This is a genomic window from Mesorhizobium sp. XAP4 (assembly GCF_029269325.1).
Lineage (GTDB): Bacteria > Pseudomonadota > Alphaproteobacteria > Rhizobiales > Rhizobiaceae > Mesorhizobium > Mesorhizobium ciceri.
This window is the reverse complement of the sequence record NZ_JARIXW010000001.1, coordinates 276761-334431: the sequence shown is the minus strand read 5'-3', so window position 1 is coordinate 334431 and position 57671 is coordinate 276761. Positions and strand designations below refer to the sequence as shown.

The window sequence follows — 57671 nt, the reverse complement described above, 5'->3', positions numbered from 1 at the left end:
CAGCGCGCGCACCAGCACATCACCGCGCGGGCTGGAAACGCGCGCTATGTCGGCGTCACCGATGCCGAAGCGCTGCGCATCCGCCGGGTGGATTTCGACGAAGGGCTCGGCGATGTGCTGCGAAAGCCGCGGGCTTTTCCCCGTCCGCGTCATGGTGTGCCAATGGTCGCGGATGCGGCCGGTGTTGAGGATCAGCGGATAATCGGGGCTGGTGCGGATTTCCGTGGTGGGACGGATGGCGATGAAGCGCGCCTTGCGGTCGGGTGTGAAGAAGTTGCCGTTGGCGAAGAAGCGAGCCTGGAGCCCAGTCGTGCCGACCCCTTCTGGCCAACCTCCAGCTTGAGCGCCCCCCTCTGGCCTGCCGGCCATCTCCCCCTCAAGGGGGGAGATTGGCAGCTTCGCCGACTGCTTTCGCTTTGCGACGTTGTGAATTGGCGAGGACGGCCATGACAGCCGATCTCCCCCCTTGAGGGGGAGATGGCCGGCAGGCCAGAGGGGGGCGCCTTGGCTCGGCGCTGGCCATTGGAACGGCTCAAGCGCCTTATATCCCTCCGCATCAACCCCGGCGTAAGCCCCGATGTCGAAATCCCGCGCACCATCATTCTCGAACCCCGACAGCGCGGCATGCTCGGCAAACACCTCCGCCGGCGACGCGTAGGAAAACGCCTCACCAAACCCCATCCGTTTGCCCACCTCGGCAACAATCCGCCAGTCAGGCAACGCATCTCCGGGCACGCGCAAAAACGCGCGCTGGCGCGACACACGGCGTTCGGAATTGGTGACGGTGCCATCCTTCTCGCCCCAGGCGGCGGCGGGCAGCCGGACATGGGCGTGGCGGACGGTATCGGTCCGGGCCAGCACGTCCGACACCACCACGAACGGGCACGCCTTGATCGCCGCTTCGACGGCATCGGCGTCCGGCATCGAATCGACCGGGTTGGTGGCCATGATCCACAGCGCTTTGATGTGCCCGTCGGCAACCGCCTTGAACATCTCGACTGCCTTCAGGCCGGGCTTTCCGGCAACGGCCGGCGCGTTCCAGAAGCGCTGCACGCGGTCGCGATGATCGGGGTTTTCGATCTCCATATGGGCGGCCAGCATGTTGGCCATGCCGCCGACCTCGCGCCCGCCCATGGCGTTGGGCTGGCCGGTCACCGAAAACGGCCCTGCGCCGGGTTTGCCGATGCGGCCGGTGGCCAAATGGCAGTTGATGATGGCATTGACCTTGTCGGTGCCCGAAGACGACTGGTTCACCCCTTGGCTGTAGACGGTCACGGTCTTGGAGGTCGCCGCGAACAGGCTGTAGAACCGGTCAAGCTCGTCCTCGCTCAGGCCCGTGGCGGCGGCGACGCCGACCAGGTCGAGCGCCGATGCGGCGAAAAGCGCTTGCCCGAAGCCGGTCGTGTGCGTCGTGATGTAGGCGCGGTCGAGCGCGTTGTGCTGGCCGAGATAGGCGAGCAGCCCGGTGAACAGAGCGACGTCGCCATCCGGCGCGATCGCCAGATGCATATCGGCAATGTCAGCGGTCATGGTGCGACGCGGGTCGACCAGCACGATCTTCATCTCCGGCCGCTTTTCCCGGGCCGCGGCGATGCGCTGGTAGAGCACCGGATGGCACCAGGCGAGATTGGAGCCGACCAGCACGATCAGGTCGGCAAGCTCCAGATCATCATAGGTCCCGGGCACGGTGTCGGAGCCAAAAGCGCGGCGTTGGCCGGCGACCGAAGAGGCCATGCACAGGCGCGAATTGGTGTCGATGTTGGCGGAGCCGACAAAGCCCTTCATCAGCTTGTTGGCGACGTAGTAGTCCTCGGTCAGCAACTGGCCGGAGACATAGAAGGCGACCGCATCGGGCCCGTGCTCGGCGATGGTTTGCGAGAAGGTCGAGGCGACGAGGTCGAGCGCCTCGTCCCAGCCGGCGCGGCGGCCGTGGATCTCCGGATGAAGCAGCCTGCCGTCGAGATCGATGGTCTCGGCCAGTGCCGAGCCCTTGGAGCAGAGCCGGCCGAAATTGGCCGGGTGGTCGGGGTCGCCGCGCACGGACACTTGCCCGTCCGCGGCGACCTTCGCCAGCACGCCGCAGCCCACCCCGCAATAGGGGCAGGTGGTCCTCACCTCGCGCGCTTCATCGATCTCCATGGGGTCAGGCCGCGCGGCTGGCCAGCGCTTCCAGCGCAATGAACAGATGCTCGCCTTCGATCCGCACCGGAATGGTGCGCACCGCGCCCTCGTCGGCGCCGAGCGCCTTGCCCGTTTCCAGCGAAATCACCCAGTTGTGCAAGGGACAGGTCACCGCCGTGCCGTGCACGATGCCCTGGCTGAGCGGTCCGCCTCTGTGCGGGCAACGATCGTCGATGGCGTAGACCTGATCGTCCTGGGTGCGGAAGACCGCGATTTTTCCTTCCGGCGTGGCGACGCAGCGCGCGCCGCGGCGAGGGATGTCGGAGAGAGAGCCTATCGATATCCAGTTCATCCCGCTCACTCCGCCGCCTGCGCAAAACCGACCGAGGCCATTGGCCGGAATTCGTGCTTGTCCTTGCCGGAAACGCGTTCGGACCACGGGTCGACCTGGGCGAATTTCTGGCTGAAGACGAAGCGCTCGTAATAGGCCTTGCGCTTGTCGCCATCGTCCATGATCTGGCGCTTGATCTCGGGGATGCCGATGCGCTTGGCCCATTTGTAGATGCGCTCGAGGTAGCGGCCCTGCTCGCGGTACATCTGCGTCAGCGCCACGATATGCTCCAGCGCCTCGTCCTCAGTCTTCACAAGCCCGAGTACTTCGGTGCCCTTGATGTCGAGGCCGGCCGCGCCGGCAAAATGGATCTCGTAGCCGGAGTCGACGCAGATGACGCCGACATCCTTGCAGGTCGCCTCGGCGCAATTCCTGGGGCAACCCGACACCGCCATCTTGACCTTGGCCGGCGTCCACGAGCCCCACATGAATTTTTCGATGCGGATGCCGAGGCCCGTCGAATCCTGCGTGCCGAAGCGGCACCAGTCCGAGCCGACGCAGGTCTTCACCGTGCGCAACCCCTTGGCATAGGCGTGGCCGGAGACGAAGCCGGCCTGGCCGAGATCGGCCCACACCGCCGGCAGGTCTTCCTTGCGGATGCCGAGCATGTCGATGCGCTGGCCGCCGGTGACCTTGACCATCGGGATTTCAAACTTGTCGACAACGTCGGCGATGGCGCGCAGTTCAGCGGCATTGGTCACCCCGCCCCACATGCGCGGCACCACCGAATAGGTGCCATCCTTCTGGATGTTGGCGTGGACGCGCTCGTTGATGAAGCGCGACTGGTAGTCGTCGGCGTAGTCGTCCGGCCAGTCGCAGACGAGATAGTAATTGAGCGCCGGCCGGCATTTGGCGCAGCCGCAGGAGGTCGTCCATTCCAGTTCCTGCATGACGGCGGGAATGGTCTTCAGGCGCTTGGCGATGATCAGCCGGCGGACCTCGTCATGACCGAGCGTCGTGCAGCCGCACATCGGCTGCACCGCCGCTGGATTGTATTTGTCGCCGATGGTCAGCACCATCAGCTTCTCGACCAGCCCGGTGCAGGAGCCGCAGGAGGCCGACGCCTTGGTGTGGGCGCGCACGTCGTCGAGCGAGGTCAGGCCCTTGGCCGTGATCGCGCCGGTGATCTTCCCCTTGCAAACGCCGTTGCAGCCGCAGATCTCCGCATCATCCGGCAAGGCTGCAACGGCCGCCATAGGGTCCAGCGGGGCACCCCCCTGGTAGGACTGGCCGAAGATAAGCGTATCGCGCATCTCCGATATGTCGGTCTGCTTCTTCTTCAGGTCGTTGAACCAGGCGCCGTCGGCCGTCTCGCCATAGAGCACGGTGCCGATGATGCGGTCGTCCTTCAGCACCAGCCGCTTGTAGACGCCGGCCGAAGCATCGCGCAGCACGATCTCCTGGCGGTCGTCACCATCGGCGAAGTCGCCGAGCGAGAACAGGTCGATGCCGGTGACCTTGAGCTTGGTCGGCGTGTCCATATGGACGAAGGCCGCCGCTTCGTTGCCGGCAAGCTGGCTGGCTGTCACGCGCGCCATCTCGTAGAGCGGCGCGACGAGACCATAGACCTGGCCGTTGACCTCGGCACATTCGCCGAGCGCGTAGATGTCGGGATCGTTGCTGCGCATGCCGGCATCGACGACGATGCCCCTGTTGACGGCGATGCCGGCCTGTTTGGCCAGCGCCGAATTCGGCCTGATGCCGACGGCCATCACCACAAGCGTTGCTGGGATAATGGTGCCGTCAGCAAGTTCCACCTGCCCGACCTTGCCGTTGCCGGTGATCGCCTGGGTGTTGGCCTTGGTGATGACCTTGATGCCGCGCTGCTCCACCGCGCGCTGCAAGAGATAGCCGGCGGCCGGATCGAGCTGGCGCTCCATCAAGGTCGGCATGACATGCAGCACGGTGACGTCCATGCCTTGCGCGTTGAGGCCCGCCGCCGCCTCCAGACCCAGCAGGCCGCCGCCGATGACCACCGCCTTCGCGCGCGACTGGGCAGCGAGCATCATCGCCTGCACGTCATCGAGATCGCGATAGGTCAGCACGCCCGGCAGATCATGGCCCGGCACCGGAATGATGAACGGTACCGAGCCGGTGGCGATGACGAGCTTGTCGTAGGGTTCGGTGACGCCATGATCGGAGGTGACGGTCTTCGCCGTCCGGTCGATGGCAACGATCTTGTGGCCCTTGTAGAGGGTGATGTTGTTGGCGATGTACCAGCCGTCGCCATGGATGATGATCTCCTCATAGGCCTTCTCGCCCGACAGCACCGGCGACAGCATGATGCGGTCGTAATTGACGCGCGGCTCGGCGTTGAAGATGGTGACGGTGTAGCGGCCCGGAGCCTGTTCCAGCAGGTGCTCCAGCATGCGCCCGGGGGCCATGCCATTGCCGATGATGACAAGTCTTTCGCTCATGGTGCTACTCCGCGGCTTCGACGAAGCGGTGGCGTTCGTAGAGGAACTTCAGAACCGCCTCGCGGCAGCGCAGGAAGGTCCGGTCGGAAGAGAGTTCGACGCGCCGGCGCGGCCGCGCCAGCGGCACGGCAAGCACTTCGCCGATGGTCGCCGCCGGACCGTTGGTCATCATGACGATGCGGTCGGAGAGCAGCACCGCCTCGTCGACGTCATGGGTGATCATGATCGTCGTCGAGCCGAGCCTGGAATGGATGTCCATCACCGCGTCCTGCAGATGGGCCCGCGTCAGCGCATCGAGCGCGCCGAACGGCTCGTCGAGCAGCAGGATCTTCGGCTCCATCGCCAGCGCCCGGGCGATACCGACGCGCTGCTTCATGCCCCCGGAGATTTCCGCCGGGCGTTTGTCCTTGGCATGCGCCATCTGCACGAGGTCGAGATTGCGCATGATCCAGTCATGCCGCTCAACTTTGCTCTTCGAACGTCCGAAGACCTTCGACACCGCCAGGTTGATGTTTTCGTAGACGGTCAGCCACGGCAGCAGCGAGTGGTTCTGGAACACCACGGCGCGTTCCGGTCCAGGGCTGTCAACCTCCTTGTCCTCGAGCAGCACGGCGCCGGCCGACACCTTGGTCAGCCCGGCGATCAGATTGAGCAGGGTCGACTTGCCGCAGCCGGAATGGCCGATGATGGAGACGAATTCGCCCTTGTCGATGGTCAGCCTGATGTCCTTCAACACCTCGCTGACCTGGGCACCACGCGTGAAGGATTTGTCGATATGGTCGAGCTTCAGATAGGCCGTCATCGCCCCTCTCCTCACTTTGCCGTTGTGCCGCGGGTGACGAAGGCGCCGACCGCCGCGACCAGCCGGTCGAGGCAGAAGCCGGTGACGCCGATATAGGCGAGCGCGACGATGATGTCGGGCAGCCGCGACGAGTTCCACGCATCCCAGATGAAGAAGCCGATGCCGACGCCGCCAGTCAGCATTTCAGCGGCGACGATGGCGAGCCAGGACAGGCCGATGCCGATCCTCAAGCCGGTGAAGATGTAAGGCGCGGCGGCCGGCACCATGATCTTGACGAAGAATTCGAACTGGTTGAGCCGCAGGATGCGCGAGACGTTGCGGTAGTCCTCGGGAATGTTGCGCACGCCGACCGCGGTGTTGATGATGATTGGCCAGATCGAGGTGATGAAGATGACGAAGATCGCCGACGGGCTGGAATCACGGAACGCCGCCAGCGACAGCGGCAGCCAGGCCAGCGGCGGCACCGTGCGCAGGATCTGGAACACCGGGTCGAGGCCGCGCATCGCCCAGATCGACTGGCCGACCAGCGCACCGAGCGCGACGCCGACGACCGCCGCCAGGCCGAAGCCGACGGCGACGCGCTGCAGCGAGATCAGCACGCGCCAGGCCAGACCTATATCCTGCGGGCCATTGTCGAAGAACGGATGCGCTATCAGGTCGTAAGCCTCGTTCCAAACCTGGGTCGGCGGCGGCAGGCTCGATGTCGGCGACGAACAGGCGATCTGCCAGACGACCAGCATCAGCGCGATGACGATGATGGGCGGCACCAGCGCGCTCGCCAGTTTGCCGGCGATGGCGAGCGGCTCGAAGCGGCGCCGTGCCTTGGCAGTGAAGGCGATGACCTCCGCCGGCTTGGCGGGAAAGGCCTTCACCTTGGTGTCCTCGATAGTCTGGATCGACATGTCTGGGGAAAACTCCTTGGGGCAGGTAGTGATCGCAAGCGGCGCATGCACCGCTTGCGATCAGGCTACGCCGATGCCTTGATCTTCAGGCTGTCGAGATAGGCGGACGGGTTGGCCGGATCGAAAATCTTGCCGTCGAAGAAGGTCTCGACGCCGCGCGACGACGACGCCGGAACGTCGGCTGCCGCGACGCCGAGATCCTTGGCCGCCTCGCGCCACAGATCCTCGCGGTTGACCTGGTCGACCAGCGCGTTGATGTCGGTGGTCGGTGCGAACTTGCCCCAGCGGATGTTCTCGGCAAGGAACCACGCATCATGGCTCTTGAACGGATAGGAGACGCCGCCCTTCCAGAACTTCATGGAGAGATCGGTGCCGTTGGCGACGCGGCCATTGCCATAGTTGATGTCGCCCTTGAGGCGGCCGATGATGTCGGCGACGGGCACGTTCATCCATTGCCGCTTGCCGATGATAGCGGCCATCTCGTCCTTGTTCTCGGTGGCCTCGCACCATTGCTGCGCTTCCATGACGGCCATCAGGATCGCCTTGGTGGCGTTCGGATATTTCTCGATGAATTCGGCGCGCAGGCCGAGCGCCTTTTCGGGATGGCCCTTCCACAATTCGCCTGTCGTGGCGGCGGTGAAGCCCACGCCCTGGTGGACGAGTTGCTCGTTCCACGGCTCGCCGACGCAGAACACGTCCATATTGCCGACCTTCATGTTGGCCACCATCTGCGGCGGCGGCACGACGATGGTCGAGACGTCCTTGTCGGGATCGATGCCGCCGGCGGCCAGCCAATAGCGCAGCCACAGATCATGCGTACCGCCCGGGAAGGTCATGGCGGCCTTGATTTCCTTGCCGGTCGCCTTCTTGGCAGCGAACGCGTCTTTCAGCTTCGAGGCGTCGAGGCCGACACCGGTGCCGGCATATTCCTGGGCGACCGAAATGCCCTGGCAGTCGTAGTTGAGCCGAGCCACGATCGCCATCGGCATCGGCTGGTTGTTCTGCGTCACCTTGCCGGTGTGCATGAGGTAAGGCAGCGGTGTCAGGATATGAGCGCCGTCGATGCCGTTGGCCGCGCCGCCGAGCATCAGATTGTCGCGTGTCGCACCCCAGGAGGCCTGCTTGAGCACCTCGACATCGGGCATGCCGAACTTGGCGAACAGCCCCTTCTCCTTGGCGATCATCAGCGGGGCCGCATCGGTGAGGGCAATGAAGCCGAGCTTGGCGCCGGTGACCTCCGGAGTGGCGGTCGCGGCATAGGCGCCGGAAGGGAAGAGCTTGCGGGCCGCCACGAACAGGCCGGCCGTCATCGCGCTGCTGACCAGAAAATCGCGGCGCGTCATGTCTTTGAGGGTCGTTCCAGTCCTGATCCGTTTCGTCATCGTCGTCTCCGGTTGGGCGCGGCTTGGGATCCGCGTCGTCGATTGCGTGTTGATCAAAACAAAAAAGCCGCCAGCCAGGTCTTCGCGTCCGGGTGACCGGGAGCGCGCTTTAACCTGAGCGGCAGCTTTGCCTGTGGCGCCCGCCATTGGACGCCTGTTCCGTGACCCGCGAAGGGCCTGTCTATTTCAAAGCAGGAACCGTGCCAGTTTTGAGAGAGGTGAAAAAGGCCAATGAAATCAGCAGCCCGCGCTGATCGCCGGCGCATCGAACCCTATGGCCGGAAGGCCAAAGATTGTTCATTAGGGCAATCGCGCGCACAATTTTTGTGCAATGCACAAGGATGGCGCGGAAATGATCAGGCCTGGATCTCGGCAGATTTCTGGCCGGTAATGTACGCATCGATCTCGTCAGGATCGAAGATCTGACCGTCGAAGAAACCGTCCGGACCGAGCACAAGGCCGGCGCCTGTCGCGCCGACCGCGGTGGCAATTTGGAGCGCACCCTCGACTTTCGAATTGGCGCCGGGAAGCGCGACGCCGAGCGGCTTCAGCGCCGAACGGTAGAGGTCGGGACGGTAGCAGTCGCGGGCGATGGCAAGGCTTTCAGGCGTGTGCGCCACGTGCCCCCAGCGCACCATCTGCGTGTAGAACCACAGCGCATGGCTCTTCCACGGAAAGTTCGCCGCCTTATCGAAGGGGAGGAAGAAGTCGTCGATGGTCCGCTCCGCACCGCCGCCCAGTTGGAGATGGCCGGTCAGGATCGGCATCTGCACGGTCGGCGGCAGGCCGAGGAAGCCGGCCTGCGCCATCACCCCGGCCAGTTCGCCATGGTTGGCCGGATCCTGGCACCAGCGCGCCGAGTGATGCAGCGCGCGCAGCAGCGCCGCCAAGGCCTCGGGGTTTTCGTCTGCCCAAGCCTTGCGCACGCCGATCACCTTCTCCGGGCTGTTGCGCCATATCCGCGCCTTGACGGTGACGATGTGGCCGGTGCCGGCGGCCACCGCAGCGCTGTTCCAGGGTTCGCCGACGCAGTAGCCGTCGATACGGCCGGCGGCCAGCGCATCGGCCATGAAGGGCGGCGGTACGATGACGATCTCAATCTCTTGGCTCGGATCGATGCCGCAGGCGGCGAGCCAATAGCGCAATTCGTAATTGTGCCCGGAATGCGGATGCACCACGGCAAAGCGCAGCGGATCGCCACCGGCCGCAGCGCGCTCGCGAATGAGCGCGCCAAGTGCGGCACCGGCGCGCGCCGGGTCTAGGTCGGCCTCGGCGCCGTGTGCCGCCATACCGGCCCAAACGGCATTGGAGATGGTGACGCAATTGCCGCCGAGGCCGAGCGAGAACGGCACGATGGTTTCCGAGGCCAGCGGCGTCAGCCCGAGATTGCAGGCGAGCGGCATCGGTCCCAGCATATGCGCGAGATGGAAGTGGCCGATGGCGATGCGGTCGCGGATGTTGGCCCAGGATGTCTCGCGGTGCAGCTTCAGATCGATGCCTTCTTGCGCGGCGAAGCCAAGCTCGCCGGCCGCGACCAGCACGGCGCTGTCGAAAAGCGGCATGAAGCCGGCGGTGATCTGGTGCTTGGCAGTCATGCTCATTCGTCCTCCGCCGGTCCCAGCAGCCCCGCGGCAGTCACCAGGCTTTGGGCGATGTCGCCGATCTTGCGGTTCTGGTTCATCGCCGTCTTGCGCAGCAGCGTGTAGGCGGCCTCTTCGGAGAGGCCGCGCGATTTCATCAGGATGCCCTTGGCGCGGTCGATCACCTTGCGGCTCTCGAGCTCGCCGCGAACCTCTTCCAGTTCGCGCGCCATGCGCGAAAAAGCGTTGAAGCGGCTGACCGCCATGTCGAGGATCGGCTTGACGCGCTCTTGCCGCAGACCGTCGACGACATAGGCCGAAACGCCGGCATCGACCGCCGCCTCGATCGAGGCCTGGTCGGAGCGGTCGACGAACATGGCGATCGGCCGTTTTACGGCACGCGACAGCTGGAACATGTTTTCCAGCATGTCGCGATTCGGGTTTTCGAGATCGATGACGATGACATCGGGCTCGATCTCGGCGATCCGCCGCGCAATGCCGGTCACATCATGGATGACAGTGACCCGCTCATGGCCGGCCTCGCGCAACCCCGCCTCGATGATCGCGGCGCGGATGCGGTTTTCATCGATCACCAGGACGGCGAGTGCGGTTCGAACCATGCCTGCATTGTGACCAAGCGAAGGAATTGTGCAATGCGGTATGGTTGAACAATCCGATATTCGCTGACCGCGCCGCAGGCGCCCTATTCCGCGGCCAACGCTGTGACCTCGCGCCGGAAGGGCAGTGCGTCGCCGATATCGGCTTCATCCAGCTCGCGCGCGAAGCGGTGGCCGGCATAGGTTGCCCAGGCGATCGGACCCGGCGCCTCGGCGTCGCCGATGATTTTGACCGAGCGGATGCCGCTATCGGCCCATTCGTCCCGCCGCGCCTTCAATTCCTGCCAGACACTATCGTCCTGGTGGCGTGACGTGACCAGCACCACGGCGTCCGCGGCGATGTCAAATTGGCTGCCCGTATAGGCGCACGCCGTGGCAACACCGCCCGGCACGATGCGCGTCACAGTCCGGTTCAGCACGATCTCGACGCCGCGTTCGGCCAGCCGGCGATGGATGGCGCCCTGCTCCAGCGTGTTGCGGGTCCAGTCGGACACATAGGCTGACGGCGTCACCAGCGTCACCTTCGCACCCTGGCGCGCCATCAGCTCGGCCAGAACGCCACCCATGTAGTAGTGGTCGTCGTCGAACAGCACGACACTGCCGGTCGGCACAGTGCCGGCCATCAGATCGTCCGGCGTGTAGACCGGCATGGCCGGGTCGATCGGCATCGGCACGACATGCGCGCGCGCCACGCCGTCTCGGCGCCATGTCGAGCCGGTGGCAAGCGCAATGTTCTGAAAGCCGAAGTCCAGTATCTCCTGCGCCGACAATCGGCTTTCGAAATAGACGTCGACATTGGACATCTGGCTGATCTGGTACTGGCGGTAGTCGCGCACGCGTCCCCATGCCGAGAGACCAGGCAAGCGGCACTCGCGCGCCACGCGGCCGCCAAGTTCGGTGCCGGCCTCGGCGATGGCCACCTGATAGCCGCGCAGGCCGAGCGCACGCGCCGCCTCCAGCCCGGCCGGGCCGGCGCCGACGATCAGCACGCTGTCGCTATCGCCCTTGGCCTGCATGCGTTCGGGATGCCAGCCCTTGCGCCATTCCTCCATGAAGGTCGGGTTCTGCGTGCAGCGCGAGATCGACATGGTCATGTCGCCGGTGATGCAGATGTTGCAGCCGATGCATTCGCGAATGTCCTCGATGCGCCCCTCCTCCACCTTCTTCGGCAGGAAGGGATCGGCAATCGATGGGCGCGCGCAGCCGATGAAATCCAGCGTGCCGGACTTGATCATCTTCACCATCACATCCGGCGAGGTGAAGCGACCGACGCCGACGACCGGCTTCGAGGTCAGTTTCTTGATGCCGGACACCAGGCTCTCCTGCGCGCCCTCCTCCTTGAACCGCGACGGCCCCGAACAATCCTCCCAAGCGCCATGCGCCAGGTCCCAGAGGTCGGGCAGATCGGCATGCATCTCGATCATGTCGCGCACTTCGGAATTGGCAAAGCCGAGCTCACCGATCATCTCGTCCAGCGACAGCCGCAGCGTCAGGCCGCACGTGTCGCCGATAGCGTCCCTGCCCTCTTCGATCAGCTCACGCATCAGCCGCGAGCGGTTCTCCAGCGAGCCGCCATATTCGTCGCTGCGCTGGTTGGTGGCCGTGGACAGGAAGTGCTGGATGATGCCGAAGCCATGCGCGCCGTAGAGGCACACCAAATCGAAGCCCGCGAGCCTCGCCCGTTTGAAAGCATTGCGATGCCAGCGGCGCAGGTCGCGAATATCCTGCTTGTCCATGGCGCGCGCCTGCACCGGATCGTTGGTGAAGGTGCGGATCGGCAGGGCCGACGGCCCGCGCGGCACTTCCTTGGTGTAGAGGTTCGGCCCGTTGATGCCTGAGTAGGCCAGTTGGATGCCGGCCAGCGCGCCATGCTGGTGCATGGCCTTGGCCATCTTCGCCAGCGCCGGAATATCGGCATCGTCCCACAGCCTGAGCTCGATGAAGGGCGTGATCTCCGATGTGTGGTGCATCTCGGTTTGCTCGGTGAAGATGACGCCCCAGCCGCCTTCCGACTTGATGCGGCGCATCTCGGCCGCGGCCGAAGGGTCGCGATAGCCGCCGCCATTGCAATGCGGCACCTGATAGAAGCGGTTCTTGGCGGTCACCGGACCGATCTTCACGGGCTCGAACAAAATATCATAGCGCGGATCGCGCATGGAACGTGCCTTCCTGCCAGCGTCGCCCTGCAGCACGCCCGATCATGGTTTCGAGGCGTGACGCAAGCCGGCCAGCCCAGTGGGTTGATGCCGTGAGACCATTCATAAGTTGCGGCAAGCGCCGGAAAACAACAGATTTCTTCTGTGCCGGTTAGGCCGCGCCTAATCGCACACATCCGGATTAGCATCCGCTAAATCCCGACTGAGCCAAATGCGACTTCAAGGCCCCGGCCACGCGATGCTAGAAGTACCGACGGCCAATGAGACACAAGACGCATGGACAGCATCCAGATCCTTGAAAAGCTGCTCGCATTCCCGACGGTGAGCCGCGACTCGAACCTCGCCCTCGTCGGCTACGTGGCGGACCTGCTGGACGCGCACGGCATTGCCAGCCGGGTCATCCACAGCGAGGACGGCCACAAGGCCAACCTCTTTGCCACCATCGGACCGACTGATGCTTCCGGCATCATGCTGTCCGGTCACACCGACGTCGTTCCCGTCGACGGCCAGGCCTGGACGCTGCCGCCCTTCGAGATGACGAACCGTGACGGCAAGCTTTACGGACGTGGCGCGGCCGACATGAAGGGTTTTGTGGCCTGCGCGCTCGCCGCGTGCCTCAAGGCCGCGAAAATGACGCTGAAGACGCCTCTGCACCTGGCACTCTCCTACGACGAGGAGATCGGCTGCATCGGTGTGCGCAGCCTGATCGACATGCTGCAAGCGGCCCCGCATCGGCCGCTGCTATGCATTGTCGGCGAGCCGACCGATATGCAGGTGGCGACGGGGCACAAGGGCAAGCTTGCCGCACGCGCGCTTTGCAAGGGGCGCGAAGGCCATTCGGCGCTGGCCCCGCTGGCGCTCAACGCCATCCATCTCGGCTGCGACTTCGTCGCCGCCTTGCGCCGCGAACAGGACCGGCTGATGCGCGATGGCGCCCGCGACGGCGACTACGACATATCATACACGACCGTCCATGTCGGCAAGATCAACGCAGGCGCGGCGCTGAACATCGTGCCGAACCTTTGCCAGGTCGACTTCGAGATCCGCAATGTCGCAGCCGACGACCCGCACGAGATTCTCGACCGCCTGCGCAAGGAGGCTGCTCATATTGCTTCCGAAGCCTCGACCATCGCGCCCGAGGCAGCAATCGACATCGACATCACCAACACCTATCCCGGCTTGGACACGCCAGCCAGTTCGCAAGCCGTCGCCTTCGTCAAATCGCTGACCGGCGCCAACAATACCATCAAGATGGCCTTCGGCACGGAAGGCGGCCTGTTCAGCCGCGATCTCGGCACGCCGACGGTCGTGTGCGGACCGGGGTCGATGGCGCAAGGGCACAAGCCGGACGAATTCGTCAGCGTCGAGCAGATGCGCCGCTGCGACGACATGCTGGAAAAATTGCTTAAGCGGCTTGCCGACCAGCAACTGGCGTAACCGGGCGCTACTTCTGCGGAAGCGCTGCCTGGCCGACGGCCCGCTCGGCGCCGAACACACCTTGCTCGACGACAAAATGCCGGCAGTGGTCGATGAACGCCTGGGCGGATTGCGTACGATGTTCGGAATTGGGCAAGGCGACGCCCATGGTCAGCGGCCGCAGGTCACCGTCCAACGGCACGAAGACCAGCGGCTTGCCGTCCGGCGCCAGCGTGTTGAGCGGCCGCATGTTGGCGATGCCGTAGCCGAAGCCGTTGGCCACCATGGAGCGCATGACCGCAATGTCGCCGGTGCGCTCGGCAATATTGGGCCGGATCCCTCGCTGGTGGAATGCCGACAGGAAATATTCGCGGCTGTACGGCAGGTCGAGCAGCACCATCGGCTCGTCGGCCAGTTCCTCCGTCGTGATCGACGCCTTGGTCGCGAAACGATGGCCCGCCGGCAGCATGACATAGGCCGGCACCAACATCAGCGGCTCGAAGGTCATATCCTGCGACAGTTCGAGATCGTAGGTCAGGGCAAGGTCGATTTCACCGCGCTGCAGCATCTCAAGCAATTGCCCCTGATTGCGCTCGAACTGGCGCACGTGCACATCGGGATAAGCGCGCTCGAACCGCATGCGCAGCGCCGGCAGCACGATCTGCGCAAAGGTCAGCAGGCATCCCACCGCCAGCGGGCCGCGCACCTTCTCGGCAAAATCGCCGGCGACGTCATGCAAGGCATCGGCATCGTTGAGCAGCCGGGCGGCTTCCTTGAGGAAGATGCGGCCACCGGCGGTGAGCGAGAGGCCGTGCGAATGCTTGCGGACAAAAAGCTGGACACCGAACTCGGTTTCCAACTGCGCGATCGAGGCCGAAATCGATGGCGGCGACACATTGACCTGCTCGGCCGCCTTGGCGATGGAGCCGGCTTCGCCCACGGCAACGAAATATTCCAGCTGTCTGAGCGTGAAGCGTAGCGGCATGGCTGGCTATGTTGCCGGTTTGAGGGCTTCGATCAAGCCTAATGCATGTCGCGCAAAAGTGGCCCCGGTTTTGCGCAAACGACATGCATGGAGCAAAGGCCTAAAGCGCATCACTTGAATCCGTTCGATCGCGATGCGCTTTAGGCGCCCATCAATATTTGATCCATGTCGTTTTGAGCGCGGTGTACTTGTCGAGCGCATGCAGCGACAGGTCGCGGCCGAAGCCGGATTGCTTGAAACCACCGAACGGCGTCATCGGGCTCAGAGCGTCGACCTTGTTGACGGAAACTGTGCCGGCCTGCAGCCGCCCGGCGATGCGGTGCGCGCGCGACAGGCTGTCGGTCCACAGCGATGCGGCGAGCCCGTAGGGGCTGTCATTAGCGATGCGGATCGCGTCGGCCTCGTCATCGAAGGCAATGACCGAAAGCACCGGCCCGAAGATCTCGTCGCGGGCAATCGGATCGGCAGGCGTGACATCGTCGAAAATGGTGGGCTGGACAAAGCTGCCGCGCCCATTGACCGTGACCATGTCGCCGCCCGCGACCAGGCGCGCGGTCTTTTTACCGGCCTCGACGAAGCGCATGACATTGGCGGCGTGGCGACTATCGACCATCGCGCCCATTTTCGAAATCGGATCGAGCGGATCGCCGGGCTGCGTGGCCGCCGCACGCTGCACCAGTTTCTCCACCAGGGCATCCTTGATGCCGCGCTGGACGAGCAGGCGTGAATTGGCGGAACAGACCTCGCCCTGGTTGAAGAAGATGCCGAAGGCCGCCATATCGGCCACCACATCGAGATCCCCGCAGTCGGCAAAGACGAGGTTGGGGCTCTTGCCGCCGGTCTCCAGCCAGACCTGCTTCATGTTCGACTGCCCGGAATATTGCAGGAACATCTTGCCCACCGCGGTCGAACCGGTGAAGGCGAGGCAATCCACATCCATATGGCGGCCAAGCGCCTGGCCGGCGGTTTCGCCAAGGCCGGGCACGACATTGAGCACGCCGGCAGGCAGGCCCGCCTCCATCGCCAGCTCCGCCAGGAGCAGGGCCGACAGAGGCGACTGCTCGGCGGGTTTCAGCACCACCGAATTGCCCGCCGCCAGCGCCGGCGCGCACTTCCAGGTCGCCATGTCGAGCGGGAAGTTCCACGGCACCACCGCGCCGACCACGCCAAGCGGCTCGCGCCGCACCAGCACCAGATCGCCTTCGCCGGTCGGCGCCACCTCGCCATAGATCTTGTCGATGGCCTCGCCATACCATTGGAAGATCGCCGCCGAACCGGGGACGTCGACCGAGGCCGCATCCCTGACCAGTTTGCCCATGTCCAGCGATTCAAGCAGGGCCAGTTCATGCAGGTTGTCGCGCAGCAGCTGCGCCAGCCGCAGCAACACCTCCTTGCGGTGCGCCGGGCTGGTGCGCGACCAGACGCCGGCGTTGAAGCTGCGCCTAGCGGCGGCAACCGCCAGATCGATGTCTTCCTCGCCGCAGGACGCCACTTCGGCCAGCACCTCGCCGGTTGCCGGATTGACGCTGGCAAAGGTCCGGCCCGAACGCGCCGCGACCGTCTTGCCGTCGATGAACGCCTTGTCACGAAAACGGATCGCGGACGCCTTGCCGATCCAGTCCTTGTGGCTGAGTTCACTCATCGCAGGTGACCCCTGTCTTGACTATTCGTCGCCCGGCACGCCGTAGCTCGGCGCATCGGATGGGTTGATCGCGCGGGTCACATAGGCATCGAGCTGTGGCTTGTAGAGTTGCCACAGCGCCGCCAGTTGCTCGATAGGACAATCGTCGGTCCAGTCGCAGCGCAGGTCGGCGACCGGCCACGCCACCTCACGCACCAGCTTCATGCCGGCGGAATGGACAGGGCCAGCCTCGCCGCCGGCTGTCAGCGCCGCGCGCATAGTCGCGATGAGGCGGTCGCCGAGATGCCCCTCCGACGCCAGGAAGGCCTCGACCATCGCTTGCGGCACGCCATCATGGGCCAGCATGTTGCCGCCGCAGGCGACATTGTCAGCTCGCGCCTCCGCCCAGATGCCAAGAGCTTTGGGACCCGAATGGATCGCGGTCGCTCCAGCGGCGTCGACAGCCAGCACCTGCCGGTATTCGGGATAGGCACCGGTGCGCTTCAATATGGCAATCGCCTCCGCCGCGGACGCGCCGCGCGCCAGCAATTCGAGACCGCGCAGTCCAAGCGTAGGATCGGTGACGTTCTGGCTGGCAATGGCCCCGGCGCCCGCCTGCGCATAGGCGCAGCGCGCCGCAACAGCAGGCGACGAGGAGGACACCGCGACCCCGAACATGCCGGTGCGGCCGCACCGCGCGACAATGGAAAAGGTCATCGCAATCAGTCCGGAATGACGGCGGTGCCGTCGATCTCGACCAGCCAGTCCGGCCGCGCCAGGGCCTGCACGACAAGGCCGGTCGAGACGGGATGCACGCCTCTGATATACTCGCCCATGGTGCGGTAGACTGCCTCACGATGGCGCACATCGGTGATGTAGACCACCACCTTGACCAGGTGCTCCATGGTGCCGCCGCACTCCTCGATCAGCTGGCGGATGTTCTGCATGACCTTGTGCGTCTGCTCGACCGGATCATGGCTGTCGATGTTCTTGGCCGTGTCGAGGTCCTGCGGACACTGGCCGCGCAGATAGACGGTCCTGCCGCCCCGCGTAACGACCGCCTGGCACAGATCATTGTCGAGCTTCTGCTCGGGATAAGTGTCCTTGGTGTTGAACTTTCGAATTCTTGTATGCGCCATCTTGGTCTCCGTCGGATCAGGCTCGAGGTCGGGGCATCCCGTTTGAGGTGCCGTGTCTATGCCACCTTGGTCTCGCGCTTCGCGGACGCATGGTAGGCCAGGTATTTGCGCTGCGTGGAAATATGGTCGGCCACATGCTGCGCGTCGTGCCAGACGCCCCAGATGAAGCTCGACCCCCTGCGCGATTGCCAAGGCAGTCCGAGGAAATAGATGCCGGGCTCGGTCGACACACCGCGCTGGTGCTTCGGCTTGCCCCTTTCGTCGAACACATCGACCTTCAGCCAGTTGTAGTCGACGGTGAATCCCGTCGCCCAGATGATCGAACCTATCCCGGCTTCCGACAGGTTCAGCTCGAGAATGGGATCGGTCATGCATTGCGGGTCCGGGCCGATCTTGCGGGCCTCGGGCTCCGGGGGAAGGTCGAGGCCGTTGCGGGCGACATAGGCATCTGCCTCGTCCAGAACCGACATGTAATTCGCATCGCCGCGCGCGATATTCTTGGCCAGATCGGGTGCGAAGGTCATCACACCGTGCCTGTAGGATTCGGTCCGGCCAACCAGCGTCATCCCTTGCGCGGCAAGGCGCCGGAAGTCGATCGTCTGGCCGCCACGCGCGCCGCTGACCGCGATGGTGACATGTTCGGTGCCGGGCGCAGGCGCCTGCGCGTCCCACTTGCCCAAAACCCCCAGCCACCAGCAGAAGTCACGTTCGCGATAGGCCCGCGGCGGCCGATCGTGCGGCCCGACCGAGAGATAAACCCGCCGTCCCGCACGCTGGAGCTCGTCGGCGATCTGCACCCCCGAAGACCCGGAGCCGACCACCAGCACCGCGCCTTTGGGTAGTTGGCCGGGATTGCGATAGGCGCTGGAATGTATCTGCATAGGTCCGGCGTCCCCGGGAACGACGGCCGGGATGACCGGATGCTGGAAAGCGCCGGTGGCGGCAACCACGCTCCTGGCTTCGATCACGCCATTCGAGGTTTCGATCCGGAAGCCGGGACGGCCGACAAGCCTTTCCACTTTCCTGACCTCCACGCCGCAACGGATGGGGGCAGCGATCATGTCGGCGTAAGCGACAAAATAGTCGGCGACCTTCTCCTTGCCGATAAAGGCATCCGGACCGGCATTGGGAAATTCCATGCCGGGAAAACGGTCATGCCAGGCGGGACCATTGGCAACCAGCGAGTCCCATCTCTCGCTACGCCAGCGTTCGGCGATGCGGTCCCGCTCCAGCACGAGATGGGGCACGCCGCACTTGCTTAGATGCTCGCTCATCGCCAGCCCCGCCTGGCCGCCGCCAACAACAAGCGTGTCTACTGTTTCGACTGGCATTCAGCGGCCCTTTCTGGCCCTCCCCGAGAGTTTCTGCGCATGCGGCGGAGGTCTGATCGTTGGTTTACTGGAGGGACCGGGCAGCGAAAATTACGATTTCATGTGGCAGTGGTTAGCTTGTTCCTAAATGCTGAATTGGCCGCGCGCAGACGGCTACGCCAGTATTGCCATAGCCGCCTTTTCGCCAATCATCATGGATGGCGCATTGGTGTTGCCACCGATCAATGTCGGCATGACGGAGGCATCAGCGACGCGCAGATTGTCGAAACCGCGCACCTTGAGACCGGCGGGATCAACCACCGCCATGGCGTCGTTGCCCATCCTGGCCGTGCCAACCGGATGATAGACGGTAAGAGCCTCGGCACGCAGATAGGCGAGAATCTCGTCATCGGTGTTCACGTCGGGCCCAGGCAGGATTTCCGGTCCGCGGATGCCGCCAAAAACCGGCGAAGCCAGGATCGAACGCGCGACCTTTATGCCCTCGACGAGGGTCAGGGCATCCTGTTCGTCACTGAAGAAGCGATGGTCTATGAGCATATTGCGGCGGGTGCCGTCGCGTTGAAGCGTGATTTCGCCGACGCTCCCCGGTCTCAACACACAGGTGTGCACGGCATAGCCGTGGCCATATTCGACGAGCCGACCGCGATGGCTGCGATAGCCCGGCACGAAGTGGAACTGAATGTCGGGTATGCTCCCGGCATACTTCGTCCTGGCAAAGCCGCCGGCTTCGACATAGTTGGTCGTCAGCATGCCTTTGCGCCGGGCGAAATACTGGAACGGCGCCGCCAGCATCGCCGGAAGATTGGCAAGTGAAAGGCCGAGCGTCTTGCGGCTGTTCGATCGCACCGTGATCATGCCATCGACATGGTCGCGCAAGTTCTTACCGACGCCTGGCAGGTTCGCGACCGGTTCAATCCCCGCTGCTTTCAGCTCCCCGGCCGGGCCGACGCCGGAAGCAAGCAGAATGCGCGGCGATCCGATCGCACCCGCGCTGAGGACGACCTCCGCTCGGCACCCCAACCGTTGGGTTGCGCCTTCCCTGATCACGTTGACGCCGGTGACGCGCTCGCGTTCAATCGCCAGATCAAGAACCTCGACGCCTGACAATATCCGCAGATTCGAGCGGCCGAGAACCGGCCGGACAAAGGCGCTGTAGGCCGAGAAGCGCTCGCCTCTGTTCTGGGTCACGTTGTAGATGCCGAGGCCGAGTTGGCCACCGGCATTGAAGTCGCGGTTCTCGGGCAGGCCTACGCCTCTGCCCGCCTCAACCCACAGGCTGGATACCACGTTGGGATCGCGCGGATTGTCGACCAGCAATTCGCCGTCGAATCCGTGATAGGCGGGGCTCTGCAACAGGCAGTTCCGCTCCAATTTCTTGAAGACCGGCAGGACATCGGCATAGGACCACCCGGCGCAGCCAAGCGCTGCCCATTCATCGTAGTCGTGCGCGGCGCCACGAATATAGACCATCGAGTTGATCGAACTCGACCCGCCAAGAACCTTGCCCCGGTTGACGGGTATGCGGCGGTTGTTGAGCAGCGGCTGCGGCACGCCCTTGTAGCCGTAGTCGAAGTTCGGATTGCCGTAGAGCGAGAGAATGCCGGCCGGCACGCGCACCCTGGTGCGGTCGTCGCTGCCGCCCGCCTCGATCAGGCACACACGAACTGCCGGGTCTGCGCTCAGCCTGTTTGCCAAGACACAGCCGGCCGAGCCCGCGCCAATGACGACATAGTCAAATTCCGCCGCCTCGATGCTCATGCCTTGCCCGTTTCGTCATCCACACCGAAGACTGCCGATGTCTGTTTCATGCATGTCGTCTGCCCAAAACCGAGGTCACTTTTGAGCGACATGCATTAGTGCTCGTCGTCTTCGTCGTTCTTCAGGAGCTCGAGGATCTCCCGCTTCATGGCGATGAAGTTCGGCTCCATGACCAGATCCATGCTGCGTGGACGCGGGAGGCCCACGCGGATTTCCTTCTTGATCTGACCGGGCCGGCCGGACATGACGAGCACCCTGTCCGCCAGCAGGATCGCTTCGTCGATGTCATGGGTAACGAACAGGACCGTCTTCTTGGAATGATCCCAGATCCTCAGCAGAAGCTTCTGCATGCTGTGACGGGTTTGGCTGTCGAGCGCTCCAAAAGGCTCATCCATCAGCAGCACGTCCGGATCATTGGCGAGCGCGCGCGCAATCGCAACGCGCTGCTTCATGCCGCCCGACAGCTGAGACGGGTAATGGTTGGCGAACTTTGCCAGACCGACCTCGTGGAGAAAATGCTCGACAATGACCCTGCGCTCGGCCGGCGCAATGCCCTTTCGCTTCGGGCCATATTCGACGTTCTGCGCCACCGTAAGCCAGGGAAACAGCGTATATGCCTGAAACACCATGCCGCGATCCGGGCCCGGCTCGGTAACAGGCTTGCCGCCGACTACGATCATGCCGCCGGTGCGCTCCTCGAGACCGGCGACGAGATAAAGCAGGCTCGACTTGCCGCAGCCCGATGGGCCGACGATCACACAGAATTCGTTGGGCACGACGTGAAAGGAAATGCCATCCAGCGCCAGCACCGCATTGTCACCCTTGCCGTAGCGCAGGACCACATTGTCGATGCCTATTTCGGAACTCTTTGGTTTCGTCGTAAGATTCAGGGCGTCCATGTGTGCGTGTTCCTCAATTGGCCCAGGGAGCGACGAGGCGGCGGATGCCCCGGAACAATTGGTCGGTGCAAAGACCAAGGATGCCGATCATGGCGATGGCCATGAAGATCACGTCGACCTGAAAGCCGCGCATGGCTTTGAGCGAGATGTAGCCAAGTCCGCTGCGGGCGGCGACGAGTTCGGCCACGACGAGATAGGTCCAGGCCCAGCCCATGGTGACGCGCAGCACATCCAGCACGCTCGGAAGCGTGGCTGGAAAGACGATGTGGAAGACCGTGTCGCCTGGTTTCGTGCCGAGCGTATAGGCTGCGTTGACGAGGTCGCGCTGGACGCTGCGAGCGCTGTCGGCGATCATGACGAGCTGCTGGAAGAAGACGCCGAAGACGATGACGGCAACGCGCTGCTCGATGCCGATGCCGATCCACAGGATGAAAAGCGGCACGAAGGACGTCACCGGCAGATAGCGTATGAAATTGACCAACGGTTCGAGAACGGCCTGGACGATGCGATAGGTGCCCATCGTCAATCCAAGCGGCACCGCAACGATGCTCGAAAGGACGAAGCCGATCAACACCACCTGGACGCTGGCGAAAACATGCTCCCACAACGACCCGTCAAGCGCCATGCTGATGGTGGTGGACAACACGGATTCGGGGCGAGGCAGGAACATTTCCTTGACCGCTCCGGAATAGGTCAGCGCGAACCAGCCGCCGATGACGGCGATCCAGACCATGAAGCCGAGCGTAATGGAGAGAGAGCGCGGCACAGCCCGAAACGGTGTGGCGATGACTTTCAGGACGGATCGACCGGCCTGATCTTCTTCAACTCTCGCGGTCACGCCATTGCTGACCAGAGAGCTCGTGTTCGGTGCTAGTGTCACGGGATACCCTTTTGGGCCGCTTGGACCGGAGGCGCGAGGTCCGCCTCCGGTTCAGCCAAATCACTTTGCAACGTCAAATTACTTCGCAGGCCAAGCTACTTTGCAAGGCCAAGCTACTTCCAAGGCCAAGCTACTTTCCAAGGCCAAGCTACTTCCCAAGGAAGGACGTATCGACGAGGTCGTCATACTTGACGTCCATTTTGAGCTTGCCGAAGCCGCCCCAGATATCGCCGCCCAGCTTGATCAGCTTGCCGGCTTCGCCAGTCTCGCCACCGGCGAAGAATTCGGCATTGCGCTGCTTACCGTAGAAGTTCACGCCAGCGGCCGAGGAAGCGAAGTCCTTCGGATCCTTCAGCCAGCCACCGACGCCTTTGGCCATCACCTCATACGCCTTCTCAGGATTCTCCTTGATGAACTCGTTGGCCTTGTAGAGGCCCTTCACCAGCGCCTCGACATCTCCGGGGTTCTTCGTGATGTAGTCGCAGTTGAGCGCCACCACATCGACGATCAAGCCGGGTGTCTTGGAGGAGTCGATCAGCACCTGTCCCTTGTTTTCCTTCTTGGCCAGCGTCAGATGCGGTTCCCAGGTGACGGCAACGGGAATGCGGTCGGCCATGAAGGCGGCGGCGGCATCGTCTGCCGTCATGTTGGTGATCTTCACATCGGCCTGGGTGAGACCGGCCTGCTTGAGCAGGATATTGAACCAGAACTGCGACACTGAACCCTCGTTCAGCGCTACGTCCATGCCTTTGAGGTCGGCGATGCTCTTGACCCCGCTGGGCGCGAGCACGCCATCGCCGCCATGGCTGTCATCCAGCGCATAGACCGACTTGAAGCAAACATCCTTCGAACGATACTTCATGATCTCGTCGACGGTCGAGGCGCTGCCGTCGAGCTCGCCGGCGGCAACAGCCGCCATATACAGCGATGCTTCCTCGATGATTTCAAGCGAGACATCGAGCCCACCTTCCTTGAAGTAGCCCATGTCACGGGCAAGGAAGAGCGGTCCGTACCCCACCCAGGTCGTCATGCCCAGTTTCAAGCTGCCAGCTTCGGCGTGGAGGCTCACCGATATGGCGCTGAGCGCAATGCCGGCCACCAGCGCGGCCCGGCGAAACTTCGAGATTATTGTCGTCATCACGTTCCCCTGTTTTTCTGAAGTCGGGCGTTATCCCGGCCCGAACGAAACCCGCTCCGGAGGCATCGCCGAAGCCTGTCGCCTGACATTCTTTTCTTGTTTTCTTTCAGCCGATGGCGGAGCAAAGCACGTTGGGTGCGCTGCACAAATTATGATTTTCAGTAGTTCGGCTTAGGCTGGACCTAACCAGACTGCGTTGCGTCTGCGCCATCGCGATTTCGCCATCAGCAAGCTGCACCATTTCTTCCTTCCTCGGCCAGCCCGAGGCCACACCATTTTACGCGCCATCTATTGGCCGGGGCTGAGAGAGGGGGAACTGGAGCCGAGCTATTGTGGGCTACGGCCTAACGAACGGGTTGCAGTTCGGCGATTTCGACATTCTGGCAGATCCGTCCGGACGGCTGATCCGTCTTTTCGGAATCGAGTCACCTGGCCTGACAAGTGCGCTGGCGCTGTCGGATTGGGTTGTCCAATTTGTCGGAAAGACGAACTTCTTCTTGCTTTAGCCCTTGACCGCCCCAGCGGTCATGGATCCCGATATCTGCCGATACATCACAAGACCCAGCAGTGCCGGCGGCAAGGCGCCCAGCATCATGACGGCGGAAGCGGTTCCCCATTTTACGCCACCGCCGCTCGCGGCGAAGAAGAAGGATGCGCCGACCGTCATCGGCACGGCACGACTGGTTGTCAGCATGAGGCCGAAGAGGAATTCGTTCCAGGCGGTGATGAAGCCGAAGATGAAGGTTGTGACGAGCGCCGGTCGGATGACGGGCCGGACGATCATCATCATCACCTGCAAGGAACGTGCGCCATCGACTTTCGCCGCCTCGTCGAGTTCGACTGGTACATCTGAAATCGCGTTTACCAGGATGACGAGTGCAAGCGGCGCGTTGACGATGGTCAGGATGAGCCCGAGCCCGATCCGCGTATCGAGCAGGCCCAGCCACTGGTACATCATGTAAAGCGGGATCGCGAAGATGATCAGCGGCACGGCGCGAAGATTGATGACGATCGGCAGGACCAAGCGCTTTCCCGCCTCGCTGCGCGCGATCGCATAGGCAGCCGGGAACGCGAGCACGATCGCAAGGCCGGTTCCGATCAGCGCCGCCACGGTGCTGTTCAGCAGATAGGCATAGATGTTGAAGCGGCTGGTCTGCGTCAGGACCTCCAGATAGTTGTCGAGCGTCGGCTGGCTGATCCACAAACCGGGGTTCGTCGAAAGCTCGCGCTGGCTTTTGAGCGATGTGATCAGCGTCACGATAATGGGGAAATTCATCGCCAGCACGGCGATGGCAAAAACGATCCAGCGCAGTGCCCCGGCCATCGTCAACGCTTCCTGCGGCCGGCAAGCCGGTTAAGGCAGTGGAGAACGATGAACGACGCCATGAACAGGACAACCGAGGCGGCGACCGCCTTGCCAATAGCCCCTTCCTTGAAGAAGGCTTGGTAGATGTAGATCGACAAGGACGTCGTTGAACCTCCTGCACCACTGCCGGTCAATGCATAGACATTGTCGAACACTCGGAAACCGTCGATGAAACGGATGAAAAACGCGATGACCAGCGTCGGCTTCATCAATGGCAGGTCGATCCACCGGACGATCTCAAACGGTGATGCGCCATCGAGCGAGGAGGCTTCGCGCACGTCGAGCGGTATGGCCGAATAGGCCATGTAGAAGAGCAGGAAGGCGAAAGGCGTCCATTGCAGCGTCTCCACGACGACAAGGGTGCGGAAGGCATTGTTGATGTCGAGGAAGGCCGGGCTGTCACCGAACCATTCGAAGAGATAGTAGGGGACGGGGCCCGCAAATTCATGCAGCACCAGCCGGTACATGAGACCGACCATGGCCGGCGCGACCATCAGCGGCAGCATCAACGGCGCCATCAGGACTGGTCGCTTGCTCAGAAGCGGTGCCAGGAAGATGGCAAGGAAAAGACCGATCAGACATTCCGCTGATGCGGTAAGAATACCGAAGCGCAGAGAGAACCAGGCCGAGCTCCAGAATTCGCGGTCGTTCAACACCGCGACATAGTTGCTGAAACCGCTCAACACCGGACTGCGCAGCGTCTCGAATGTGACGGTCGAAATGGAATAGATCAGATTGACGATCGCCGGAAAGCCGAGGAACAGCAGCAGGAAGCCGACCAGCGGCGTCAGATACATCCTGCCTTCGGCACGTGTCACAAGGGCCATCTCGATCCGCCAAACGCGCCGGACACCGAGCTCGACCCGGCGTCCGGCAAATGGTTCATTTCTTGAGAAGGTCCTGCATGCCCGCCTTGGTGTGGGCGAGCGCATCCTCGAGGCTCTGCTGGCCGGACCAGTAGCCGGTAAACTCCTTTGCCTGCAGCTCATAGACCGGGAGCGCACTCGCGGACGTCGCTCCGGTCATGACATAGCCGTACTTGCTGGCGAATTCGCCGAGCTTGACGAGATCGGGACGTTCCTTCGCAACCTTGGCGACGACATCGGGAGACAATGCCGGCGAACCGCCGCTGCGCGCATAGAGCAAGGCCGCATCCTCGGTGGCGAGCCACTTCAGGAACTTGACGGCGCCTTCCTTGTTCTTGGCGTTCTTGTTGAGGCCCAAACCAAGGCCGTGGATATGATCGGCGCGTCCGTCGGGACCTGCCGGCGGCGCGACAATCCCGGTCACCTCGGCGACCGCCGGAGATTTTTCGGTGCTGGTCAGATCCGCCGCCGCGGCATTCCACTGCAGTGCTGTCGCGGCCTGACCGGATGCGAAGGCCGCGTTGGTTTCCGCATATTCGTAGCTCAGCGAATCCTTGGGCGATGACCCGGCATCATAGAGTTTCTTGTAGAGCTCGAGGCCGGTCTTGTAGGCATCGGAATCCACCGTGACATTGCGGTTCTTGTCCATCCAGTCGCCGCCGTAGGAGCGCGGCAGGGACTGGAAGACCATCATGTTGAACAGCAGGTTCTTCATCTGCAGGACCGTGCCGTAACGCACCGGGCTGTCGGGGTTCACCTGCTTGGTGAAATAGAGGGCGGTGGCCGCCCAGTCGTCCCAGGTCCAGCTGTCCGGGTCCTTCGGCTGCAGCGGCTTGCCGAGATATTTCTGGGCGATTTCACCATAGGTCTTCTTGGCGGCGTCATCCCTGCTCAAGGCGTCGACGAGATCCTTGCGGTAGTACATGAAGTGCAGCGAAAGGTCGGTCGGCACGCCGTATTGCTTGCCGTCGAACTGCATCGTCTTGAGAACGGATTCGCCGAAAACCTTGGCCGCATCCGCGCCAAGATCGACCGGCTCCATATAGGGCGCGTAGCGACCGAGCGAGTAGGTGGCGACGAGGTTCACGTCGAAGGCGTTGGATCCGGCCGCCATGTCGGCCTGCAGCTTGTCGTAAAAGCCTTCGCGGTTGAAGAACAGCAGCTCCACCTTGTCGGCATCGCTTGCCTGCTTGTTGTAGGTTTCCACGGTTGCCCGCAGTGCGGTTTCCTCGGACCCGCCAGGCCAGCCGAGCACGGTCACGGTTGCATTGGCAAAGGTCGGCAAAGCTGTCCCCGCGAGGAGGGTGGCCATAAGCGCAAAAGACGTCCTGCTCAATTTCATGATCGTTCCCTTCTTTTTTGATGATTTTTGCATGGCATGACCGGCCGCCGCTACCTTGCCCATTCGGCAAGATCGGCAACACCGATGACGCCGGCGTGGCCCGCGAGCTTCGCCGCAACGAGATTGGAGGAAAGGCGCGGTGGAACCTCGCCCAGATGCGCGCGCACCCGGTCGAGATAGCCATCGGCAAGACCGATGCTGCCGCCGATGACGATCGATTTCGGATCGAACATCATCTGAATGTCCCGGCACAGCGTCGCGACCCGCGAGGCGCTCCGCGAGACGATGGCGTCGGCCCAGGCCTCGCCCTTCAGCGCAAGCCCGAACACATCGGCGGCATCGGCCTTGAAGCCGGCCTTGAGGGCCTGCGAAGCGATCCAGCGGCCGGAGGTGCTGTCTTCGAGCGGGGCCTGGTCTGCAGACAAACCACGGATCAGACCGAAGTGACCGGCAAGACCGGACAGCAATCGGCCGTTGCAAACGATGCCGCCGCCAATTCCGGTCGAGATGGTCAGAAAGACGATGTCGCGACCTTGCCCGGCGCCGAATTTGTGTTCGCCCCAGGCGGCTGCCTGGGCATCGTTGAACGCACAGACGGGCTTGCCGAAAACAGCGGATGCCCTTTCGACCAGCGGGTAGCCGTCGGGAATGCCAAGCGTCGCCGGATTCAACGCCGACCAGCGTCCATCGTGCACCAGTCCCGTCACCGCAATGCCGATACGACTGAAGCGGCTCGACCAGGCCGACGTGCTTTGCGCAAGGGATGCCAGCCAGGCGTCGGGTCCAGCCTCTCGCGCCGTCGGCACGATCATGTCCTCGATCACCTTGCCGCCGCTGACCAGCGCGGCCATGGTCTTGGTTCCGCCGATGTCGATGCCCAGCACGGTTGGGCCAAGCACGGTTTGCGTGCCTCTTGCCGCATAGGCCTCGGAAATCGCCTGGTGGAACCACGAGGTGACGTGCTCGGTACGGGTGATCGCCGATCCGACAACCACGGCACAGGCGCCGGCGCGCGCGGCGGCGGCCGCCTGCTCCGGCGACCGGATACGCCCTTCGGCGATGACGTAGGGGGTCAGGGTTCGCATTTGAGCGATGAGGGCGATGTCCGGATCCTCCGGCTCCGGCCCGCCGACATAGCCGGAAAGCGTCGTGCCGACGAAATCGACACCCGCGGCAAGGGCCCGGCGCGCATCGTCAAGGCAAGAGCAATCGGCCATGGTCAGCTTGTTCCTGGCCTTGACGGCTTTCACAAGCGCTTCGACAGGAACGGGACGGACACGGTCCGTCGCATCGAAAGCGATGATATCGGCGCCCGCCTCGGCCAGCGCCTCGACATCGGCCAGATAGGGCGTGATGCGCACGGGGCTGTCGATGAGATCGCGCTTGACGATACCGATGATCGGCACGCGGACTGCCAGGCGGGCGGCCGCGACATAAGGCACGGATTCGATGCGCAGGGCCTTGGCTCCGGCTTCAAGAGCGGCCCTGGCAAAGCCCGTAACGAATTGCGCACTGTCCATCGGGCCGCCGGGAACCGGCTGGCAGGACACGATGAGACAGTTGGCGATGTCTTCCCGCTGCACGTCGGCACTCCCTTGTCGCCATCACGATAAATGGAAAATACCAGATTACAACCAGTTCATGACTGGTATTATCTTTGCAGCTCGAAGACGAAGTCGTAGACGTCTCCCTTGTAGCGTGTCTCGCAGTATTCCACGATCTGTCCGTCGGCGAGAAAGCAGCGGCGCTCGGTCATCAGCAGCGGTGCGCCCGCCTCGCAATGAAGGTGTCTTGCATCCTCCAGCGACGCGCCGCGCGAGCGCATGCGCTGGATTGCCCTCTGAGGCAGGAAGCCGCGTGCATCTAGCGCTTCATAGAGGGAATCCTGAACCATCTCGGGCGAAGGAAGGAAGCGAACCGGCACGGCCGAGACCTCGACGGCGATCGGCGCGCCATCGGCCGTCCGCACACGGCGCATGCGGATTACATTGGTGTTTGCGGCAATACCAAGAGCCATCATTTCGGCTGGCGATGGACGGCTTATCTGCTTGGAAAGCCATAGACATCCAGGCCTCAGGCCGCGCGCCAGAATATCCTCCGAAAAGCTCGTCAGCGTCGAAAGCGATTTTTCGACCCGCGACCCGATCTCGGTTTTGGAACCATGCCGGCGATTGAGCTGCCCTTCCTCTTCTAGCAACGCCAGAGCTTTTCTCACAGTGACACGCGAGATCGACAGGGCTTCCGCCAGAACCCGCTCGCCCGGCAGAACCGCGCCGGCCTTCAACGCATTGGAGCGGATCGCTGCCTCGATCGCCGATTTCAACCGTCTGTAAAGCGGCACATCGGAGGCTGTCGCTTCCATCTCCCGACTGACAAGCCCGATCAGGTTCACGGTTGTCATTGCTCTTCCTCCCGCGCGAGAAGCACCCAGGATCAAAACATTCCTGACTGGACCCATACTGGTATTATCAATCCGGTGCAAACGTCCCGCGGGCGGTGCCTCGTCCGCGCCGTCAGCGCACCACGACCCCTCAGCGAACCTTCGGTGACAGCTTCATGGAGACGCGATCGCAGGCAGCACGCAGGACCTCCAGAGTAAAGGCATGGCGGCTTTCGCGCGTATGGCGATTGATATAGGCGACGATAATGGAGGCGACGGCGCTGCCGTCCGGTCCGATGACCGGACAGCAGATATCGGTGATGCCCACGAAATCACGGCTCTCGCGCATCCAGTAACCGTCCGCGCGGATGGTACGAAGCTGCTTTTCCAGCGCCTCTCGATCCAGCGGCGACGGCGAATGTGCCGCACATTCGTCGATCATCCGCGTCGCGACCTTTGGCGGCTGGAAGGCAAGGATCACATGGCCGGAGGTCGCGTCGGTGGCCAGGCGGCCGTAGCCGAGGCGCAGCGTGAACGCCATGTCCTCGCCGCCGGGAACGGCCGCGGTCACGACGGTCAAGCCATGATTGAAGACGACCAGGTGCGGCGACTGATTTGAGTCCCCGGCAATCCGCGTCAGCTCGGGCATTGCGGCGGACATGAGGTCCTGAGCGCTCGGCGTGTGCAGCCCCAGCTTGAAAAGCTTGTCGGTCAACGAATAGGCGTCGGTCTCGGCGTTGCGCTCGATATATTGACGCTCCTGGAGCGCGATCAGCATCCGGAAAATCTCATTCTTCGAACGACCGAGGCCTTCCGCGATCTCCTTCATCGTCAAGGGCGCCCGCGCCTCCGCCAGCAGCTCCAGGACATCCAGACCCTTCGTCAGCGCCGGGGCCGAATAGGTCGGTTTGCCACTCTCTTTTGCGTCATCTGCCATTCGAAGAATCCCCGGTGGTCCACGCACGATAGAGACAAGAAATCGGAATTGCCATTGGTTTTATATCCAAACTTGACACCATATATAAAACTGACATGATGACGGGGACAATGAATTTCGAGGCCGAGCCGATGACCGTACAGAGACCAGCAAACACTGTCCGCGCGACCATCACGCCCCGGAACAACAGTGTTTACACGTCGGTCGATTTCGATCGCGAGGGCAAGCAGATCGGCTTCTTCCATGTGCCCCAATCGCCGCACGACGATGCCTGGGGCACGGTCCGCGTTCCGCTGGCCGTCATCAAGAACGGAGACGGTCCGACGGTCCTGATCGAGGGTGGCAACCACGGCGACGAATATGAGGGGCCGATCGCGCTCGGCGAGCTTCTGCGCGAGATCGATCCACGGGATATTGCCGGTCGCATCATCGCGATTCCGGCCATCAACATTCGGGCCGTCGAGGCCGGCACCCGCACCTCCCCGGTCGACGGGTTGAATTTCAACCGCAGTTTTCCGGGCGATTTCAACGGCACGCTGACAAGCCAGATAGCGGCCTATGTGCATGACATCCTGTTTCCGAAGGCCGACTACTTCCTGGATCTCCACTCCGGCGGTTCGTCCCTGATGATCCTGCCGAGCGCGATCATCGAGCCCTCCCCGACCGCGCAGGGGCATCGCAAGAACATCAAGGCGACGCTCGCCTTCGGGGCGCCGACCGTTGTCATGGTCGACAATCTCGGTGAAACCCGGACCTCGACCGCGTCCGCCAATCACCAGGGGCTGATCGTCATCGGCAGCGAGATGGCCGGCGGCGGCCTTGTCAGTCCGGATGCGTTGGCCATCTGCCGCAGGGGCATCCGCAATGTGCTGAAACATGCAGGCGTCCTGAAGGGCGCGCCTGACATTGCCCCTGGCGCCAACGCACGCGTGCTCAAGGTGCCCGGAAGCGAAGGCTATCTGCTTTCCGAGGAGGACGGTGTCTTCGAACCCTTGAGCCCGCTCGGCAGTGCCGTCAGCAAAGGCGACCTTGCCGGACGCATTCACTTCCTCCACACGCCGTCGCGCGCGCCCATCGATCTCCTTCACCCCATCGACGGCATCGTTTTCGCCAAGCGTCAACCCGGCCGCGTGCGCCCGGGGAATTGCTGTTTCGTGCTGGCCAACGAATATCCGGAGGCACTGACCGATGAGCCATGAAGACATCATGGCGGCTGCCCGGCGCATTGCCCCCTTCATACGGCGCACCCCGGTCGTCAAGCTCGACCATGCCACGGGCGCGAACCTCCAAAATGATGTCTATTTGAAACTCGAATGCCTCCAGGTGAGCGGCTCCTTCAAGATCCGGGGCGCCACGAACCGGGTGAAAACGCTCGAGCCGGGCCGGATCGAAAACGGACTGGTCGCCGCATCCGGCGGCAATCACGGCCTGGCCACCGCCTATGTGGCTGCCCGGGCCGGCGCTCCCGCCACCATCTACCTGCCGAACAATGCAAGCCCGCTGAAGGCGCGCCCTGATTGATGAAATTCTCGATGATGCTGACCTGTTTTTCCAGGCTGCCCTCGGCGCGGGCGAGCATCTCGGCTATCTCTCCCTTTCCACCCGCGCCGATGTCGGTCGCGCGGTGAAAGCCGCCGAAGGCGCACGCGAGACCATGCGCAAGATGGGAACCTTCGCACGCGCTCAATTGTGCATGCGCATCGCCGACGCGATCGACAGGCGCGCCGAAGAGCTTGCCCACCTGCTCTGCCTGGAACAGGGTAAGCCCTTCCACAGCGAGGCAAAGGCCGAAGCATCGGCGGCAGCTCTCGGTTTCCGCAATGCGGCAGAGCAGATGAAGTGGCTGGAGACGGCGGCGTTTCCCCTGGCCGATGCCAACAAGCGCGCCTTCAGCTTCCTGCAGCCGAAGGGCATCTTTGCCATCATCACGCCGTGGAATTTCCCGCTCGCCCTGCCCTGCCTCTACTATCTCGGACCGGCCGTCGCAACGGGCAACACCGTTGTCTGGGTGCCGGCGCCGACGACATCGCTGATTGCCACGGCACTTGTCGAATGCTTCATCGAGGCGGGCTTGCCGGACGGCGCCATCAATCTCGTTCTGGGAGATGGTGCGGAGGTGGGCGACGAGGCCGTCGTTCATCCGGGCACCCATGCCATCGGCTTCACCGGCAGTTCCGCCACCGGCGCGTTGATCGCCCGGCGTGGCGCGGGCAAGCCGCTTCTGCTCGAAATGGGCGGCAACGGTCCGACCATCGTGCTAGCCGATGCCGATATCGACATGGCCGCCGCCCAGGTGGGGGCCGGCTGCTTTGCCAATGCCGGGCAGATCTGCACGGCCACCGAACGTGTGCTGGTGCATAAATCCATCCATGACCAGTTTATCGAAGGTCTGGTGAAAGCGGCCGCGAAGGTGAAAATGGGCGACCCTTTCGATCCCGCGACGACGATGGGGCCGATCAACAATGCGGTCGCCGTCGACAAGGTGCTCAGCCACATTGCGGACGCCCGCGCTCGTGGCGCCGAGATCGTCACCGGCGGCAATGTGGCGTCGGGTTTTGCTACCAATCTCTATTTCGAGCCGTCGATCGTCACAGGACTGACCCGGGAAAGCCTGCTCAACGTCGAGGAATCCTTCGGGCCGGTTGCACCCGTCCTGACCTTCGAGACCGACGAGGAGGCGATGGAACTTGCGGCGTCCAGCCCCTACGGCCTGTCGGCCGCGGTCTTCACCAGCACCATCAAGAACGCCTTTGCCTTTGCTGAAAGCCTGAGGGTCGGTATCGTCAACATCAACGAGATGAGCTGCTATTGGGAGCCGCATATTCCTGCCGGCGGCGCCGCCGGGACGCAGAGCGGCCTCGGCCGCACCGGGGGTCGGCACACGCTGATGGAAATGTGCGACCTGAAGACGATTACCGTGGACGTCACTCGCTGACATTCAAGGCCCGCGCCTTTTGCGCGGGCCTCCCGTGCGACCGTATGCCGTTCGGCAGCGAGCTGTCAGATGGACCGGCGCAGGCTGTCGGCCATTTTCTCGCCAATCATGATCGAGGTCAGATTGGTGTTTGCCTGGCAATCGAGCGGCATGATCGACGCATCGATAACCCGCAGCCCTTCAAAACCGTAGACCCGGCATTCCGGATCGACCACGGCCTCACCGGGCCTACCCATGCAACAGCCGCCGATCCCATGCTGCGCATCGGAAGACTGCGCCAGCAGGAAATTGTCGACCTCCTCGTCGCTTGCCATTTCGAGCCATGACAAAGGCAGATCGGAATCCCCCAGCAGGACGCGCTCGGCGATCGCCTGGATCGGCGCTTGCCGGGCAATCTCGCCAAGGTGGCGATAGGCGATACGCATGCGCTGAAGATCCATTGGATCGTCCAGCATGTTCTCTTCCACGATCGGCTGGTCGAAGGGATTGGCGGAACGCAACTGCACGGTGCCCCGGCTCTTGGCCTCCATCAGGATCAGATTGACCATGGCCTCGCCGAACTGGGCGCTGTCGGACTCCACGCCGATACCGCCATGGTTCATGGCGACGTAGAGGATGTCGTCGCGCTCGGCACCCGGCACACCGGAACTCATCCGCACACAGCAGTTGGTATGCCGCGCGTCGACATCGGTCGCCTTGAATTCCGGCTTCAGCTTCAGTTCGATGCGGCAATAAGGATGGTCGAAGAAACCTTCGCCGACCGGCAGGTCGGCAAGCACCTCGATGTCCTTTCGATTCAAGAGAGCCGCCGGACCGATGCCCGAGCGCTGCAGGATGACTGGAGAGTGGATGGCGCCGGCCGAGACGATGACCAGCGGCGCCTCGAATTTGCGAACCTGACCGGCCACGATGGCCAAAACGCCGATCGCTTTCTTGCCATCGAAAAGCACCTTGTCCACTGTCGCCTGCCCGATGATGGTGAGGTTCGGCCGGTCGCGGGCAGCTTCCAGATAGCCGTCATTGACCGACACGCGCTTGCCGGCTCGACTGTTGATGGGATAGGTGCAAGCCCCTTCGGCATCCGGAGCATTGAGATCGTCATCCCAGGGATGGCCGAGAGCCATCGCGCTTTGGCGCATGGCCTTGTCGACGCTTCCCCAGCTTTCGATAGGCGCGCGGTAGATCGGAATCGGGCCATCGCTGCCGTGAAAATTGGCCGCGATCGGGTCATCCTCCAGCCGGCAGAAGAAGGGCAGCACGTCGGCTCCCGACCAGCCCTTGCATCCGATTTCCTCCCAGCGGTCGAAGGCATGGAGCACGCCGCGAATGGCAATCTGCCCATTGACGGCCGTCGAACCGCCAAGCCCCTTGCCGCGCCAGTAGACCCGATGCTCCTGCCGCTTGGTGCGGCGAGCCATCAGGTCGGGGTACATATATTGTTGCTGAAAATGATCGGGAAGCAGCAGGTTGAAGGGATTTGGACTCGCCATCTCGGCAGGTTGCTCGCCGCTCCGGTAGTCCGGCCCCGCTTCCAGCAAAAGCACGTTCGTGGCCGCATCTTCGGTGAGCCGGGCGGCAAGAACAGCCCCGGCTGCGCCGGCTCCGACAACGATGACATCAAAGGGCATGCCGCACTCCCTACATCCGACCAATGCACGGCTCACTCGACCGCGACATCATCTTTGATTTCATTGTGCACGATCATCTGCTGGCATTCAGGCTCGGCGACGGACGCCGGAACCGACCACCTTAGCCGCCGTTGCACGACAGCAAGATCATCATGATTTGTTTTATATGTAAATATGATTTCGTATATGAACCCATCGGAAGTATCTCTTTTCACCATCTACTCCATACAGCGCGACGAACCCCGGTGCTTTCCGTCCCCCCCTGCCGGCGGCTCTCACACCGTCATCGTCCATCGCCTTTTGATGTCGATCGGCCCTCGATAAAAGCGGTGTTCGACGCGCTGCCCTTCCACGTCGCCCCCAGGGAACAACTGCTTCCATGGAAAGTTAGTCCATGGCTACACCGCCCGGTGAGCTTTCACGACAATCCAAGGGAGACAAATCATGGCGACTGCAAAAAGAGCGACGACCAAGGGACTGGAGGCTTTGTTCCTCGATGGGCTGAAGGACATCTACTACGCTGAAAAGAAGATACTCAAGGCCTTGCCGAAGATGGCAAAGGGCGCCGAATCCGAGGAGGTGGCTGCGGCCTTCGAGAAACATCGCATGGAAACCGAAGGCCAGGTCGATCGGCTCGAGCAAGTGTTCGAACTTATGGACAAACCGGCGCGCGGCAAAACCTGTCCGGCGATCGACGGCATTCTTGAGGAAGGGTCGGAAATTCTCGACGAATACAAGGGCGACCCAGCCCTGGATGCTGGGCTGGTCGGCGCGGCACAGGCCGTCGAACATTATGAAATCGCGCGCTACGGCACGTTGGTCGCGTGGGCTGAACAGCTTGGCAAGAGCGACGTGGTCAAGCTCCTCAACGAGACATTGAAAGAGGAGGTCGCGACGGACGAAGCGCTTTCCGGGCTGGGCGAAGGCGGTGTCAATGAGCGCGCCCTGGAGCAAGCTGCCTGACTGGGCGTCCTGACTGATGTCGCCCCGGCAAAGCCGCCGGGGCGACTTTCGCAACCCCAACCGCGGCGTCGTCGATAGCACCTCTTTCAGATGCAATCAGACCCACCCCGATACTTCGGGGTGGGTCTGCTGAAATCACCCGCGATCAGCGGTTTTTGTGACTTTGTTCGCCAGCTTTCACGTGCTGTTCGTGGGTTCCACCACGCATGCCGGATCCATCGCCCTGCTGCCGTTGACCACCACCAGCGGCCTGCTGTTGCTGACGGTTTTTATTGTCGGCATTCTTGTGGCTCTGCTGGCCTGCCTTCACATGCTGTTCGTGGCTACCACCTTGATTGGGCATTCTTCTTCTCCTTCACAATGCACGAGGCGACGACCGCCTCGATTGCCTAAGAAGAGTCAGGCGCGAACGTTCCCTTACGTAACATTTTGTGAAGACCCTCAGACAAGCCGGGCGTTCGAAGGAGCTTGAGATGGATGCCGACCCGGAGAGCGTTGCGCCAACCTCGGGAGTAAGGTGCGTTGCACTGCCCCGCTGAATTGAAATGGGTGGTCTCGAAAGCTTGCTGGATAGCGAGATGCGCACCTTGCCACCATAATATTTCATCGAACCGCAAACGCCGTTTATGCATTTGCGCGGAACGGTGGTGCTGTTCGCGTAGGCCGCATTGGGAGTCATCAGAGGTGCATGAGAACGGCGATTGTCGAGATGGCGGTGAATGTTTTCGTCAAGCTGCGTAGCATGATCGAATTCCATCCTTGGATTCAGTTGAGGTTCAGGTTCGACCGCTCAGCCTTTTGCGGATGTCAGTCTGGCGTTGCGGCTGTGATGTTGGGCAACTCAGCGTAATTCAGCGTGAAATAACGATCATCGTTCCCCGGTGTCTTCGCATGATCGTCGAGAGATGATTTCCGGTCTTCGCGGCCCGTGCATCCGGATGGCTGTCAATGGAGGCTCGGCAGGCGACCCGCTTAGACAATGTCGTCGGCCAGGGCTGCAAGGCCCCGCCGACACAGAAGCTCGCCGCGGGATAAGGCTGGCCGAGGCAATTGAGAGAAGTAGATCAACCGTCACCTTGCAGGAACCGCCAATGCGATCTGCCTGTTAGCCTGGACGGACCCATTCCACCGCAATTCACGTTGAGATCACGCGGAGCACTGCAAAGCATGCGTCATAAGGGAGGAACCCGACATGACGCTCAACATCAATAAGCCGCTGCGTGTAGCCCCAGTCGAAATTTCAGCTCGCGAAACAGCCTCATCCTTCGCGGTTCGGTCTCCGCGCCTCCTTGCTTGGCGCAGCGCGTTAACGGCACGGATGTCTGGCCCTGGGGGAGCCTACAATGTCGGCAACCTCATTGGTCTTTGTCAGGGGATTACGGCGCAGATTCTCGTATCCGGCGATCTGAACCAACTCCTCTGGACAGGCGCGCCGGCCGCCATCAGCCATTATTTGACGGGCAATTTCGCTGCGATCGCAATGACCTCGGCGACGGCGATCTTCTTCGCCAGCGGCGAGATCTACCATCGCGCCTGGAACGGGCGTCTCAAGCCTAGGGAAAATCTCAACCGCCTGGGTGATTTCCTGTCCGGCGTTGGTGCCGGTTGCCTTGGCCTGGCCCTGTTTGAACTTGGCCATCCGTTGCTGGCGTTGACATCGGGCCTGCTTCATTCCGTTGGAAAATTCGGCAGTGCTTGCCACCGACCCGGTGTCCGGATCCTCAACTTGTCGGAATACGGCCCCGACCCGTTTCGCGTCATGGTCCTTCTCAGCCGGCTGCCGGCCCTCATCGCCGCCGGGACAGGACTCTGTGCATCGCTGTTCAAATTCGAAGTCGAACAGCCACAGCATTGGTCCACGCCCGCCAGCCTTCTCGTTTGTTACCTGCTCTGGTCCTGGGCTGACCTGCTTCTGTTCCGATCGAGCCAACCTCGCGCAGCCCGCGATCATTCCGCCGGCTGATCAAGCTTCGCTATTCCAACCTCATTGGAGAGACACCATGTTTGGATCATCATCCGACAATTCCGCAGAACAGATCGGCCGCTCCTATCCCTTGCAGCGACGCATCGGCACGATCTGCGTTTTCGGCGGCGCCATGCTTGGCAACGATCCCGACCACGCCCGTTGCGCCACCATCCTTGGCGAGACGATAGCCGCAGCAGGTATTCGCCTAGTCTATGGCGGTGGCTGTGATGGCCTGATGGGCCAGGTGGCTATTGCCGCAGCAGAAGGGGGTGGAACCGTGATCGCGATCACCCCGCAGTTCCTGATCGAGCGGATGAGAATGCTATTATCGGGATGCCAGACGATTTCAGTTCCCGACATGAGTATCCGCAAACAGCTCATGTTTGACTACGCGGATGCATTTGTAGCCTTGCCCGGCGGCATCGGAACCGTTGAGGAACTGACCGAGGTCATGACGCTTCGCAAGCTGGAAAGGCACTGCAAGCCGCTGGTCCTGGCGAATTTCAAAGGCTTCTGGTCACCACTTCTCGGCGTCTTCGAGAGCATGTCCGAGGCTGGCTTCATGAACTCGTCAACCCGATGCACGCAAATGGTTTCGGCAACCCCGGAGGCCATCCTTCCGCTTCTTCAGCGCAGCGTCAGTTTCGAGCAGAACGAACCGCCAACGCCCGTCCTGCTGCCCACCATCCCCGTCTTGCGCAGATCACATATATCGAGTGCTGGCCCCGGATAGATCGCGAACCAAAAGACGCGTTCTTCCGCGCAACACCAGCCACCTCGACGATGACGGGGTGCGTCGGCCCCGATCATCGCTTTCAAACCCGATCACAAACCGTTGGAGCCATTGCCCGCTGTGGTGATGCGATCAATCATGTCCAGATTCAAGGCAAATTCCTTGCTAATGCTTGCTGCGCTCATTTGGGGAGTGGGCAATGTGTCCCACAAGACCATACTGGCCCACCTCGATCCCATGGCGGTTGTTTTCCTGACCAGCGTGATCGCCGGACTGGTGACGTTGCCATTCGCGGTGCGGGAGCGCGACCCCGAAACCAACGCCGGCTGGTTTCCAAGTGTGGCGAGAGTGGTTCTGCTTTTTGCCCTCGGCTGTGTGGTCCAGCAATTGTCCTATGTCAGCACGACGGTGACGAACTCGAGCCTCCTTATCAGCGCTTCCACTGTTATCACGCCGATCGCCGCGTGGCTGATCATGAGGGAGCGTCCAAGTGCACTGATCCTATTCGTCGCAATTCTGACGGTCGTGGGATCGGCTCTCCTGGCGGGCGGCTTCAATGGTGCGGCAACCGCCGGCGACGCTTTCGCCGTCCTGACTGCAATCTGTTTTGCAGTGTGGACGGTCGAACTCGGGCGGCATGTGCAGGCACATGGCCACCCCTTCGCGACGGCGGCCGCACAGTTCATCGGCACGGCCGTTGCCACGCTACCTTTCGCCCTGCAGGGCACAATGACATTTCAGGCAATTATGGCAGCATGGCCAGAACTCATCATGCTTGGTGTGTTCTCGACCGCTGTCGGCTTTTGCCTGCAGACTTCTGCACAGCGCTACACCACTTCGTCCCATGCGGCGGTGATTTGCAGCGGAGAGGGTGTGTTCGCCGCCATTTCCGCTGCCGCTCTGCTTGGTGAACGGCTTTCGCCCGACGGGCTTCTGGGTGCGGGCGTCATTCTGTCCTGTGTGCTGTTCACCGCCGTCTCGGCGGGCCCGAAGCTCGATCCGTCAGTGTCATGATCGCCTCGGCAATGTCGCTCTGCTCTGGGGCCGCGCCATTCAGACCACCGACGGGCAAGTCTGTTTCTACTCCCGGATTCATGCCAAGCTACTCGCCTGGCCGCATTCATCCTTCTGGAAAACGAGGTCTACTTCGATGCTCCACGGCGAAACGTCCTCCTTCGAAGCCGCCAACATACCGAACCGGTCAAACCAGAATTCAGACGACGGCCTCAACGACAAGCCGACCTTGCGAGGCATCAGGCTCTTCCCGTCCCTGGCGGACATGCCGATCGCCTTGTTTGACGCAACCGAAGACGAGAGCGCCATCGACCGCACCAAGGCGGGCTTGCTGGACATCACGGCGGAAATGGTCGGCCCGACCGATGGACTTGAAGGCAGTGATCTCAGCCCTACACCAGCCGGCTTTACCTATTTCGGTCAATTCGTGTTCCATGACATCGTCTTCAGCCAAATATTCGGATTGCCCAAGCCGACAGGCAAAACCCATCATTTGAAGAACGCGTCCTCGCAAGGCCTTGACCTTTCGGGGCTCTATGGGCGGGGGCCAATCGTCGACGCCCATCTCTACGATGTTGCGGATGGGGCGGACCTGTCGGCTTGCCGCTTTCCGATCGGCTTGCCTTGCATGAAAGGCAGTATGCTTCCGGTCGACGGTAAGACCATGCAAGGCCGTGATTTGCCGCGCATCGACTTCTCGGGCAAGTTTATCAGTGTCGAGGGTCGGCGATCGCCTTATCGGCCCTTGGTGGCGGATCCGCGAAACGACGACAATCTTGTCCTGTCGCAACTGCTCTGCACACTCATGGGCATCCACAACAGGATCGTGGATCTGCTGCTTGGCATCGGCACCGACCCAGCAGAAGCTTACAAGCGTGCCAGGATCTATCTGACCTCGGTTTACCGCACTGTGATCATCAACGACTATCTGAGAAAAGTTCTGGCTCCGGAAATATGGGACCATTTTTTCGCCAGTGACGATTTTCTTGGCGCCGGAGTCTCGGCACTTGAAACTTTCAATGCGCTGCCTTTGGAATTCACCTTCGGTGCGTCGCGCTTTGCCCACGCCATGGTCCGGCAGTTCTATGTCGTGAACGACAGGTCGGTCGAAGAACCAGCCAATCTGCGCAAAATGCTGTCCTTTTCCAGCCTGCGCCCGGGTGGGGAGATTCCAATACCCGAGAACTGGATTGTCGACTGGAACCGGTTTGCCTCAGCCGACACCCCGTCGAAAGCTCAAAGTGCCCGGCGCATAGGACCATTCCTGTCGAAAGAACTGACGATTGCCGGCCTGAGTGCGGAATTGAACGGGACAGTCCGGCCGGTTGCCTTCATGGATTGCTGGCGCTGTTACGACCTTGGCTTGCCATCCGGGCAGGACGTGGCCGGTGCGGTGAAGACCGCCCTGGGCGACAACAGTATCGATGTGCCGGTCCTGGCGGGCAATGACATGCTTCCCACGGCCGCCTGCGCCAAACGTTACGTCTACAACGCCGGCCGACTTCGGGCCGCTTTGCAACGGTACCCGGAGTTCCTGAGGCAAACACCTCTCTCCTACTATATCATCCAGGAGGCGTCCGTTCTTGGTAATGACGGCAGCCATCTTGGCCCAGTTGGCTCCTATGTGGTGGCCGCCACGATCGCATCCGCACTGTTCAAGGCTGCCGATACGGATATCACCTCTCGCAGGCTCATTCCGGACGTGGAGCCAAAAACGCTGGCAGGACTGCTCGATCTCAATAATACTGCGAAGGTATCGGATGAAGTGCTTGGCGGCCTGCTCGGCAGTCAGGGTTTTCAATAGCGCTGATAACGGCAGCGCTACAGTGCTCAATCTGGTTTAGCGGGGGAAGTGGACATGGTGAAGTTCAAAGATGTGCAGTTCGAGGCGCTTGGCGAATTCATCCGAGACCTGATCAAGAATCCGGCCAAGCAAGCGATCTTCAGAAGTGGAGATCAGGAGGCGATGAAGGACCTGCTGCGTGGGTTCATGACGCCCAGGGACAAAACCTGGGAGGAGATCACCATCCAACCATACTTCGACCAAGACCTGATCGTGAACATCGCCTTTCCCTTCACCGGCGACGTCGAGCAAACGATCGCCACCATTGCGCCGGCGGATGGACCCGGTGAGGACTATACATTTCCCGATCACTACAATCTCGACCCGAACGCCGGCCCGCCCGATCAAATAAAGAAAAACCGTTTGAGCGCATATCATAAGCGCCTCGGCGACTACGTGATGTCACGCTGCAAGTGAAACCCGGCGCAATTGCGAGCAACGGTTCGGCCGTGTCAGCCCGACTGGGCTGCCAATTCGATGCCACGGGCCAGCTTCTCCTGATCGACTGGTAACCGGATCGGAAAAGCGGTCTTGAACCACTCCACGGCGACAGCGCGGTCAAGCCTACCCGGCCCTTGCCACGCCGCCGTTAGGTTGCGTAGAAAACGTCTGAACTCATCCCCGGCCTCGCGGTTGCGTTTCAGCAACGCAAGTGCCGCCGCCGACCAGCCGTGGATGTCGGCGAACAGTTGATCGCTCTTGACCGCAGCGGCCACGCACCCCTCCAGATCATTGGCGAGAAAGGCAATGGTCGCCTGGTAGCCATGATAGTGAGCGTCGGGCATGGGATTGAGGTCGAAACTGCGCTTCGAAAGCTCCGATGCCCGTTGATGATCACCCATGAAGGAGCTGGCCAGCGCATAGGCGATCAAGGTCGCGGGGTTCCCGGCATTTTGCTCATGTGCAAGGCTGAAGTGAAAATCGGCCAGCTCCCAGCGTCGCGCCAGAAGGTGGCTCCAGGCCAGATTTACCTGGTTGCGGTGGTCGAATGGGTCGAGCAGGACCGAACGCTTGGCCAGTTCGAATGCGCGCTTTAGATCCTGCTCGATCGACGATGCACCCGGAACGACGATCCAACGCGAGTTGAGCACCGCAGCGAGGCTGGAATAGGCGCAGGACAGATCGGGATCAAGCCGGATGGCTTCCTCGTAGCGGGCGATGGCAGCTTCTTCGGTGTCCTTTCGCCACATGATCGAAAGCCGCTGTCCGTCCAGCCAGCAATCATAGGCCGAGAAATGGTTCGGGGAAGCTTGCGATATGCGATGCAGCCTGGCACTGGACAAGGCAATCTGCAGGCGCGCGGAAAAGCGTGCGCAAACTTCATTGAAGGCCGAGCGCCAGGAAGACGGATCCGACGGAACGGTGAGAACGAAGGCTTCTCCTTCTTGCAGGAAGTCATAGCAGGTAATTTGGAACACTGCTGGCCCATCCGTGTCGATCAGACGGATGAGGACGCCGATATCCACGTGTTCGCCTGCCGCCTGATGCATCTGATCCAGTGAGAATTCACCGGCTTGCAACTCCGTTGACACGGCTGTCCAATGCCTAAATCGGGAAATCGAAGCCAGAAGCTCTGTCGCCAAGGCAAATTGCAGGTGTTCGTTCTCTGCTTCGCGCCTGGCAATGATGATGGCGATTGTCGGCTTCCCTGGGATGCGGCTGTCGTGATCGCTTTGCGCAAGGTCGGGGTCAGCCGCCCGCTTTTCACCGTCGTTGCCCGGCTTGAGCGCCTCTAGAAGGTGGAGGATTTCTGCCGGTGGTCGCAGATCCATGTCCGCTTTGAGTTCGGCCGCGTAGCGGTCGAAGAACGCTAGGGCGCGGGCATAACCGCTTTCCTCACAGACCCTCCGAATGGTCTCCACCACGGCATCGTCGAAAAACGGATCAAGTTGCAGGATGCACGCAGCGATGGATTTGCGCTGTCTCGGGTCTGTCTCGGCCGCCAGCCAGGCTGCGAGCCGTGTCACCAGCCTGTCGGTTATCATCGTCGACTGCATTCTCAGCCAGTTGTCGAAGACAGGATCGCAATCGTCCAACCCGGCGCAAAGTCCATCCCTGGCTTTGGCCAGCAGGAGCAGCGCACCGTCATAATTGCGGTCGTCGAGCGCACGTTCAAGCTCATCGATGTCGGAACGGATTGCAGTCGGATCGATTCCCAGGACGAGCTTGTCGACCGCGAGGTAATTAAGCCTGGTCTCGCTTGCCAGGCGTCGGAGATCCTTTATGCACTGGCGCAGTGATCCGCGCGCATGCTCCTCGTCCTGCTCGCTCCAAAGCAATGCCGCCAGTCGCCCGCGCGTCTCGCGTGACCTGCCGCTCAGTAACAGATAGGCGAGAATCGCGCAGGCCTTCCGCTTGCCCAACGAGAACGTCTCCGAGCCCTTGCGAAGCTCGAAACCGCCGATTAGCCTAATCGCCAGACCGTCTGTGGAAATTGTCAACTCCGCCGGCTATCGTCTCGGTCGCCAACGGGCGCCACCGCTTACCCTACGTAAACAGCAGAAGCCAAGATATTGAAAGAGCCAACATGCTGTTGCGCGGGTCGCATTGGACAACGCTTGCTCTGCTGATGCATCACGACCGGCCGATGACGGTGAACCAAGACGACCCGACCTGGGACCGCCAGTCGAGTGAAGATGATTTGGATGTTTTGGAGAATCTGGCTGCGACCCTTGTCGCTGCGCCCGAGAATGGGCTGCCCCTTTTGCACTTCGCGACACGCTACGACATTGGCGTTGAAGTGTTCGATGTTCCGGGTGGATTCCTGGCTATGTCCAACATTGCTCCATTCGAAGGGAATGAGAAACGATTCACGGCAAGTGGCAAAGGCTTTGATGCCGGCACGGCCGTGCTGTCTTGCCTCGGAGAGGCCGCGGAGATTTCCAGCTGGGCCTGCAGAGCCGAAGACGTCACGGCGTCAGCACGCATCGGCTCTCCAGGCGATGGAATGAGGATCGATGCGATTCAGGTATTGGGCTTTTCGCTGGAACAGATCCGACATCGCGATCGGCTCAACAGAGTGTGGCGTGGCTGGGACAGTATCCCTTCAACGGATCATCTGAACAATCCCCAGCTATGGGCGTCCGTTCGCAGCTTCCATGACGATAGGGTCGCGCTTTGTCCGGCGTTTCTCTGCTATGGCCGCTTTGGTGACGTCGCATATGGCGATTGCAGCTTGAACGTCGACACCAATGGTTGCGCCGCTGGCACAACGCGGGCGGATGCAAGAACCCGCGCCTTGCTTGAACTCGTCGAACGAGACGCCACAGGGATATGGTGGCACCGAGGCTCCCTGAGAAAGCGGCTGGATATCGCGCGGCTTGATGACCAAGGCTTGGCGTCTCACATCCAGCAGCATCGCCAAGAAACGGGACGCAGGCTCTGGCTTCTCGATATCTCTTCCTTCCGCACGGCCATCGTGACGGCGGCGATCAGCTGCGAAGACAGTGGCGAGCATATGGCGGTGGGTTTCGGGTGCAGCTTCGATATGGTTGCTGCCGCCCGGTCCGCGTTTTTGGAATTGATACAATCCGAAGCTGCAATGCAGGCCCATGCCGAAAGGGCAGAACGGCCCCGTAATAAAACGATGAGCGATGACGATTGTCGGATGACCCGCTGGAAGCGTTTCGCTGACGTGCGCAACTTTCGTTTCGCCATCGGCAAGCCTGCCGACGGCCTGGAAAGCGCTGGCGAAAGCAACGTCACCGACCTGCTGAATGAAATCGGCGAAGTTTGTGGTTCGCAGGTCTGGTTCGCCGATCTTTCGCGATCCGAGATTGGTATCCCCGTTGCAAAGGCGATCTGCGAGGGATTATCCCATTTCAAAGCGCGCTGGGGCTGCCACCGAAACGCCGCACCTTCCATCGCAAGTGATTCGAGCAAAACAGCAGGCCGCCTCTCGCAGGCCAGAAAACTTTTGATCTAATTGTTACAGGCAATGACGACACGGGCACGTTGGAGACCCGTCGCCGGTTACAGGACGCTGATGAGGAAGCCGGCGTTACGATTGTGGGCGGGGCCAGGACTTCGTGTACGTCGGGATTTGCTCAAGCAGGGGCTCCGAGTTCGCCGGGATCTCGTACAGCAGGGAAGTTGAGTGAACCCCTGTTGACTTGAGGGCGCGAACGCTGCTGTTTTGGGTCGCAAAGCCGCCCGACGGCTAGCGGTGCAAGAAGGGCGAAAAAAGCGGACTTTTGTCGAGATATCTAGGGCAAACTGAAGCAATCCGTGGGACCGCACACCGCCGACCAATGTCTGGATCTCTTAAGACGCTGGTGCGCGCGAACTCGGCAGATGCAAACTTGTGTCTCCAGATCGGTGTTCGACTATCCGGCTAAGGTTGCGCCCAGTCGCTTGGAAATCGAAACAATCCAGGCTCGCAGCTCAGGACCAAAAGGCTTCTCAAGAATGGCCCGATCCCAAGCCAAAAAATAAGGTTCCGGCAGCCTGATCCGCTTGTCGAACGGGGCGACGAGCCTGCCCGACGCGATATCGTCGGCAGCCATCGACAGTTGCGCCAGCACAAAGCCCCTTCCGTTGGCCGCCGCATCGATCGCCGCGCTCGACAGGGAAAAGGCCACTTCGCCGGATGTTCTGCGGTGCACCGCGCCGATGCTTGCGGCCCATTCCGCCCATGTCGGCGGCGAGCGGTGATCGCGGGCCCATTCGATGCTGAGAAGCGGCAGATCGAGAATATCGGCGGGCTTGCCGACCGGATGTTTCGCCAGCAGCGTCGGCGAGCAGGCCGGCACCACCCAGTCGGTGAACAGTTCGGTGTAGTGCTCGAAATCACGATATTTCGTGCCGTACGAAATACGGAAGTCAACTTGTTCCGCGCCCAGCCTTGGCTCCGTCTCGGCGCCCACCAGCCGCACGGTCGCGCCGGGGTGGTCGACCTGCCAATCCAGGAGCTGCGGGCCGATCCATTTGCTGGCCAACGACGGCAGGCAGGAGATGGTCAAAGTGTCCGCGGACCGGGCCTGTTCGATGAGATCCTGGGCGTCGCGAATGTGTTCGAAGCCGACGGCAACCGCTGCGTGGTAAACGCGGCCCAGCGCGGTGAGGGCGACACTCCTGCCGCGCCGTTCCAAAAGCCGCGCCTCCAGCGCGTCTTCGGCCTTGCGGATCTGCTGGCTGACCGCGCCGACGGAGACGCCGAGTTCGTTGGCGGCCGCCGTCACACTGCCACGCCTCCCGAAAGCCTCGAAGGCCTGTATCGCACGCAGTGGGGGCGTCTTCTTCACCTGGGCAACGATCCTGGGGTCAGCTTGATTTAGCTTTTCTAAAATAGAACGCAGATGCAAGCCCTATGTCGTCCCAGGCCCGCAAGATATTCGTTTAGGCGTCACAAGCTCGGGAGGACGCCATGTTTCTTCGAAACTGCTGGTACGTTGCCGCATGGGACCATGAGGTCGCCGACAGGCTGGTGCCGACCCGGATACTTGGCGAGGATATTGTCCTCTACCGCCGGACCGATGGCGTGGTGGCGGCGCTCGAGGATGCCTGTCCCCACCGCAAGCTGCCGCTGTCCATGGGCCGCATCAAGGGCGACACTGTCGAATGCGGCTATCACGGGCTGACCTTCGACAGCACCGGAACCTGTACGCGCGTGCCCGGTGCTGAAAAGATACCGCATGTGGCATGCGTTCGTTCCTATCCGATCGCCGAACGTTACGGGCTGCTGTGGATATGGATGGGCGAAGCGGCAAAGGCCGACCCCGCGCTGATTTTCGCGGTCGACCACTGGGGCGATCCGGCATGGGGCGTCAATCGCGGCGAGTCCATGGCGCTCGATTGCAACTACCTCTACATGACCGACAACCTGCTCGACCCCTCGCATGTGTCTTGGGTCCACCAGTCCTCCTTCGGCGGCGTTCAGGCGATGGAGGATGCGCCACTCGAAACCACCGTAGGCGCGGACGGCGTGACCGTGTGGCGCTGGGTGGTCGATGCCGCGCCGGCGCCCTTCTATGCGCCTTTCCTCAAATTCTCAGGCAATTGCGACCGCAAGCAGCACTACGAAGTGCGCTACCCCTCCAACGCCATCATCAAGGCGATCTTCGTGCCGGCCCGCACGGGCGGCGAGGGCAAGCCGCTGCACGAGGACGTGTTCCTCATGGACTCCTACAACTTCATGACGCCGGTCGATGAGAACCAGACGAAATATTACTGGTTCCAGATGCGCAATTTCGCCCCCGACGATTTGGAGGTTTCCCGCCAGTTCGCCACCTCTGTGCGCGGCGCCTTCGACGAGGACCGCACCGTGCTCAATGCCGTGCACAAGGGCATGGCAAACAAGCGCACGCCCAATCTCGATCTGAAGATAGATGTCGGACCGCTACGCTTTCGCCGGAACCTGGCCAAGCTGATCGCCAGCGAGAGCCAGCAATTGGCAGCTGCCGAATGAATGCATTCACCGCTCGCGACACCATCGCAAGAAGCGGATTTCGCGACCTGAAAGTGGTCGCGAAGGTGCGCGAAAGCGCCCTCATCACTTCATTCCATCTCGAGCCGGTCGATCCACAGGACTGGCGCGACTTCCAGCCGGGCCAGTTCCTGGTGTTCCGGATTCCGGTAGCGCGGGAGGCCGCTGGCGAAAGGGGATATGTGCTGCGCAACTACAGTATCTCCTGTTCCCCAGACAGCGCTTCCTATCGGATCAGCGTGAAGCGTGAGGCAGCACCCGGGCCGGAGCTTCCCGATGGGATAAGCTCGTGCTTCCTGCATGACCGTATCGACGTCGGTGATGTGCTTCAGGCGGAAGGGCCGCGCGGCGATTTCGTGCTCGACAAGGCCAGCAACCGTCCAGTCGTGCTGCTCAGCGGCGGCGTCGGGCTGACGCCGATGGTGTCGATGCTGCATGCATTGGCTTCGTTGCCGGACCGCCGTGCCGTCTTCATTCACGCCTGCGACAACGGCGATGTGCATGCCTTGCGCGATGAGGTGACCGACCTGGTCTCGACCCGTCCCGGCCTGACCGCACACTTCTGCTACCGGCACCCGTCCGAGCGCGACAAGGCCGAGCAGCGCTTCCATAGCGAAGGCATGATTTCGCGGGACGTGCTGCAGCGTTTGCTGCCGATCGATGACTATGATTTCTACCTCTGTGGCCCGCCGCCGTTCATGCAGGCGATCTACGTCATGCTGCGCGAGCTTGGCGCGCCAAGGTATCGCATTGCCTACGAATTCTTCGGCCCGGCGACGCTGCTTGAGCCCGATGCAGTGCGAGTTCCCGCGGTTCCAGCGCAGCCGGCAAGGATCGAGCCGGCCGGGGGAGCGACAACCGTGGAATTTCGGAAGTCGGGCCTGACGGCCGTCTGGGATGGCTCGGCCGTATCGTTGCTCGACTTCGCCGAGAACCAAGGTCTGTTGCCGGAATTCAGCTGCCGGGCCGGCATCTGCGGCACATGCAAGTCGCGGCTGATCTCGGGCGACATCGCCTATTTCGAAGAACCGCTGGACGAGCTTGGAAGCGGCGAAGTGCTGTTGTGTTGCTCCAAGCCGCGCGGATCAGTCGTCCTCGATATTTGATAAGATTGCCGCGCGTGGGCGCGGGGAAACGGAAGTCGGGATTTGGAACAGTCGGTCAAACCAGCGTCGAGCCTGCCGCTCAATCCGCATATCGCCGCCTTGCCGCCCTACAATGCCGGCATGAACATCTCGATGGCGCGGGCGCTGAGTGGCCGCAACGATGTCGCCCGGCTGGCCAGCAACGAGAACCCGGATGGGTGTTCTCCCGCCGTCATGGCCGCATTGGCCTCCTCATCCTTCGAGCCATGGCGCTATGCCGACCCGGCCTGCACGGCGCTGCGGGCGGCGCTTGGCGAAAAACTGGCGATCGATCCTGGCATGATCGTTGCCGGCAATGGTTCCGAGGAGATGATCGCCGCCATCTCGCGCGCCGTCCTGGTGCCGGGCGCCTCGGTCGTCACCACGGTGCCGAGCTTCGGGCTGCATGAGATAGAGCCGCTGGCTGCCGGTGCCGATGTCGTCAAGATTGCGATGACACCCGAGATGGGGTTCGATCTTGCCGCGCTCGAAGCGGCGATCGCCGTTGGGCCACGGATCGTTTTCATATCCTCGCCGTGGAATCCGGTCGGGCCGGGTCTCGACCACGCTGGCCTGCGACGGCTGATCGGCGCCGTGCGGCCCGGCACGCTTCTTGTCCTGGACGAGGCCTATTTCGAATTCGCCGATCCCGGCGCGCCCGACGGCATCGAGGTCCTGCGCAACAGCAGCATCGACCATGTCGTGCTGCGCACATTTTCGAAGGCTTATGGCCTGGCGGGGCTGCGCGTTGGCTATGCCGTTTGTTCGGGCTTCGAACTGGCAAGAGTGATCGCGGCCGCCAAGACGCCGTTCAACGTCAATGCAGCAGCACAGGTCGCCGCTATTGCGGCACTGGCCGACGAAAGCTGGATGAAGGCGTCGGCGGGCCGCGTCAGAGCCGAGCGCGTGCGCACCGCCGCCGCACTTAAGGGCCTTGGTTTCCGGGTTGCCCAGTCGCAGACAAACTTCCTGTTCTTCGACTGCAAGGGCGACAGCTCCAGCGTTGCCGCCGGTCTCCTGAAGCAGGGGATCATCGTCAAGGCGTGGCGCGAAACCGGCTACGAGCACTATCTGCGCGCCACCATCGGCTTGCCGGCCGACAACGACCGGCTGATCACGGCGCTTCAGGGATTGGCGGGGCGATGAGCGGCCACGCGTCTCCCAGGCAAACGAACTGGATCGAGCAAGCGGTGCCGTTGTCGGTTGTCGACGCGATCCGCCGTGTCGTTGGCGCCTCGAATGTGCGGACCAGTGATGATACCGGGGCGATCGACCTTGGTTCGAACGGGACGGATTGCGCCGCCGGCATCGTCGTTGCGCCTTCATCGACCGGTGAGGTCGCGGCGGTGGTGCGCATCTGCAGTCAAAATGAGATTCCGATCGTGCCGCAGGGCGGGCGGACCGGCCTGGTCGGCGGAAGTGTCTCGCGGCCGGGCGACATCGTTCTTTCCCTGGCACGCATGAACCGGATCGAGCGGCTCGATCCGGTCGAGCGCGTGGCGATCGTCGGTGCCGGTGTTACCCTCGAAGCTTTGCAGTCTGCCGCATTTGAGCACCGGCTGGAGCCCGGTATCGATCTTGCCGCGCGCGGCTCGGCGACGATCGGCGGCATGGTGTCCACGAATGCGGGTGGCGTGATGGCCTTTCGCAACGGGGTCATGCGCCACCGCGTCCTTGGCCTGGAGGCCGTGCTGGCCGACGGATCGGTCTATTCCGATCTGACGCGGGTGGTGAAGAATTCCGCCGGCTACGATCTGAAGCATCTCTTCATCGGTGCGGAGGGCACGCTTGGAATCGTGACCCGCGTGGTCGTCAAGCTCGACCCTTCGCCCCGAGCCACCGCCACCGCGCTTTTCGGGCTGCCGTCTGTCGAAGCGGCGCTGCAAGTCATTCATCTGGCGCTTGAATCGGATACCGGAGTTTTGCGCGCGGCGGAGGCGATGTGGACCTCGTATTTCAGCCTGGCCGCAGCCGCGCATGAATGGTCCGAACCGAGCGTGCCGCTCGACCAGACACTGTTCCTGCTGCTGTCGCTTGGCGGCGCGCGCGAAGAGGCGCTGCGCGAAGATTTCGAGCGTATCTATTCGGAAGTGATGGAGCGCTATCCTGAAGCCACCGGCATCATTGCCGGCTCGCGGCGGCAAGAGGAAGACCTGTGGCGGTTGCGCGAAGACACCGGCGTGCTCTATCGCGCCCATCCCCAAGCGCCTTCCTTCGACGTGTCGGTGCCTATGTCGGAAATTCCGGCCTATCTCAACAGAATCCTGCCCCGGCTCGCAGCGATCGAACCGGGTCTGGCGCCCTATGTATTCGGTCACCTGGCCGATGGAAACCTGCATATCATCCTCAACCGTCAGGGTCCGCTGGCGCCTGACGTAGCGGAGGCTGCCGAGAGCGTCCTGTACCAACAACTGCGGGAGATTGGCGGTTCTTTTTCCGCCGAGCACGGTGTTGGGTCCAAGCGCATCCATTCGCTGCTGGCGACGGTTGACCCGACGAAGCTCGCCGCGATGGAGCGGGTGAAACGAGCGCTGGACGATCAGTCGATCATGAACCCCGACAAGGTGCTTCCCTCCGACGCCTGGTTTGTCCGGTCCTCCAGGCCGCTCCTTTCCGGCAATGAGCGCCGATTGCCACCTCAGAACACGAGCGATCACAACGATGAATAGCCCCACGGTGGAACGACAGGGAATGAACGGATTGACCGCAACCGCCAGCGATCCGGTGGGATCGACCATGCGCCATGATGAGCCAGCCCCCGCCTATGCCCGTGATTTCGCCGTCCTTCGCAGGAGATTTCGCGAAGCCGCCGAGCGGGCCGGCGCGGAACTGTCTGAATATGTTCATCCGCTGAACGGCCCCGATGGCGAGACGCTGGCGACGGATGTGGCGCTGCTTGGCCGCCGCGATGCGCGCAAACTGATCGTGCTCATTTCCGGTACGCATGGTGTCGAGGGCCCGTTCGGCTCGACTTGCCAGACCGCCTGGCTCGGCCGGAAGAACCTGCGGCGTCTGCCCGGCGACACAGCCATCCTTGCCATTCACCTCATCAATCCCTGGGGTACGGCTTGGTCGCGGCGCGTCAACGAGGACAATGTCGACCTCAACCGCAACTTCATCGACTGGTCTTCAAGTGCTCCCGTCAACAACGGTTATGCCGGCCTGCACGACGCCATGGCGTATCGCGAGTGGGAGGGACCGGACCGCATAGCGGCCGACGAGAAGCTCGCCGTGGCGCGCAAAAGGCTTGGGCATGCCGGGCTGGCGGCGATCGTCGAAGCCGGCCAGTATGAGTTCGCCGACGGCATGTTCTACGGCGGTGGCGGCCCGGTCTGGTCGAACCGCACCTTGAACGAAATTCTGAAGACCTTTGCCGGCGCGGCGCGCCAGGCCATCGTCTTCGACCTGCATACCGGCGCCGGGCCTTACGGTTATCCGGCTCTGCTTTCTGTGGCGAGTTCCGAGCATCACGGCCTTGCCTGGGGCAAATCCATCTTCGGGCCGGCGCTGGCGACAGTCCTGACAGGCCAGGGCGCCAAGACCGATACCGGCATCACGGCAACGGCGACCGGCTATGTCTCCGATGCCGTCCGCAAGGCGATGCCGAACGCGCGCGTGCTGCCGCTTGTCGTTGAATGCGGCACGTTGGATGGGCCGGCTGTCATGGAAGCGGTCCAGGCCGACAACTGGCTGCATCTGTTCGGCAAGCTCGATTCGCCGTTGGGCAAGCGGATCCGCGACACTCTGCGTTGCGCCTTCATCCCGGATGACCCAGACTGGCAACGCACCTGCCTGTCCAGCAGCCTGCGCTATTTCGATCGTGCGCTGGCGGACCTGCGAACCGTCGAGATAACCCAGGACACCAGCAGCGAACAGACGCCGCCAACCCTTCCTGCCGTCGCGGCCGATCCGGCGCCCGCTGATAAGGCAAAGATCACCACGCCGGCCGTGCAGATCGACGAGCTTCACAAGAGCTTCGGCTCGCTTTTGGTGTTGAAGGGCGTCAATCTCACCGCCCATGCCGGTGAGGTCATTTCCATGATCGGCTCGTCGGGCTCGGGCAAGAGCACGTTCCTGCGTTGCATCAATCTTCTGGAGCAGCCGGATGGCGGCAAGGTCGCCATCAATGGCGAGGTGATCAAGATGAAGCCGCTGTCGAGCGGCCGTCTTGGGCCAGCCGATATGGCGCAGGTCGAACGCATCCGCGCCCGCGTCGGCATGGTGTTCCAGAACTTCAATCTGTGGCCGCACATGACGGTGGCGGAGAACATCATCGAAGCGCCCCGGCACGTCTTGAAGGAGCCCCGCGAGAAGGCCATCGAACATGCGCACGCCTTGTTGAAGAAGGTCGGGCTCGCCGACAAGCACGCTCATTATCCGGGCCAGTTATCAGGCGGCCAGCAGCAACGCGCCGCGATCGCCCGAACGCTCGCGATGCGTCCCAAAGTCATCCTCTTCGACGAACCGACATCGGCGCTCGATCCCGAGTTGGTCGGCGAGGTGCTGCGCGTGATCCGTCAACTGGCGGAGGAAGGCAACACCATGATCCTCGTAACGCACGAGATGCAGTTCGCGCGCGAGGTCTCCCACAAGGTTCTGTTTCTCCACCAGGGAAAGGTGGAGGAAGAGGGTGCGCCCGCGGAGCTGTTCGGCAACCCGCGCTCGGAGCGTCTGCGCCAATTCCTGGCACGGACACTGTGAGGGAAGCATTCTCGAAGCGTCCGGTTCGTACCGGACAACGGCAATGAAGACCAACAACAAGGGGAACTGATATGAAACTGAAAGTCTTGACGCTGCTCGCATGTCTCGCGGGAAGCATGGGAAGCGCATTGGCGGCCGAAGGCGAGTTGTCCATCGGAACGGAAGGCGCCTACCCGCCATGGAGCATGTCCGACGCCAGTGGCAACGTCACCGGTTTCGACGCCGATGTCGGCGCGTTGCTGTGCACCAAACTCGCGGTGACCTGCCATTTTGTCGTGCAGGCGTTCGACGGGTTGATCCCGGCGCTGAAGGCCAAGCGCTTCGACGTCATCATCTCGGGCATGTCGATCACCGCCGATCGCAAGAAGGAGATCAATTTCAGCGTCGGCTATGCCGAACTGGCCAACATGTTCGTAGCGGCCAAGGGTTCTGATCTGGCCGCGATCACCGACGTCGACACGCTGCTGAAGTCGCTCGACGGCAAGAAGGTCGGCGTGCAGGCTGGCACGACCCACGCGCATTTCCTCGAGAAGCGTGCACCGAATGCCGACCTGAAAACCTACGACACGCTTGACCAGATGCAGATCGACCTGGCGAGCGGCCGTATCGACACGGCTTTCGCCGATCAATCCGCCTTGCAGGATTTTCTGGACAAGCCTGACGGCAAGAACTTCCAACTGGTCGGTGTTGAGATCAAGAGCACATACGACCCGACGCTTGGCGAAGGCATCGGCGTCGGTATCGCGCAGGACAACACCGAACTCAAGGCCAAGATCGACAAGGCGCTTTGCGAGCTGATCGCGGACGGCTCGGTCGGCAAGGCAAGCGAGAAATGGTTCAAGACGGACATTTCCCGGCCCTGCAAATAACGCCTTGGAACCCTCGCATGCGCCCGGAGCGCCGGGCGCATGCGCTTCGCTGGCACGACAAGACTAGGGCAACTCAGATGGAATTCGGTCTCTGGCAGGTTTGGGAAGCGGGTTGGGTGACCGCCATCCTGCGTGGCGCGTCGATAACGATCCTGGTGGGTCTCGTCAGCATGGCGGCCGGGCTGGTGATCGGCATTGTCTGCGGCTTGATCAAATGGGCCCGGATATTTCCGCTCTCGCTGCTCGTTGATGCCTATACCTCGCTGGTGCGCGGCGTGCCCGAGCTGCTCATCATCTACCTCCTGTTTTTCAGTTCGGTTGAATTCGTGACCAAGGTCGTGACCGCTTTCGGCTATGCCGGGGTCGCGGAGAGCGGCTATGCGTTCGTCATCGCGGTCATCGCCATCGGCGCGATCTCCGGCGCCTATTCGACCGAGGTCGTGCGCGGGGCCCTGGGCGCGATCCCCAATGGGCATATCGAGGCCGCGCGCGCGCTCGGGCTATCGGGCGGCCGGATCTTTCGCCGCATCATCGCGCCGCAGATGCTGCGCATCGCGGTTCCCGGAATCAACAACGTCTGGCAGACCACGATCAAGGACACGGCCCTGGTCTCGGTGGTCGGCCTTCAGGAGCTGATGCGCATTTCTTTCATTGGCGCCAATTCCACCCGCCACCCGTTCATCTTCTACCTGATCGCGGCTGTGGTTTATCTGGCCATTACGCTCGTCAGCCAGGCCGGGTTCGACGGCATCGAACGCCTGCTCAGGGTGAGGACGAGAAAGTAGTTATGATGGATCTCATCCAGCTAGCGGTTCCCGTCCTGCTCAAGGGCCTGTGGGTCACAGCGGCACTAACGTTCGTCTCGGTGCTGATCGGCTTCAATCTGGGCCTCGGTTTGGCGCTGATGCGACTGTCGTCGAACCGCTTCCTGTCAGGCTTTGCCAAATATTATTCCAATGTCTTTCGCGGGACGCCACTGCTGGTGCAGATTTTCCTAACGACGAGCCACCTCGGCGGCGCGTTCGACGCTTCGTCGGCAACAGTGCATCCCGGATTCCTGGTGCGCGGCCTGCGTCGTGCAGCGCTAAAGCGCGGCGTTCGGATCTATGAAAAGTCGCCGATGAAGCGGTTTTCACGACGGGGCAAGCTCACGGTGGAAACGGCGAAAGGAACTGTATCCTGCGGCAAGGTCGTGCTTGCCATGAATGCCTGGTCCGGCGCGATTCCGGAACTGGCCCCTGCGATCTTCAACATCTCCAGCGACGACGCCATGTCACAGCCCATTCCAGACCTTCTCGACAAGATCGGCTACCGCCGGGCGCCGTTGATGATCGATTCCCGCGTCTTCGTTGGCGGTTGGTCTCCGACGCGCGATGGTCGGCTGTCCGTCGGCGTCAGCGGTGGCGTTATTGGCTTCGGCGGCATCGTCGACCAGCGTTTCCATGGCCAGTCCCCCCGTGTCGCCGAAATGCGTCGCGCGCTGCGGGACGGCCACCCGGCGCTCGCCGATTTTCCGCTCGAGACATCATGGAACGGCCCGATCGACCGGACGGTGAGCGGCGTGCCACTTTTCGGCGCTTTGCGCGCCAACCGCGATGTCGTTTACGGCTATGGCTTTTCCGGCAATGGCACGACAATGGCTTATATCGGCGGCGAGATCCTCACCGGCCTGTTGACTGACGGTGAATCGGAACTGACGCATTCGGCGCTGGTTCGTCCGGTAACGCGCGGTTTCCCGCCCGAACCCTTTCGCTTTGTCGGTGCACATTTTGTCCGCGGCGCTGTGCGTCGGCGTGACGATTTCGAACATGCCGGGCGCAAGCTCGATCCGGTGACGAGATGGCTCGCCGGGCTGGCTCCGTCCGGCGTCACTCCCTCCAAAGCCAATCTTCGCGCAAAAAAGGGATGACGATGTCCAAGGCCAAGATTTTCAAGCACAGCGAGTTGACCCTAAAGCCATCGGTCACGCCGACCGGAACGTCTTCGATCGCGCGCGTGATCAATGCCGAGATCAGCCGGACCATGGGCGGCGGCATCGAGTATCTGGAGAACGCCTCGATCGACTGGACCGTGACCTATGACGAGGTGCTGTTCATCCATGAAGGCACGCTGACGATCGAACTGGATGACGGCCGCCACGAATGCCGCCCTGGCGACATCGTCTGGCTGCCCAACGGCACCCACCTCAAATACATCGCCACCGAGCGTACCGGCTATTTTTACTGTCTGTACCCATACGACTGGGCAGCACGGCAAGGGACGGTAGAACCTTGAAGTGGCAGGCATATCATGGATTGGCCTTTCACGGCGCAGTTCCGGGGTAGCGAAACTGCTGTTTTGGCATCTCCGCGCCGACCGGCGCGGCGAAACAGTTCTAGTCACGGAATATGGCCAACCTTTCTCGCCGAAATCTCTGACCGGTGCTATGACCCACTGGTGCGCTCTCGCGGGATTGCCGAAGGGCCTTACGCTGCATGGTCTGCGGAAGTCACTTGGGGTCTATCTCGCCGAAGCGGAGGCATCCACCAGGCAGATGTTGGATGTCTCGGCCATGACGACATTGACCATGCCGAACTCTATTCCCGGGAAGCGTCGCAGGTGCGTTGGCTGTGCAGGGCATGGACCGAGTCGTACGGCTGGTAACGCGCTTGGCGAACCTCGTGGCGAACCTGTCAATAAACCCATTGATAATAATGCCCTTCCCGAGAGATGGGTGACAGTTCATTCCGGATAGATGGGTTACACTTTCGGCCCTTTGCAAGGAGAGCAAGGTGCCTTGGAGGGAGTGTAACGTCATGGAAGAGCGGCTGAAGTTCGTCGCCCGGCTGCTGGACGGCGAGAAGATGGCGATGCTTTGCCGGAAGTTCGATATCTCGCGCAAGACCGGCTACAAGATCCTCACGCGCTACAACGACAGCGGCCTGGAGGGGCTGACGGACCGATCGCGGCGGCCCTATCGCCACGCCAATCAGCTTCCGTTTCAAATCGAGAAGCTGATTGTGCGCCTCAAGCAAGACAAGCCGACATGGGGTGCGCCGAAGATAC

At 62.2% G+C, this 57671-nt stretch carries 48 protein-coding genes and 2 pseudogenes (2 of these 50 running past the window's edge); 22 read left to right on the top strand and 28 right to left on the bottom strand.

Annotated features, from left to right (window positions below):
• From P3C39_RS01690 to P3C39_RS01650, 9 genes are all read right to left on the bottom strand, one after another.
• On the bottom strand, nt 1-2139 hold the 5' portion of the coding sequence (locus tag P3C39_RS01690; RefSeq protein ID WP_275952520.1) for a nitrate reductase. It extends 723 nt beyond the left edge of the window; only the first 2139 of its 2862 coding nucleotides appear in the window; the start codon lies at nt 2137-2139; its stop codon lies off the left edge, out of view.
• A gap of 4 nt (nt 2140-2143) precedes the next feature.
• Nucleotides 2144-2473: a nitrite reductase small subunit NirD gene (nirD, locus tag P3C39_RS01685; RefSeq protein ID WP_224674961.1), complete on the bottom strand. Its 330-nt coding sequence runs from the start codon at nt 2471-2473 to the stop codon at nt 2144-2146.
• 5 nt (nt 2474-2478) lie between these two features.
• The gene (gene nirB / locus P3C39_RS01680) at nt 2479-4929 is read right to left on the bottom strand and encodes a nitrite reductase large subunit NirB (protein ID WP_275952519.1); all 2451 of its coding nucleotides are present in this window, start codon (nt 4927-4929) and stop codon (nt 2479-2481) included.
• 4 nt (nt 4930-4933) lie between these two features.
• Entirely contained in the window at nt 4934-5731 is a 798-nt protein-coding gene (locus P3C39_RS01675) for an ABC transporter ATP-binding protein (protein WP_013530459.1), read from the bottom strand.
• An 11-nt stretch (nt 5732-5742) separates the two neighbouring features.
• A complete protein-coding gene (gene ntrB, locus P3C39_RS01670) occupies nt 5743-6633 on the bottom strand; it encodes a nitrate ABC transporter permease (protein WP_013530458.1) in 891 nt (296 codons plus the stop codon).
• 65 nt (nt 6634-6698) lie between these two features.
• Nucleotides 6699-8015: a CmpA/NrtA family ABC transporter substrate-binding protein gene (locus tag P3C39_RS01665; RefSeq protein ID WP_013530457.1), complete on the bottom strand. Its 1317-nt coding sequence runs from the start codon at nt 8013-8015 to the stop codon at nt 6699-6701.
• A gap of 356 nt (nt 8016-8371) precedes the next feature.
• Nucleotides 8372-9610: a CmpA/NrtA family ABC transporter substrate-binding protein gene (locus tag P3C39_RS01660; protein ID WP_275953153.1), complete on the bottom strand. Its 1239-nt coding sequence runs from the start codon at nt 9608-9610 to the stop codon at nt 8372-8374.
• Nucleotides 9611-9612: 2 nt separating this feature from the next.
• Nucleotides 9613-10215 (bottom strand): ANTAR domain-containing response regulator, encoded by a 603-nt coding sequence (locus P3C39_RS01655; RefSeq protein ID WP_013530455.1) that lies wholly within the window; start codon nt 10213-10215, stop codon nt 9613-9615.
• An 83-nt stretch (nt 10216-10298) separates the two neighbouring features.
• The gene (locus tag P3C39_RS01650; protein WP_024503968.1) at nt 10299-12368 is read right to left on the bottom strand and encodes an NAD(P)-binding protein; all 2070 of its coding nucleotides are present in this window, start codon (nt 12366-12368) and stop codon (nt 10299-10301) included.
• A 276-nt stretch (nt 12369-12644) separates the two neighbouring features.
• Between P3C39_RS01650 and argE the strand changes: the two genes are divergently transcribed.
• Nucleotides 12645-13805: an acetylornithine deacetylase gene (argE, locus tag P3C39_RS01645; protein ID WP_275952518.1), complete on the top strand. Its 1161-nt coding sequence runs from the start codon at nt 12645-12647 to the stop codon at nt 13803-13805.
• 7 nt (nt 13806-13812) lie between these two features.
• Here argE and P3C39_RS01640 read toward each other — a convergent pair whose 3' ends face one another.
• The 15 genes from P3C39_RS01640 to P3C39_RS01570 form a co-directional block, all read right to left on the bottom strand.
• On the bottom strand, nt 13813-14769 hold the full coding sequence (locus tag P3C39_RS01640) for a LysR family transcriptional regulator (protein ID WP_275952517.1): 957 nt from the start codon (nt 14767-14769) through the stop codon (nt 13813-13815).
• 151 nt (nt 14770-14920) lie between these two features.
• Entirely contained in the window at nt 14921-16411 is a 1491-nt protein-coding gene (locus P3C39_RS01635; protein ID WP_024503970.1) for an aldehyde dehydrogenase, read from the bottom strand.
• Between the two features lie 21 nt (nt 16412-16432).
• Complete coding sequence (locus tag P3C39_RS01630; RefSeq protein ID WP_013530450.1) at nt 16433-17107, bottom strand: DUF1028 domain-containing protein; 675 nt, start codon at nt 17105-17107, stop codon at nt 16433-16435.
• 5 nt (nt 17108-17112) lie between these two features.
• Entirely contained in the window at nt 17113-17529 is a 417-nt protein-coding gene (locus P3C39_RS01625; protein WP_013530449.1) for a RidA family protein, read from the bottom strand.
• A 56-nt stretch (nt 17530-17585) separates the two neighbouring features.
• Nucleotides 17586-18860: an NAD(P)/FAD-dependent oxidoreductase gene (locus tag P3C39_RS01620; protein WP_275952515.1), complete on the bottom strand. Its 1275-nt coding sequence runs from the start codon at nt 18858-18860 to the stop codon at nt 17586-17588.
• A 153-nt stretch (nt 18861-19013) separates the two neighbouring features.
• Nucleotides 19014-20618: a GMC family oxidoreductase N-terminal domain-containing protein gene (locus P3C39_RS01615; protein ID WP_275952514.1), complete on the bottom strand. Its 1605-nt coding sequence runs from the start codon at nt 20616-20618 to the stop codon at nt 19014-19016.
• A 95-nt stretch (nt 20619-20713) separates the two neighbouring features.
• Nucleotides 20714-21517, bottom strand: coding sequence for an ABC transporter ATP-binding protein (locus P3C39_RS01610; protein ID WP_275952513.1), 804 nt, complete (start codon nt 21515-21517; stop codon nt 20714-20716).
• A gap of 13 nt (nt 21518-21530) precedes the next feature.
• Entirely contained in the window at nt 21531-22397 is an 867-nt protein-coding gene (locus P3C39_RS01605) for an ABC transporter permease (protein ID WP_275952512.1), read from the bottom strand.
• Between the two features lie 148 nt (nt 22398-22545).
• Nucleotides 22546-23535 carry an ABC transporter substrate-binding protein gene (locus P3C39_RS01600; RefSeq protein ID WP_013530444.1) on the bottom strand — a complete coding sequence of 330 codons (990 nt, stop codon included), beginning with the start codon at nt 23533-23535 and terminating at the stop codon, nt 22546-22548.
• Between the two features lie 502 nt (nt 23536-24037).
• On the bottom strand, nt 24038-24859 hold the full coding sequence (locus P3C39_RS01595) for a carbohydrate ABC transporter permease (RefSeq protein ID WP_275952511.1): 822 nt from the start codon (nt 24857-24859) through the stop codon (nt 24038-24040).
• Between the two features lie 2 nt (nt 24860-24861).
• On the bottom strand, nt 24862-25728 hold the full coding sequence (locus tag P3C39_RS01590; protein ID WP_275952510.1) for a sugar ABC transporter permease: 867 nt from the start codon (nt 25726-25728) through the stop codon (nt 24862-24864).
• Nucleotides 25729-25783: 55 nt separating this feature from the next.
• A complete protein-coding gene (locus P3C39_RS01585; protein ID WP_224674950.1) occupies nt 25784-27079 on the bottom strand; it encodes a sugar ABC transporter substrate-binding protein in 1296 nt (431 codons plus the stop codon).
• Nucleotides 27080-27159: 80 nt separating this feature from the next.
• A complete protein-coding gene (locus tag P3C39_RS01580; protein ID WP_275952509.1) occupies nt 27160-28692 on the bottom strand; it encodes a putative N-acetylmannosamine-6-phosphate 2-epimerase in 1533 nt (510 codons plus the stop codon).
• 68 nt (nt 28693-28760) lie between these two features.
• Nucleotides 28761-29510, bottom strand: coding sequence for a GntR family transcriptional regulator (locus P3C39_RS01575; protein WP_275952508.1), 750 nt, complete (start codon nt 29508-29510; stop codon nt 28761-28763).
• A 130-nt stretch (nt 29511-29640) separates the two neighbouring features.
• Nucleotides 29641-30426, bottom strand: coding sequence for an IclR family transcriptional regulator (locus tag P3C39_RS01570; RefSeq protein WP_275952507.1), 786 nt, complete (start codon nt 30424-30426; stop codon nt 29641-29643).
• Nucleotides 30427-30521: 95 nt separating this feature from the next.
• On the opposite strand from P3C39_RS01570, the gene P3C39_RS01565 reads away from it, so the two are divergent.
• Genes P3C39_RS01565 through P3C39_RS01555 form a run of 3 tightly spaced genes read left to right on the top strand, consistent with a single transcriptional unit; the run spans nt 30522 to nt 33361 of the window.
• Nucleotides 30522-31625 carry a succinylglutamate desuccinylase/aspartoacylase family protein gene (locus tag P3C39_RS01565; RefSeq protein WP_224620669.1) on the top strand — a complete coding sequence of 368 codons (1104 nt, stop codon included), beginning with the start codon at nt 30522-30524 and terminating at the stop codon, nt 31623-31625.
• A complete protein-coding gene (locus P3C39_RS01560; RefSeq protein WP_224674946.1) occupies nt 31615-31947 on the top strand; it encodes a pyridoxal-phosphate dependent enzyme in 333 nt (110 codons plus the stop codon). Before P3C39_RS01565 ends, P3C39_RS01560 begins: the two co-directional genes overlap by 11 nt.
• Nucleotides 31940-33361, top strand: coding sequence for an aldehyde dehydrogenase family protein (locus tag P3C39_RS01555; RefSeq protein WP_346016434.1), 1422 nt, complete (start codon nt 31940-31942; stop codon nt 33359-33361). Before P3C39_RS01560 ends, P3C39_RS01555 begins: the two co-directional genes overlap by 8 nt.
• 65 nt (nt 33362-33426) lie before the next feature.
• Here P3C39_RS01555 and P3C39_RS01550 read toward each other — a convergent pair whose 3' ends face one another.
• Entirely contained in the window at nt 33427-34989 is a 1563-nt protein-coding gene (locus P3C39_RS01550) for a GMC family oxidoreductase N-terminal domain-containing protein (protein ID WP_275952506.1), read from the bottom strand.
• Nucleotides 34990-35433: 444 nt separating this feature from the next.
• Between P3C39_RS01550 and P3C39_RS01545 the strand changes: the two genes are divergently transcribed.
• Complete coding sequence (locus tag P3C39_RS01545) at nt 35434-35952, top strand: ferritin-like domain-containing protein (RefSeq protein WP_013530428.1); 519 nt, start codon at nt 35434-35436, stop codon at nt 35950-35952.
• Between the two features lie 145 nt (nt 35953-36097).
• Here P3C39_RS01545 and P3C39_RS01540 read toward each other — a convergent pair whose 3' ends face one another.
• Nucleotides 36098-36295, bottom strand: coding sequence for a hypothetical protein (locus tag P3C39_RS01540; RefSeq protein WP_013530427.1), 198 nt, complete (start codon nt 36293-36295; stop codon nt 36098-36100).
• An 849-nt stretch (nt 36296-37144) separates the two neighbouring features.
• On the opposite strand from P3C39_RS01540, the gene P3C39_RS01535 reads away from it, so the two are divergent.
• From P3C39_RS01535 to P3C39_RS01515, 5 genes are all read left to right on the top strand, one after another.
• Nucleotides 37145-37915, top strand: coding sequence for a hypothetical protein (locus P3C39_RS01535; protein WP_275952505.1), 771 nt, complete (start codon nt 37145-37147; stop codon nt 37913-37915).
• Between the two features lie 37 nt (nt 37916-37952).
• A complete protein-coding gene (locus P3C39_RS01530; RefSeq protein WP_013530425.1) occupies nt 37953-38651 on the top strand; it encodes a TIGR00730 family Rossman fold protein in 699 nt (232 codons plus the stop codon).
• A gap of 138 nt (nt 38652-38789) precedes the next feature.
• Nucleotides 38790-39665: a DMT family transporter gene (locus tag P3C39_RS01525; protein ID WP_275952504.1), complete on the top strand. Its 876-nt coding sequence runs from the start codon at nt 38790-38792 to the stop codon at nt 39663-39665.
• 136 nt (nt 39666-39801) lie between these two features.
• On the top strand, nt 39802-41469 hold the full coding sequence (locus tag P3C39_RS01520; protein ID WP_275952503.1) for a peroxidase family protein: 1668 nt from the start codon (nt 39802-39804) through the stop codon (nt 41467-41469).
• A 54-nt stretch (nt 41470-41523) separates the two neighbouring features.
• A complete protein-coding gene (locus tag P3C39_RS01515; protein ID WP_275952502.1) occupies nt 41524-41925 on the top strand; it encodes a hypothetical protein in 402 nt (133 codons plus the stop codon).
• Between the two features lie 35 nt (nt 41926-41960).
• On the opposite strand, the gene P3C39_RS01510 is transcribed toward P3C39_RS01515, so the two are convergent.
• Nucleotides 41961-43871 carry a hypothetical protein gene (locus P3C39_RS01510; RefSeq protein WP_063168714.1) on the bottom strand — a complete coding sequence of 637 codons (1911 nt, stop codon included), beginning with the start codon at nt 43869-43871 and terminating at the stop codon, nt 41961-41963.
• A 164-nt stretch (nt 43872-44035) separates the two neighbouring features.
• Between P3C39_RS01510 and P3C39_RS01505 the strand changes: the two genes are divergently transcribed.
• Nucleotides 44036-45433, top strand: a complete 1398-nt coding sequence (locus P3C39_RS01505; RefSeq protein WP_127371106.1) for a YcaO-like family protein — start codon at nt 44036-44038, stop codon at nt 45431-45433.
• A 400-nt stretch (nt 45434-45833) separates the two neighbouring features.
• Here P3C39_RS01505 and P3C39_RS01500 read toward each other — a convergent pair whose 3' ends face one another.
• Nucleotides 45834-46733 carry a LysR substrate-binding domain-containing protein gene (locus P3C39_RS01500; protein ID WP_164747153.1) on the bottom strand — a complete coding sequence of 300 codons (900 nt, stop codon included), beginning with the start codon at nt 46731-46733 and terminating at the stop codon, nt 45834-45836.
• A gap of 140 nt (nt 46734-46873) precedes the next feature.
• Between P3C39_RS01500 and P3C39_RS01495 the strand changes: the two genes are divergently transcribed.
• From P3C39_RS01495 to P3C39_RS01445, 11 genes and pseudogenes are all read left to right on the top strand, one after another.
• Nucleotides 46874-47914 (top strand): aromatic ring-hydroxylating dioxygenase subunit alpha, encoded by a 1041-nt coding sequence (locus tag P3C39_RS01495; RefSeq protein WP_013530418.1) that lies wholly within the window; start codon nt 46874-46876, stop codon nt 47912-47914.
• Complete coding sequence (locus P3C39_RS01490) at nt 47911-49038, top strand: 2Fe-2S iron-sulfur cluster-binding protein (protein ID WP_275952501.1); 1128 nt, start codon at nt 47911-47913, stop codon at nt 49036-49038. The genes P3C39_RS01495 and P3C39_RS01490 overlap by 4 nt, the downstream gene beginning before the upstream one ends.
• Nucleotides 49039-49080: 42 nt before the next feature.
• Nucleotides 49081-50202: an aminotransferase class I/II-fold pyridoxal phosphate-dependent enzyme gene (locus P3C39_RS01485; protein WP_013530416.1), complete on the top strand. Its 1122-nt coding sequence runs from the start codon at nt 49081-49083 to the stop codon at nt 50200-50202.
• Nucleotides 50199-51725: an FAD-binding oxidoreductase gene (locus P3C39_RS01480; RefSeq protein WP_275952500.1), complete on the top strand. Its 1527-nt coding sequence runs from the start codon at nt 50199-50201 to the stop codon at nt 51723-51725. The genes P3C39_RS01485 and P3C39_RS01480 overlap by 4 nt, the downstream gene beginning before the upstream one ends.
• 22 nt (nt 51726-51747) lie before the next feature.
• Nucleotides 51748-53757, top strand: a complete 2010-nt coding sequence (locus P3C39_RS01475) for a DUF2817 domain-containing protein (RefSeq protein ID WP_275952499.1) — start codon at nt 51748-51750, stop codon at nt 53755-53757.
• A gap of 71 nt (nt 53758-53828) precedes the next feature.
• Entirely contained in the window at nt 53829-54626 is a 798-nt protein-coding gene (locus P3C39_RS01470) for a transporter substrate-binding domain-containing protein (protein WP_224674940.1), read from the top strand.
• 77 nt (nt 54627-54703) lie between these two features.
• On the top strand, nt 54704-55411 hold the full coding sequence (locus P3C39_RS01465; protein WP_063168719.1) for an ABC transporter permease subunit: 708 nt from the start codon (nt 54704-54706) through the stop codon (nt 55409-55411).
• Between the two features lie 2 nt (nt 55412-55413).
• Nucleotides 55414-56535, top strand: a complete 1122-nt coding sequence (locus P3C39_RS01460; protein WP_275952498.1) for an FAD-dependent oxidoreductase — start codon at nt 55414-55416, stop codon at nt 56533-56535.
• 2 nt (nt 56536-56537) lie between these two features.
• Entirely contained in the window at nt 56538-56900 is a 363-nt protein-coding gene (locus tag P3C39_RS01455; RefSeq protein WP_164747152.1) for an AraC family ligand binding domain-containing protein, read from the top strand.
• An 82-nt stretch (nt 56901-56982) separates the two neighbouring features.
• Nucleotides 56983-57265: pseudogene (locus P3C39_RS01450) on the top strand (tyrosine-type recombinase/integrase); the annotation flags it as partial.
• Between the two features lie 156 nt (nt 57266-57421).
• Nucleotides 57422-57671, top strand: a pseudogene (locus P3C39_RS01445) (IS481 family transposase); it runs 915 nt beyond the window's last position.

Excerpts from the sequence above, each read along its gene's own strand:
- P3C39_RS01575 (WP_275952508.1), bottom strand. The coding sequence starts at position 29,510 with ATGACAACCGTGAACCTGATCGGGCTTGTCAGTCGGGAGATGGAAGCG.
- P3C39_RS01565 (WP_224620669.1), top strand. The coding sequence starts at position 30,522 with ATGATGACGGGGACAATGAATTTCGAGGCCGAGCCGATGACCGTACAG.
- P3C39_RS01625 (WP_013530449.1), bottom strand. The coding sequence starts at position 17,529 with ATGGCGCATACAAGAATTCGAAAGTTCAACACCAAGGACACTTATCCC.
- P3C39_RS01630 (WP_013530450.1), bottom strand. The coding sequence starts at position 17,107 with ATGACCTTTTCCATTGTCGCGCGGTGCGGCCGCACCGGCATGTTCGGG.
- P3C39_RS01495 (WP_013530418.1), top strand. The coding sequence starts at position 46,874 with ATGTTTCTTCGAAACTGCTGGTACGTTGCCGCATGGGACCATGAGGTC.
- P3C39_RS01615 (WP_275952514.1), bottom strand. The coding sequence starts at position 20,618 with ATGAGCATCGAGGCGGCGGAATTTGACTATGTCGTCATTGGCGCGGGC.
- P3C39_RS01660 (WP_275953153.1), bottom strand. The coding sequence starts at position 9,610 with ATGACTGCCAAGCACCAGATCACCGCCGGCTTCATGCCGCTTTTCGAC.
- nirB (WP_275952519.1), bottom strand. The coding sequence starts at position 4,929 with ATGAGCGAAAGACTTGTCATCATCGGCAATGGCATGGCCCCCGGGCGC.
- P3C39_RS01550 (WP_275952506.1), bottom strand. The coding sequence starts at position 34,989 with ATGCCCTTTGATGTCATCGTTGTCGGAGCCGGCGCAGCCGGGGCTGTT.
- P3C39_RS01570 (WP_275952507.1), bottom strand. The coding sequence starts at position 30,426 with ATGGCAGATGACGCAAAAGAGAGTGGCAAACCGACCTATTCGGCCCCG.
- P3C39_RS01585 (WP_224674950.1), bottom strand. The coding sequence starts at position 27,079 with ATGGCCACCCTCCTCGCGGGGACAGCTTTGCCGACCTTTGCCAATGCA.
- P3C39_RS01530 (WP_013530425.1), top strand. The coding sequence starts at position 37,953 with ATGTTTGGATCATCATCCGACAATTCCGCAGAACAGATCGGCCGCTCC.
- P3C39_RS01650 (WP_024503968.1), bottom strand. The coding sequence starts at position 12,368 with ATGCGCGATCCGCGCTATGATATTTTGTTCGAGCCCGTGAAGATCGGT.
- P3C39_RS01525 (WP_275952504.1), top strand. The coding sequence starts at position 38,790 with ATGTCCAGATTCAAGGCAAATTCCTTGCTAATGCTTGCTGCGCTCATT.
- nirD (WP_224674961.1), bottom strand. The coding sequence starts at position 2,473 with ATGAACTGGATATCGATAGGCTCTCTCTCCGACATCCCTCGCCGCGGC.
- ntrB (WP_013530458.1), bottom strand. The coding sequence starts at position 6,633 with ATGTCGATCCAGACTATCGAGGACACCAAGGTGAAGGCCTTTCCCGCC.
- P3C39_RS01600 (WP_013530444.1), bottom strand. The coding sequence starts at position 23,535 with ATGACGACAATAATCTCGAAGTTTCGCCGGGCCGCGCTGGTGGCCGGC.
- P3C39_RS01515 (WP_275952502.1), top strand. The coding sequence starts at position 41,524 with ATGGTGAAGTTCAAAGATGTGCAGTTCGAGGCGCTTGGCGAATTCATC.
- P3C39_RS01640 (WP_275952517.1), bottom strand. The coding sequence starts at position 14,769 with ATGCCGCTACGCTTCACGCTCAGACAGCTGGAATATTTCGTTGCCGTG.
- P3C39_RS01520 (WP_275952503.1), top strand. The coding sequence starts at position 39,802 with ATGCTCCACGGCGAAACGTCCTCCTTCGAAGCCGCCAACATACCGAAC.
- P3C39_RS01505 (WP_127371106.1), top strand. The coding sequence starts at position 44,036 with ATGCTGTTGCGCGGGTCGCATTGGACAACGCTTGCTCTGCTGATGCAT.
- P3C39_RS01470 (WP_224674940.1), top strand. The coding sequence starts at position 53,829 with ATGAAACTGAAAGTCTTGACGCTGCTCGCATGTCTCGCGGGAAGCATG.
- P3C39_RS01540 (WP_013530427.1), bottom strand. The coding sequence starts at position 36,295 with ATGCCCAATCAAGGTGGTAGCCACGAACAGCATGTGAAGGCAGGCCAG.
- P3C39_RS01595 (WP_275952511.1), bottom strand. The coding sequence starts at position 24,859 with ATGGCCGGGGCACTGCGCTGGATCGTTTTTGCCATCGCCGTGCTGGCG.
- P3C39_RS01620 (WP_275952515.1), bottom strand. The coding sequence starts at position 18,860 with ATGCCAGTCGAAACAGTAGACACGCTTGTTGTTGGCGGCGGCCAGGCG.
- P3C39_RS01635 (WP_024503970.1), bottom strand. The coding sequence starts at position 16,411 with ATGAGTGAACTCAGCCACAAGGACTGGATCGGCAAGGCGTCCGCGATC.
- P3C39_RS01460 (WP_275952498.1), top strand. The coding sequence starts at position 55,414 with ATGATGGATCTCATCCAGCTAGCGGTTCCCGTCCTGCTCAAGGGCCTG.
- P3C39_RS01475 (WP_275952499.1), top strand. The coding sequence starts at position 51,748 with ATGAACGGATTGACCGCAACCGCCAGCGATCCGGTGGGATCGACCATG.
- P3C39_RS01490 (WP_275952501.1), top strand. The coding sequence starts at position 47,911 with ATGAATGCATTCACCGCTCGCGACACCATCGCAAGAAGCGGATTTCGC.
- argE (WP_275952518.1), top strand. The coding sequence starts at position 12,645 with ATGGACAGCATCCAGATCCTTGAAAAGCTGCTCGCATTCCCGACGGTG.
- P3C39_RS01455 (WP_164747152.1), top strand. The coding sequence starts at position 56,538 with ATGTCCAAGGCCAAGATTTTCAAGCACAGCGAGTTGACCCTAAAGCCA.
- P3C39_RS01480 (WP_275952500.1), top strand. The coding sequence starts at position 50,199 with ATGAGCGGCCACGCGTCTCCCAGGCAAACGAACTGGATCGAGCAAGCG.
- P3C39_RS01465 (WP_063168719.1), top strand. The coding sequence starts at position 54,704 with ATGGAATTCGGTCTCTGGCAGGTTTGGGAAGCGGGTTGGGTGACCGCC.
- P3C39_RS01545 (WP_013530428.1), top strand. The coding sequence starts at position 35,434 with ATGGCGACTGCAAAAAGAGCGACGACCAAGGGACTGGAGGCTTTGTTC.
- P3C39_RS01535 (WP_275952505.1), top strand. The coding sequence starts at position 37,145 with ATGACGCTCAACATCAATAAGCCGCTGCGTGTAGCCCCAGTCGAAATT.
- P3C39_RS01560 (WP_224674946.1), top strand. The coding sequence starts at position 31,615 with ATGAGCCATGAAGACATCATGGCGGCTGCCCGGCGCATTGCCCCCTTC.
- P3C39_RS01655 (WP_013530455.1), bottom strand. The coding sequence starts at position 10,215 with ATGGTTCGAACCGCACTCGCCGTCCTGGTGATCGATGAAAACCGCATC.
- P3C39_RS01675 (WP_013530459.1), bottom strand. The coding sequence starts at position 5,731 with ATGACGGCCTATCTGAAGCTCGACCATATCGACAAATCCTTCACGCGT.
- P3C39_RS01590 (WP_275952510.1), bottom strand. The coding sequence starts at position 25,728 with ATGGCCCTTGTGACACGTGCCGAAGGCAGGATGTATCTGACGCCGCTG.
- P3C39_RS01610 (WP_275952513.1), bottom strand. The coding sequence starts at position 21,517 with ATGGACGCCCTGAATCTTACGACGAAACCAAAGAGTTCCGAAATAGGC.
- P3C39_RS01665 (WP_013530457.1), bottom strand. The coding sequence starts at position 8,015 with ATGACGAAACGGATCAGGACTGGAACGACCCTCAAAGACATGACGCGC.